At 64.7% G+C, this 55,159-nt stretch carries 46 protein-coding genes, 1 tRNA gene and 2 pseudogenes; 30 read left to right on the top strand and 19 right to left on the bottom strand.

All coding sequences use genetic code 11. From position 1 onward, the window contains the following. Together HZZ16_RS34540 and HZZ16_RS34535 are read right to left on the bottom strand one after the other, a co-directional pair. Positions 1-192: transposase family protein (locus HZZ16_RS34540; protein ID WP_197951652.1), on the bottom strand; the 192-nt coding region annotated here is incomplete at its 3' end. A gap of 117 nt (positions 193-309) precedes the next feature. Then, the gene (locus HZZ16_RS34535) at positions 310-945 is read right to left on the bottom strand and encodes a pyridoxamine 5'-phosphate oxidase family protein (RefSeq protein ID WP_197955008.1); all 636 of its coding nucleotides are present in this window, start codon (positions 943-945) and stop codon (positions 310-312) included. A 121-nt stretch (positions 946-1,066) separates the two neighbouring features. On the opposite strand from HZZ16_RS34535, the gene HZZ16_RS34530 reads away from it, so the two are divergent. Further along, complete coding sequence (locus HZZ16_RS34530) at positions 1,067-1,951, top strand: LysR family transcriptional regulator (protein WP_197955010.1); 885 nt, start codon at positions 1,067-1,069, stop codon at positions 1,949-1,951. 115 nt (positions 1,952-2,066) lie between these two features. On the opposite strand, the gene HZZ16_RS34525 is transcribed toward HZZ16_RS34530, so the two are convergent. Further along, on the bottom strand, positions 2,067-2,486 hold the full coding sequence (locus HZZ16_RS34525; protein WP_197955005.1) for a PaaI family thioesterase: 420 nt from the start codon (positions 2,484-2,486) through the stop codon (positions 2,067-2,069). A 420-nt stretch (positions 2,487-2,906) separates the two neighbouring features. Between HZZ16_RS34525 and HZZ16_RS34520 the strand changes: the two genes are divergently transcribed. The 4 genes from HZZ16_RS34520 (at position 2,907) to HZZ16_RS34505 (ending at position 6,642) form a co-directional block, all read left to right on the top strand. Then, the gene (locus HZZ16_RS34520; RefSeq protein WP_197954999.1) at positions 2,907-3,923 is read left to right on the top strand and encodes a TRAP transporter substrate-binding protein; all 1,017 of its coding nucleotides are present in this window, start codon (positions 2,907-2,909) and stop codon (positions 3,921-3,923) included. A 224-nt stretch (positions 3,924-4,147) separates the two neighbouring features. Then, a complete protein-coding gene (locus HZZ16_RS34515) occupies positions 4,148-4,657 on the top strand; it encodes a TRAP transporter small permease (RefSeq protein WP_197954998.1) in 510 nt (169 codons plus the stop codon). A 2-nt stretch (positions 4,658-4,659) separates the two neighbouring features. After that, on the top strand, positions 4,660-5,979 hold the full coding sequence (locus HZZ16_RS34510) for a TRAP transporter large permease (RefSeq protein WP_197954997.1): 1,320 nt from the start codon (positions 4,660-4,662) through the stop codon (positions 5,977-5,979). A gap of 201 nt (positions 5,980-6,180) precedes the next feature. Beyond that, complete coding sequence (locus HZZ16_RS34505) at positions 6,181-6,642, top strand: DUF3237 domain-containing protein (protein ID WP_197954996.1); 462 nt, start codon at positions 6,181-6,183, stop codon at positions 6,640-6,642. A 70-nt stretch (positions 6,643-6,712) separates the two neighbouring features. Here the strand turns inward: HZZ16_RS34505 and HZZ16_RS34500 are convergent, their stop codons facing one another. The 3 genes from HZZ16_RS34500 to HZZ16_RS34490 all read right to left on the bottom strand — a co-directional run bounded on the left by HZZ16_RS34500 (position 6,713) and on the right by HZZ16_RS34490 (position 8,053). Then, entirely contained in the window at positions 6,713-6,919 is a 207-nt protein-coding gene (locus HZZ16_RS34500; RefSeq protein WP_025033895.1) for a hypothetical protein, read from the bottom strand. Positions 6,920-7,029: 110 nt separating this feature from the next. Continuing rightward, positions 7,030-7,305 carry a YiaA/YiaB family inner membrane protein gene (locus HZZ16_RS34495; RefSeq protein ID WP_197954995.1) on the bottom strand — a complete coding sequence of 92 codons (276 nt, stop codon included), beginning with the start codon at positions 7,303-7,305 and terminating at the stop codon, positions 7,030-7,032. Between the two features lie 52 nt (positions 7,306-7,357). After that, on the bottom strand, positions 7,358-8,053 hold the full coding sequence (locus tag HZZ16_RS34490; protein WP_197954994.1) for a PspA/IM30 family protein: 696 nt from the start codon (positions 8,051-8,053) through the stop codon (positions 7,358-7,360). Between the two features lie 103 nt (positions 8,054-8,156). Here HZZ16_RS34490 and HZZ16_RS34485 point away from each other — a divergent pair, with 103 nt between their 5' ends. From HZZ16_RS34485 to HZZ16_RS34470, 4 genes and pseudogenes are all read left to right on the top strand, one after another. Continuing rightward, on the top strand, positions 8,157-8,783 hold the full coding sequence (locus tag HZZ16_RS34485) for a TetR/AcrR family transcriptional regulator (RefSeq protein WP_197954986.1): 627 nt from the start codon (positions 8,157-8,159) through the stop codon (positions 8,781-8,783). 73 nt (positions 8,784-8,856) lie between these two features. After that, on the top strand, positions 8,857-10,311 hold the full coding sequence (gene hydA / locus HZZ16_RS34480; protein WP_197954984.1) for a dihydropyrimidinase: 1,455 nt from the start codon (positions 8,857-8,859) through the stop codon (positions 10,309-10,311). A gap of 119 nt (positions 10,312-10,430) precedes the next feature. Continuing rightward, positions 10,431-11,702, top strand: coding sequence for a DUF892 family protein (locus HZZ16_RS34475; protein WP_197954982.1), 1,272 nt, complete (start codon positions 10,431-10,433; stop codon positions 11,700-11,702). 100 nt (positions 11,703-11,802) lie between these two features. Further along, positions 11,803-13,454: pseudogene (locus tag HZZ16_RS34470) on the top strand (ABC transporter substrate-binding protein). On the opposite strand, the gene HZZ16_RS34465 reads toward HZZ16_RS34470, so the two are convergent. Beyond that, complete coding sequence (locus tag HZZ16_RS34465) at positions 13,449-14,855, bottom strand: glycoside hydrolase family 3 N-terminal domain-containing protein (RefSeq protein WP_197954980.1); 1,407 nt, start codon at positions 14,853-14,855, stop codon at positions 13,449-13,451. The pseudogene HZZ16_RS34470 and the gene HZZ16_RS34465 overlap by 6 nt on opposite strands. Before the next feature lie 187 nt (positions 14,856-15,042). On the opposite strand from HZZ16_RS34465, the gene HZZ16_RS34460 reads away from it, so the two are divergent. From HZZ16_RS34460 to HZZ16_RS34450, 3 genes are read left to right on the top strand one after another with little or no spacing between them, the layout of a single operon-like run. After that, positions 15,043-16,539, top strand: coding sequence for a DUF4153 domain-containing protein (locus tag HZZ16_RS34460; protein WP_197954978.1), 1,497 nt, complete (start codon positions 15,043-15,045; stop codon positions 16,537-16,539). 12 nt (positions 16,540-16,551) lie between these two features. Then, positions 16,552-17,256: a response regulator transcription factor gene (locus tag HZZ16_RS34455; protein WP_197954976.1), complete on the top strand. Its 705-nt coding sequence runs from the start codon at positions 16,552-16,554 to the stop codon at positions 17,254-17,256. Next, positions 17,253-18,839 carry an ATP-binding protein gene (locus HZZ16_RS34450; protein ID WP_197954974.1) on the top strand — a complete coding sequence of 529 codons (1,587 nt, stop codon included), beginning with the start codon at positions 17,253-17,255 and terminating at the stop codon, positions 18,837-18,839. Before HZZ16_RS34455 ends, HZZ16_RS34450 begins: the two co-directional genes overlap by 4 nt. Here the strand turns inward: HZZ16_RS34450 and HZZ16_RS34445 are convergent. After that, positions 18,836-18,976: a hypothetical protein gene (locus HZZ16_RS34445; protein ID WP_197954967.1), complete on the bottom strand. Its 141-nt coding sequence runs from the start codon at positions 18,974-18,976 to the stop codon at positions 18,836-18,838. The genes HZZ16_RS34450 and HZZ16_RS34445 overlap by 4 nt on opposite strands. A gap of 79 nt (positions 18,977-19,055) precedes the next feature. On the opposite strand from HZZ16_RS34445, the gene HZZ16_RS34440 reads away from it, so the two are divergent. From HZZ16_RS34440 to HZZ16_RS34430, 3 genes are all read left to right on the top strand, one after another. Then, positions 19,056-19,625: an alpha-ketoglutarate-dependent dioxygenase AlkB gene (locus HZZ16_RS34440; protein WP_197954964.1), complete on the top strand. Its 570-nt coding sequence runs from the start codon at positions 19,056-19,058 to the stop codon at positions 19,623-19,625. A gap of 236 nt (positions 19,626-19,861) precedes the next feature. Continuing rightward, entirely contained in the window at positions 19,862-20,791 is a 930-nt protein-coding gene (locus HZZ16_RS34435) for an alpha/beta hydrolase (protein WP_197954962.1), read from the top strand. Positions 20,792-20,930: 139 nt separating this feature from the next. Then, on the top strand, positions 20,931-22,157 hold the full coding sequence (locus HZZ16_RS34430) for an ABC transporter substrate-binding protein (protein ID WP_197955009.1): 1,227 nt from the start codon (positions 20,931-20,933) through the stop codon (positions 22,155-22,157). Between the two features lie 263 nt (positions 22,158-22,420). Here the strand turns inward: HZZ16_RS34430 and HZZ16_RS34425 are convergent, their stop codons facing one another. Further along, on the bottom strand, positions 22,421-23,983 hold the full coding sequence (locus HZZ16_RS34425) for an adenylate/guanylate cyclase domain-containing protein (protein WP_197954960.1): 1,563 nt from the start codon (positions 23,981-23,983) through the stop codon (positions 22,421-22,423). Positions 23,984-24,175: 192 nt separating this feature from the next. On the opposite strand from HZZ16_RS34425, the gene HZZ16_RS34420 reads away from it, so the two are divergent. The 4 genes and pseudogenes from HZZ16_RS34420 (at position 24,176) to HZZ16_RS34405 (ending at position 28,723) form a co-directional block, all read left to right on the top strand. Further along, positions 24,176-25,267 (top strand): enolase C-terminal domain-like protein, encoded by a 1,092-nt coding sequence (locus tag HZZ16_RS34420; RefSeq protein ID WP_197954958.1) that lies wholly within the window; start codon positions 24,176-24,178, stop codon positions 25,265-25,267. Positions 25,268-25,307: 40 nt separating this feature from the next. Further along, positions 25,308-25,439: pseudogene (locus HZZ16_RS34415) on the top strand (toxin); the annotation flags it as partial. A gap of 309 nt (positions 25,440-25,748) precedes the next feature. Further along, positions 25,749-28,337 carry an AMP-binding protein gene (locus HZZ16_RS34410; RefSeq protein ID WP_197954956.1) on the top strand — a complete coding sequence of 863 codons (2,589 nt, stop codon included), beginning with the start codon at positions 25,749-25,751 and terminating at the stop codon, positions 28,335-28,337. 209 nt (positions 28,338-28,546) lie between these two features. Beyond that, positions 28,547-28,723, top strand: a complete 177-nt coding sequence (locus HZZ16_RS34405) for a hypothetical protein (RefSeq protein ID WP_197954954.1) — start codon at positions 28,547-28,549, stop codon at positions 28,721-28,723. Positions 28,724-28,728: 5 nt separating this feature from the next. Here HZZ16_RS34405 and HZZ16_RS34400 read toward each other — a convergent pair whose 3' ends face one another. From HZZ16_RS34400 to cpdR, 3 genes are all read right to left on the bottom strand, one after another. Next, positions 28,729-29,199, bottom strand: coding sequence for an L-2-amino-thiazoline-4-carboxylic acid hydrolase (locus HZZ16_RS34400; RefSeq protein ID WP_197954952.1), 471 nt, complete (start codon positions 29,197-29,199; stop codon positions 28,729-28,731). 217 nt (positions 29,200-29,416) lie between these two features. Continuing rightward, positions 29,417-29,491, bottom strand: a tRNA-Val gene (locus tag HZZ16_RS34395). A 71-nt stretch (positions 29,492-29,562) separates the two neighbouring features. Beyond that, positions 29,563-29,922 (bottom strand): cell cycle two-component system response regulator CpdR, encoded by a 360-nt coding sequence (cpdR, locus tag HZZ16_RS34390; RefSeq protein ID WP_007597092.1) that lies wholly within the window; start codon positions 29,920-29,922, stop codon positions 29,563-29,565. Positions 29,923-30,255: 333 nt separating this feature from the next. Here cpdR and HZZ16_RS34385 point away from each other — a divergent pair, with 333 nt between their 5' ends. Continuing rightward, the gene (locus HZZ16_RS34385; RefSeq protein WP_197954950.1) at positions 30,256-31,146 is read left to right on the top strand and encodes an N-formylglutamate amidohydrolase; all 891 of its coding nucleotides are present in this window, start codon (positions 30,256-30,258) and stop codon (positions 31,144-31,146) included. A gap of 524 nt (positions 31,147-31,670) precedes the next feature. Beyond that, entirely contained in the window at positions 31,671-32,453 is a 783-nt protein-coding gene (gene hisN / locus HZZ16_RS34380; protein ID WP_197954948.1) for a histidinol-phosphatase, read from the top strand. 67 nt (positions 32,454-32,520) lie between these two features. On the opposite strand, the gene HZZ16_RS34375 is transcribed toward hisN, so the two are convergent. Next, positions 32,521-33,411, bottom strand: coding sequence for a LysR family transcriptional regulator (locus HZZ16_RS34375; RefSeq protein WP_197954946.1), 891 nt, complete (start codon positions 33,409-33,411; stop codon positions 32,521-32,523). Between the two features lie 170 nt (positions 33,412-33,581). Between HZZ16_RS34375 and HZZ16_RS34370 the strand changes: the two genes are divergently transcribed. Beyond that, positions 33,582-34,334 (top strand): sulfite exporter TauE/SafE family protein, encoded by a 753-nt coding sequence (locus HZZ16_RS34370; protein ID WP_197954944.1) that lies wholly within the window; start codon positions 33,582-33,584, stop codon positions 34,332-34,334. Positions 34,335-34,339: 5 nt separating this feature from the next. Here the strand turns inward: HZZ16_RS34370 and HZZ16_RS34365 are convergent, their stop codons facing one another. Beyond that, positions 34,340-34,972, bottom strand: coding sequence for a LysE family translocator (locus HZZ16_RS34365; RefSeq protein ID WP_197954943.1), 633 nt, complete (start codon positions 34,970-34,972; stop codon positions 34,340-34,342). Between the two features lie 236 nt (positions 34,973-35,208). Here HZZ16_RS34365 and HZZ16_RS34360 point away from each other — a divergent pair, with 236 nt between their 5' ends. After that, positions 35,209-37,005 (top strand): adenylate/guanylate cyclase domain-containing protein, encoded by a 1,797-nt coding sequence (locus HZZ16_RS34360; RefSeq protein ID WP_197954941.1) that lies wholly within the window; start codon positions 35,209-35,211, stop codon positions 37,003-37,005. Positions 37,006-37,189: 184 nt separating this feature from the next. After that, the gene (locus HZZ16_RS34355) at positions 37,190-39,964 is read left to right on the top strand and encodes a di-heme-cytochrome C peroxidase (protein WP_197954939.1); all 2,775 of its coding nucleotides are present in this window, start codon (positions 37,190-37,192) and stop codon (positions 39,962-39,964) included. A 165-nt stretch (positions 39,965-40,129) separates the two neighbouring features. Here the strand turns inward: HZZ16_RS34355 and HZZ16_RS34350 are convergent, their stop codons facing one another. Next, positions 40,130-41,077 (bottom strand): alpha/beta fold hydrolase, encoded by a 948-nt coding sequence (locus tag HZZ16_RS34350; RefSeq protein WP_197954937.1) that lies wholly within the window; start codon positions 41,075-41,077, stop codon positions 40,130-40,132. 216 nt (positions 41,078-41,293) lie between these two features. Between HZZ16_RS34350 and HZZ16_RS34345 the strand changes: the two genes are divergently transcribed. Both HZZ16_RS34345 and HZZ16_RS34340 read left to right on the top strand, forming a co-directional pair. Then, positions 41,294-41,758: an Hsp20 family protein gene (locus HZZ16_RS34345; RefSeq protein ID WP_025032242.1), complete on the top strand. Its 465-nt coding sequence runs from the start codon at positions 41,294-41,296 to the stop codon at positions 41,756-41,758. 160 nt (positions 41,759-41,918) lie between these two features. Then, on the top strand, positions 41,919-42,689 hold the full coding sequence (locus tag HZZ16_RS34340) for an alpha/beta fold hydrolase (RefSeq protein ID WP_197954936.1): 771 nt from the start codon (positions 41,919-41,921) through the stop codon (positions 42,687-42,689). Positions 42,690-42,932: 243 nt separating this feature from the next. Here HZZ16_RS34340 and HZZ16_RS34335 read toward each other — a convergent pair whose 3' ends face one another. Beyond that, the gene (locus HZZ16_RS34335) at positions 42,933-43,673 is read right to left on the bottom strand and encodes a hypothetical protein (protein ID WP_197954934.1); all 741 of its coding nucleotides are present in this window, start codon (positions 43,671-43,673) and stop codon (positions 42,933-42,935) included. A 491-nt stretch (positions 43,674-44,164) separates the two neighbouring features. Between HZZ16_RS34335 and gltB the strand changes: the two genes are divergently transcribed. Together gltB and HZZ16_RS34325 are read left to right on the top strand one after the other, a co-directional pair. Continuing rightward, the gene (gene gltB, locus HZZ16_RS34330) at positions 44,165-48,910 is read left to right on the top strand and encodes a glutamate synthase large subunit (RefSeq protein WP_197954932.1); all 4,746 of its coding nucleotides are present in this window, start codon (positions 44,165-44,167) and stop codon (positions 48,908-48,910) included. Positions 48,911-49,054: 144 nt separating this feature from the next. Further along, positions 49,055-50,506, top strand: coding sequence for a glutamate synthase subunit beta (locus HZZ16_RS34325; protein WP_197954930.1), 1,452 nt, complete (start codon positions 49,055-49,057; stop codon positions 50,504-50,506). Between the two features lie 167 nt (positions 50,507-50,673). Here HZZ16_RS34325 and HZZ16_RS34320 read toward each other — a convergent pair whose 3' ends face one another. After that, the gene (locus tag HZZ16_RS34320; RefSeq protein ID WP_197954928.1) at positions 50,674-52,413 is read right to left on the bottom strand and encodes an outer membrane beta-barrel protein; all 1,740 of its coding nucleotides are present in this window, start codon (positions 52,411-52,413) and stop codon (positions 50,674-50,676) included. Positions 52,414-52,605: 192 nt separating this feature from the next. Here HZZ16_RS34320 and HZZ16_RS34315 point away from each other — a divergent pair, with 192 nt between their 5' ends. Next, a complete protein-coding gene (locus HZZ16_RS34315) occupies positions 52,606-53,613 on the top strand; it encodes a KpsF/GutQ family sugar-phosphate isomerase (RefSeq protein ID WP_197954926.1) in 1,008 nt (335 codons plus the stop codon). Positions 53,614-53,723: 110 nt separating this feature from the next. Here the strand turns inward: HZZ16_RS34315 and HZZ16_RS34310 are convergent, their stop codons facing one another. Beyond that, a complete protein-coding gene (locus HZZ16_RS34310) occupies positions 53,724-54,281 on the bottom strand; it encodes a carboxymuconolactone decarboxylase family protein (RefSeq protein ID WP_197954924.1) in 558 nt (185 codons plus the stop codon). Positions 54,282-54,352: 71 nt separating this feature from the next. On the opposite strand from HZZ16_RS34310, the gene HZZ16_RS34305 reads away from it, so the two are divergent. Further along, positions 54,353-54,679 (top strand): winged helix-turn-helix transcriptional regulator, encoded by a 327-nt coding sequence (locus HZZ16_RS34305; protein ID WP_197954923.1) that lies wholly within the window; start codon positions 54,353-54,355, stop codon positions 54,677-54,679. 189 nt (positions 54,680-54,868) lie between these two features. Here HZZ16_RS34305 and HZZ16_RS34300 read toward each other — a convergent pair. Further along, positions 54,869-55,159 (bottom strand): ISAs1 family transposase (locus HZZ16_RS34300; protein WP_197954922.1); only part of this gene is annotated, 291 nt, incomplete at its 5' end.

Below are 55,159 nucleotides of genomic sequence, written 5' to 3'. Positions count from 1 at the left end.
TCCATGCTTAAGCACCAGCACGTCCTGCCAAAGATAAGCCTTCAGCCGCGCAAACAGCGCCATGTCGGTGCAACTCGTCGCTCCGCACAACGTGGCCATCAGGGCGATGAACAAGAGCTCCGTCAGATCGTGCAGCGCATTGTCCGCACGTGGGTCGGGCAGGTCTTCGAAGCACTCCGAAAATCGATCCATGGGTCGCTCCTTCCAACTCCAGGAGCCACCTTCAGAATCGATTTCTCTCCAAATCGCAATGCCTTAGGATCACATGCGATTCCCCTGCCCTCCAGGGGAGGGTAAGCGAGCAGCGGCTTATGTAGTAACCTCCGTCGTCCCCTTCTCCCCCTTCAACGCCGCAACCTCCGCCTCCAGCTCTGCGATCCTCGCATCTCTCGCGGCCAGCGCGGCCGCAACATCGGCTGCATCGAATTTCTGCGGGATGTGCTGCGGGCAGTTGGTGTCCCAGGCTGCGATCTTGAACAGGATCACCTGCTCGGGCCGGGCGCGGTAGCCCTTCAGCATCAGCGACGTGGTCAGGGCTTCGTCATCCTCGACCACGCGCGCCTCGCCCCAGATCTTCACACGGCGACGATGGGTGTAGTCCATCACGAAGATGTAGGCCTTGGGATTCTCCGAGAGATTGCCCTGGGTGATGAACTGCTGGTTGCCGGAATAGTCGGCGAAGGCGAGCGTCTGCTTGTCCAGCACCTTGAGGAATCCCTTCGGGCCGCCGCGGTGCTGGATATAGGGCTGGCCGTCGGCTGAAGCCGTGGCGAAGTAGAAGCTGTTGGCCTCGGCGAGGAAGGCCGCGAGATTGTCATCGACCTGGGTACGCCAGCCGCGCTGCTCGCTGCGCGCATAGGCCTCGCGCGAGCCCTTGCGCGCCTGGATCGCCTTCACCGCCGGCGAGAAGGCCACGTCGCTGGCATAGATATGGACTGAAGTCATCGGAACATCTCCTGAAATTCCGGCGCATTGCTGCGTCTTCCGTGTCTAATCTGGACCTTTCGGCGTCTAAAACAATTGAGCACCTTGACACTTCATCATTGCGGTTTATGCAATAATGCCCGTGGACCGCCTGGAAGCCATGCACGTCTTCGTCACCGTCGCCGATCTGCGCGGCTTTGCGCCGGCCGCGCGCAAGCTGCGGCTGTCGCCGTCTGCGGTGACGCGGATGATCGCGGCGCTGGAGGAGCATCTCGGCGCGCGGCTGCTGCAGCGGACCACGCGGCAGGTGGCACTGACCGACGTCGGCACGCGCTATCTGGAGCGAGCTCGGCGCATCCTTGCCGATGTCGAGGAGGCTGACGGCTCGGCACGGGAGGAGCGCAACCGGCCGAGCGGGCGCCTCGTCGTGTCCGCGCCGGTCGGCTTCGGCCGGCTGCATGTCGGGCCGGTCATGACCGCCTATCTCAAGCGCTATCCCGAGGTCACGGCCGAGCTCAGGCTGTCCGACCATCTCGTCAATCTCGTCGAGGACGCCGTCGATGCCGCGGTGCGGATCGGCCATCTCGCCGATTCCTCGCTTGTCGCGCGCCAGGTCGGCGAGATGCGGCGGATCGTGGTGGCCGCGCCCGGCTATTTGAAACGCCATGGCGAGCCGAAGACGCCGGAAGCGCTCGCCACACACCAGACCATCCAGTTCGGCCCCTGGTCTGAATGGCGCTTCCTGCGCGACGGCCGCGATATCGGGTTGCCGCTGTCGCCTCGCTTCATCAGCAACAGCGCCGATGCCGCCCTGCAATACGCCGAGGCCGGCGGCGGCATGACGCGGGTGCTGGCCTATCAGGCCGCCGAGGGCCTGAAGCGCGGACGCCTCAAGATCGTGCTGGCGAAATACGAGCAGCCGGCGCTGCCGATCCACATCGTCTATCCGACCTCACGTTTGCTCTCGGCCAAGGTGCGCGCGTTCATCGATCTCGTGGTGGAGACGGCGGAATGGAGGTTTGGGTGATCTTTTTCCGTCATGGCCGGGCTTGTCCCGGCCATCCACGCGCCTCCACGCATGCTGTGCCAGAGACGTGGATGCCCGGGTCAAGCCCGGGCATGGCGACGGAGAGAGTTGGGCATCACCCCTTCTTCGGCACCACGCGGAACGTGCCGCTGGCCCGCGCGATCACGATCTCGTCCGCCTTCACCAGACACTGCGCGAAGCAGATCGTATTCCCGGTCTTGATCGCCTCGCCCTCGATCGCGAGCCATTGGCCGATCTCGGCGGCGCCGACATAGTCGACCGCCAGCGAGATGGTGACGAACGACGTGGTCCAGCCCGTCGCCTGGGCGCAGCTGTAGCCCATGGCGGCATCGGCGAGCGCCGCGATCAGCCCGCCATGGATCAATCCGCGGGCGTTGGTGTGCGGCGTCGCCAGGCGCAGTCCGACGGTGACACCCTTATCGGTCTTCTTCGAATAGAGCGGCTCCCAGGGATCGGTCAGGGGTGCTTTGCGGAAATGCGGTTCGTAGCCGGCGGGGATGTCGGTCGGGGTCATCGCTGTCTCGCTTCGTTGCTTTGGCGACATTGAAAGCGAATGAAGCGTCGAATGCATCACCTACAAAGCTTTAAACGGAATTTGTGCAGGTGTTTGAAGCGAGCTCCGCCGTCGCCGCAACGGCCCGGCTCCGATGATTGCGACCTTTGTCCGCAACACATGCTCCTCCCGATCCTGTAGGCTTTGGTCGCGGCCTGCTTGTGGCCAAGGCTCGCAGACGATAATTATATCTTATAACGTTTGCGCAGAGGGAGAGCGGTGGTCGCCATGGCAGCGACAAATCCATGCAACATGGCTGACGTAGATGGCGCGACACAGCGCGCCTCAGTTCCGGCTTGAACGCGCCGGCGAATTAGATAACATGTTAATTAACGAGGCCGGGCCAACGAAGCCCGCCGTCGCAAAAGGGAGAGACGCGTGATGAGGAAAGCCTGTCTGGCGTTGCTGCTGGCAGCAAGCATGACGCCTGCGTTCGCGCAGGACAAAACCATCGACCTGAAGGTCTCGCACTGGGTGCCGGCCTCACATCCGCTGCAGAAATCGCTGGAAGACTGGGTCGCCGCGGTCAACAAGGATTCCGGCGGGACCATCACCGGCAAGGTGTATCCGGCCCAGCAGCTCGGCAAGGCGTTCGACCATTACGACATGGCGCGCGACGGCATCGCCGACGTCACTTATGTCAATCCCGGCTATCAGCCCGGCCGCTTCCCGATCATCGGCGCCGGCGAATTGCCGTTCCTGATCTCGGACGCCAAGGGCGGCTCGATGGGGCTCGACGCCTGGTACCGCAAATATGCCGAGAAGGAGATGAAGGACGTCAAATACTGCCTCGCCTTCGTCCACTCGCCCTCCTCGTTCCATTCCCGCACCAAGAAGATCGTCAACCCTGAGGACGTGAAGGGCCTGAAGATCCGCCCCGCCCACGCCACCATGGCGAATTTCGTCACCTCGCTCGGCGGCACCAACGTGCAGTCCTCGGCACCGGAAGTGCGCGACATCATCGAGCGCGGCGTCGCCGACGGCGTCACCTTCCCTTGGGGCTCCCTGGTGCTGTTCGGCATCGACAAGGTGACCAAGTACGACATGGAGGCGCCGCTCTACACCACGACCTTCGTGTTCGTGATCAACAAGGACAAGTACAATGCGATGTCCGACAAGCAGAAAGCCGCGATCGACAAGAACTGCACGGTCGAGATGGCGGGCGCGGTCGGCGAGCACTGGGGCAAGTTCGAGGACGCCGGCATCGACAAGGTGAAGGCGGAATCCAGCCATGAGGTCTACAAGCTGACGCCCGAGCAGATCGCGGCCTGGAAGAAGGCCGCCGAACCACTGGTCAAGACCTGGGGCGACGGCGCCAAGAAGGCCGGGGCCGATCCCGACGCCGCGCTCGCGGATCTCAAAGCCTTGCTGAAGAAGTACAACGCGCTGGCGGAGTGACGCCTAGCAGTGGCCGCGCATTCGCTGCACCTCTCCCGCTTGCGGGAGAGGTCGGCGCGTCCGGGCGATGCGAAGCATCGTCCCGCGCGCCGGGTGAGGGCTCCCTCCTCTTGGGGGTCCTCGATTGTGGAAGCACCCTCTCCCCAACCCTCCCCCGCAAGCGGGGGAGGGAGCGCAGCTCCGTCGCGGGCAAACCTCGGATTCGTCAGAAGGACCCTTTCCCCATGAAGCGCGCCTGGATGGACCGCATCATCGACTCGATCGAATGGATCGCGGCCGGCTTCGTCGGCATCGTCGCGCTCGACATCTTCCTGTCGGTGCTCCTGCGCAACACGCTGAACTATTCGATCCCTGATTCCTTCGACATCGGCCGCATGCTGCTCGGCATCCTCATCTTCTGGGGCATCGCGGCAACCTCCTATCGCGGCACCCACATCACGGTCGACCTGGTCTGGGGCAATGTCGGGCCGCGCCACCAGCGCTGGATCGACGTGTTCGCGACGCTGGTGCTATTGTTCGTCGTCACGGTGCAGACCTGGACTCTGTTCGACAAGGTGCGCGGCACCTACAACGACAACGTCCAGACCTTCGACCTGCACATGCCGACCTGGCCATTCTTCGCGGTCGCCTGGATCGGCGACATCTGCGCCGTGCTGCTGATCGCGATCCGCACCTATCGGCTGATCTTCCATCCCGAAGAGATGCACGACCCCAAGATCAAGGCGACGGAGTAACCATGAGCACCGATGCCGTCGCCGTAATCGGCTTCGTTTCCCTCTTCGTCCTGATGCTGCTGCGCGTGCCGGTCGGCATGGCCATGGGCCTCGTCGGCGTGTCCGGCTTCGCCTATCTCGTCAATGGGACCGCAGCGCTGAAGCTGGTCGGCCAGACCTCGATGCGCACGGTCACCGACTACACGTTCGGCGTCATCCCGATGTTCCTGCTGATGGGCTCGTTCGTCTCCCATTCCGGCATGAGCCGCGAGCTGTTCCGCGCCGCCAACGGCTTCGTCGGACATTTGCGCGGCGGGCTCGGCATCGCCACCGTCGGTGCCTGCGGCGGCTTTGCCGCGATCTGCGGCTCCTCGGTCGCGACCGCCGCGACCTTCTCCGCCGTCGCCTATCCCGAGATGCGCCGGTTCGGCTATCCGCAATCCTTCGCCACCGGCGTGATCGCGGCGGGCGGCACGCTGGGTGCGATGCTGCCGCCCTCCACCGTGCTCGCGGTTTACGGCATCATCACCGAGCAGGACATCGGCAAGCTGTTCATCGCCGGCATCATCCCGGGCCTGCTCGCGATGACCATGTACATGATCACGATCTTCCTGCTCGGCTATTTCCGCCCAGACTTCCTGCCCAAGGGCAAGGTGACGCCGTGGCGCGAGCGCTTTGCCGGATTGAAGGAGATCTGGGCACCGGTGCTGCTGTTCATCTTCGTCATCGGCGGCCTCTACGGACTGCCCTTCCTGCCGCGCTTCACGCCGACCGAGGCCGGCGGCGTCGGCGCGACCGGGGCCTTCATCATCGGCGTGCTGACCGGCCGCCTCGACCGCGAGAAGGTGCTGGCCTCGCTGCTGCAGGCGACGCGCACCGCGGCTGCGGTGTTCACCGTGCTGATCGGCGCGCTGATCTTCGGCTATTTCCTCACGGTGACGCAGACGCCGCAGAAGGTGACGGAATTCCTCACCGGGCTCGGCCTCGGCCCCTACGGCGTGCTGGCCCTGATTATGGTGATGTATCTGGTGCTCGGCTGCCTGATGGACGCCATGGCGATGATCATCCTGACCGTGCCGATCATCTTCCCCGTGATCATGCATCTCGGCTTCGACCCGATCTGGTTCGGCGTGATCATCGTCATGACCGTCGAGCTCGGCCTGATCCATCCGCCGGTCGGCATGAACGTCTTCGTCATCAAGAGCGTGGTGAAGGACGTCTCCTTCTCCACGATCTTCAAGGGCGTGATCCCGTTCGTGGCGACGGACCTGGTGCGGCTGGTGATCCTGATCGCCTTCCCGCTGCTGGCGACCTGGCTGCCGACGCGCATGATGGCGCATTAGGCGCGGGTGACGACGCGGTAAGCTCTCTTCCCCTCTCCCCTTGTGGGAGAGGGTGGCTCGCCGCAAAGCGGCGAGACGGGTGAGGGGTCTCTCTCCGCGAGCCCGCTTGTGGAGAGAGACCCCTCATCCGGCGCTTCGCGCCACCTTCTCCCACAAGGGGAGAAGGGAAGGCAGCGGCTCGCCGAACCATTGGAGACAGCGATGACCACTCCGACCCTCGAAACCAAATACGTCTTCACCATCACCGCGCGCATCGGCGACGTCGTCACCGCCGGCGAGACCGGGATCGGCGTTCGCCGTATCATTCCGATCATCGGCGGCGAGGTGACGGGCGCGGTCACCGGAAAGGTGCTCCCCTTCGGCGCCGACTTCCAAACCATCCGCCCCAACGAGCTGATCGATCTCGAAGCGAAATACGCCTTCGAGACGGACGACGGTGCGACCGTCTATGTCGAGAACAAAGGCATGCGCTTCGGCCCGGTCGAGCTGTTGCAGAAGCTCAAGCGCGGCGAGCCGGTCAATCCCAAGCTGATCTATTTCCGCACCGTGCCGAAGTTCGAGACCGGGCACGCGAAGTACCGCTGGCTGATGGAGCACATCTTCGTGGCGTCAGCGGCGCGCCATGCGGATCGCGTCGTGATCGACGTGCATCAGGTGATGTGAGGCCGGGCCGTAGGGCCTCTACCCGGATCGCGGCGGGCGATCCGAGGCGACCCAGGTGAGGCGAAGACGCCTACAACGTCTCTTGCTTATGCCCGCAGTTCTTGCAGGCGAACTTGACGCGGGTCTGGCCCTTCTCTGCCTGCACCCGGTTCGGCGCTCCGCACTTGCCGCAGACGGCCTCGATGCGGGTCGTGCCCTGCTTGACCACGATGGTCTTCTTTTCCATCGATTCGCGGATCAGGCGCTCGGCCTCCTCGCGCAGGGATTGTTTCGACAAAGCTCGTCTCCGCCTCTGGAAAGCGCGAGAGCCATATCGCACCTGCGCGCGAAGCACAATGCGCCCTGCCTGCCGCGGGGGCACCTGCCCCCGCGCTGCGACCGTTCGCCTTAAGCCGCCTTGGAAACCTCCATCAAGAGCCGCTCGGCCTTGGCATCCTCGATGCGGTTCACGAGGCGGCTGCTCTCATGATTGTCGCGCACGGTCTTGGCCAGGGTGACGCAGGTCTGGATCATCATCACGACACCCATGGTGAGATAACCTTTCATCCAGAGGTCGATCGGCAGGAAGAAGATGCCGATGGCGACGAGGAAGGCCGAAGCTGCGAAAGACGCGTAGGTGAAGCTCACCCAGGCGCCGCTGTGGGGCTGGCCGTTCTGGTTCATGATGGTCTCCTGTTGATTGGAATGATGATTGCGTTCGGGTTCAGACTTGCGATCAGGCCGTCGGCATGCGCCTGGACTTCAAGCGCGCCAGCACATCGTCCGCGGTCGTCTTGAGCCGCGGGCCAAAGCCCTGCTCGGCGAGTCTTTCGGCGGTGGCGAGCGGACCGGTGGCCGCGTCGAGCTCGACCAGGGCATCGTCGGCCGCCTGAGCCTCCATCTGCCGCTCGCGCAGACGCCTCAGCGTCCCCTCCGCCTCCGGCAATGTCGATTCATAGGGGCGCGCGGCCTCGATGCCGCTGCGGCGAAGCGAACGCACCGCTTCCGAGGCACGGGCGATCCGGCGACCGCGATCGAGCTCAGTGATGCGGGCCTGCGCGTTGGCAACGTGGCGCTTCAGCCGGGCGATCTCGGTCGCGAACAGCGCGCGCGCCGTCATGGCCGCATCGCGATCGGCCTCCAGCGCCGCAATGGCTTCGGCGGCCTCCTTGGCGAGGTCCTCGCGGCCGCCATCCAGCGCCGCGACGGCTCGGGTCTCGAGATCGGCGATGCGCGCATTCGTGGCCTCGAGCTTGCGGCCTTCCTGCTGGTCCTGCGCGATCGCCAGCGCCAGCGTGCGCTTGCTGCGCTCGACGGCTGCGGCCGCATCGCGCATCTGCTGGTCTAGGATCAGAAGGGCGGTGCGGTCTTCCAGTTCCTCGCCCGCAGCGGCGACGCTGCCGCGGAAGAGGGTCACGACGGTCTTGAACATTGTTTGCTCCCTGTCTATGAGCGTTGCTCACTGATGATTTGTAGCAGGAAACGTGAACATCGTTCAATAAATATTTGAGCGACGCTCACGGATTTGGTTAACAATGACTAAAGCCCTGGAACGGCGAGAGAAATTGCGTGCCGCCCTGATCCGGGCGGCCGAGCGGATGATCGCCGAGCGGGGGTTGGCGGGACTGAAGACCCGCGATTTGGCCCGCGAGATCGGCTGCGCCAATGGCGCGGTCTATAATCTCGTCGCTGACGTTGACGAGCTGATCCTGCGAGTCGGCTCGCGCACGCTGCTCCGGCTCGACGACGCGCTTACTCTCGCAACAAGTGCGGGCGAGCCATCGCCCCGAGAATCCCTGGCCCGCATCGCGCTCGCCTATTGCGATTTCGCCGCCGAAAACCTCCAGCTCTGGCGCGCGCTGTTCGAACACCGCGTGCAGGTCGACAAGCCACTACCGGATTGGTCGGTGCACGACCAGATGCAGCTGTTTCGTCACATCTACCAGCCGCTCGCCGCGCTGTTTCCTGAACGCAGCCCGGAGGAGCTCGGCATCACCGCGCGCAGCCTGTTCTCGGCCGTGCATGGCATGGTGGCGCTCGGACTGGAGCAGAAGCTGGTGGCCGTGCCGTTGCCAGCGCTGCGCAAGGAGATCGCTGGCCTCGTGCGCGCGATGATCGACGGGCTGGTCGCGTGCGATGTGAAAAGGAGCGGCGGCGGCTGACTAAAATTTCACCTGTCGCATCGCCAGTAGCGCGCTTAGCCTTCGAGCCGTCCCTCACCTCCCGGAGCACCTCATGCCCCTCCTCATCCGCGGCGGCACCGTCGTCAATCACGATCATTCGCGCCGCGCGGACGTGCTGATCGACGGCGAGACCATCGCCGCGATCGGCGCCTCGCTCGATGCGCCGACAGGTAGCGAGATCATCGATGCAGGCGGCGCCTACGTCATCCCGGGCGGGATCGATCCGCACACCCATCTCGAAATGCCGTTCATGGGCACCGTCACCGCCGACGATTTCGAATCCGGAACCAAGGCGGCGCTGAGCGGCGGCACCACCATGGTGGTGGATTTCTGCCTGCCCGATCCCGGCCAGTCGATGCTGGCCGCCTATCAGGAGTGGCGGCACAAATCCGAGAAGGCGGCCAGCGACTACGGCTTCCACATGGCGGTGACGTCGTGGTCGAAACAGATTCATGACGAGATGGAGATTGTGGTCAAAACCTACGGCATCAACACCTTCAAGCATTTCATGGCCTACAAGGGCGCGCTGATGGTGAACGACGACGAGCTCTACAACTCGTTCGCGCGCTGCGCCCATCTCGGCGCGATGCCTGTCGTCCATGCAGAGAACGGCGACGTCGTCGCCCTGATGCAGGAGGCGCTGATCGCGCGCGGCGTCACTGGGCCCGAGGGCCACGCCTATTCACGGCCGCCGGAGGTCGAGGGCGAAGCCACCAACCGCGCCATCATGATCGCCGACATGACGGGCACGCCGGTCTATATCGTGCACACCAGCTGCCGCGAGGCGCATGAGGCCATCGCTCGGGCGCGGGCTGCCGGAAAGCGGGTTTATGGCGAACCACTGATTCAGCACCTGCTGCTCGATGCCGGCGAATACCAGAACAAGGACTGGGACCATTCCGCACAGCGCGTGATGTCGCCGCCGTTCCGCGACAAACAGCATCAGGACAGCCTCTGGGCCGGCCTGCAAGCCGGCTCGCTCCAGGTGGTTGCGACCGATCATTGCGCCTTCACCACCGAGCAGAAGCGGTTCGGGCGCGGCGATTTCAGGAAAATTCCGAACGGCACCGGCGGCCTCGAAGATCGCCTGGCGCTGCTCTGGACCGCGGGCGTCGCCACGGGGCGGCTGACGAAAGAGGAATTCGTCGCGGTGACGTCGGCGAACATCGCCCGCATCCTCAACATCTATCCGCGCAAGGGCGCGGTCGCCGTGGGCTCGGATGCCGACATCGTGATATGGGATCCCAAGCAGAGCAAGACCATCAGTGCCAAGCGGCAGATGAGCCGGATCGATTACAACGTCTTCGAGGGTTTTGCCTGCACCGGCGGCGCAGCCGCGACGCTGGCGCGCGGCCGTATCGTCTGGAAGGATGGCAATCTGCGCGCCGAGGCCGGCGACGGGCGCTACGTCGAACGTCCCGCTTTTCCGCCGGTGCATGTGGCAAATTCGACCTGGAAGGAACTGACGGCTCCGCGCGCGGTCGCACGCAATGCGGTGACGCCGTAAGCCATCGCACTCCCTAGCAGACGTCCGGGCAACGACAGCTTCAATCTTGGGGAGACTTTAGGAACGAACGGCTGGAGGCCTCGTTGTCGCGTAGCTTCCCTCCAGCACGCGAGTCCCCCATGTATCACCACGTCAAGAAGCTGATGTTCACCGTGCGCGTCGACGAACCCGATCCGCGCTTCGGCAATATGCTCCTCGAGCAGTTCGGCGGCGCCAACGGCGAACTTGCGGCTGCGATGCAATATTCGATTCAGGGACTGAATTGCGAGGATCCCGACCGCAAGGACCTCTTGATGGATATCGGCACCGAAGAGCTCAGCCATCTCGAGGTGGTCGGTTGCCTCGCGCGGATGCATCTTGCGCCCTCGCGGAACGACCGCCAGGCCGCGGAGGCCGATCCGCTGATTGCGATTGCCGGCGGAGGCGGCGTCAATCTGTTCAACTCGCAAGGCAATCCCTGGACCGCCGACTATCTCAAGATCACCGGCGAGCTCGACGTCGATCTCCGCAGCAACATCGCCGCCGAAGCGCGTGCCAAGATCGTCTACGAGCGCCTGATCAATTTCTGCGACGATGCCGGCAGCAAGGACGCGCTGCAATTCCTGATGACGCGCGAGATCACGCATATGAAGGCGTTCGCGCGCGCGCTCGAGAGCCTGTCGAAGCCGGCCTTCAGTGTCGGCCGGATCGCCCCGACGCCCGGCCTCGTGAACCAGTACTTCAACGATTCCACCGGCAGCGGCGACCACGGCGAAATCGACACCCGCGGCCCCTGGAACGAGGGCGAGGACTGGGTGTTCACGGAATCGCCTGCGCTGCAATCCGCCGATCCCGGCGCTGCCACCCCGATCGTCGCCGAGAGCTCACCACCTGTCGACGAGGCCGGCCTGACCGATCTTCTGCTGCATGAGCTGCGTGACATCCTCCATGCCGAGAAGCAGCTGACCAAGGCGCTCCCGAAGATGGCGCAGTCCGCCCGCTTCGACCAGTTGCGGGAACTGTTCGAGCAGCATCTGGCCGAGACCGAAAATCAGGTCGAGCGCATCAACGAGTGCTTCGAGCTGCTCGGCGAGAACGCTCGCGCCAAGCCTTGCAAGGGCATGATGGGCCTGATCGAGGAAGGCCAGGAGGTCATGAAGGAAGGCGAAGAGAAGGAGGACGCTGCCGCCGACCTCGCGCTGATCTCTGCGGCGCAACGCGTCGAGCATTACGAGATGGCTGGCTACACCACCGCACGTAACCTGGCGCAGCAACTGCGCCACAGCGCCATCGTCGCCCTGCTCTCCAAGTCCCTTGCCGAGGAGGAGAATGCCGATCTCCTGCTCAACCAGGTGGCGCGATCGCTGATGTCGGTCGCGAAGATGCCCGCCGCGCTCGAGCAGGCCGAATAGACCGCGCCGACGCGCAACGCCTATCCGGTCCAATCCAAGCCGCCTCGCGTTGTCGCGGGGCGGCTTGGCGCTTGCTGTGTGGCATACACCTTGCCTCTCGATGCCGGACAATTCCGGACAGGAGGCACCCTTGAGCGTTTCACCCCTCGATTTGAACCGCCGCAGCGTCGTGCTCGGCGGCCTCGGTGTCGCCGGAATGGCAGCCTTTGCTCCGCGCCTCGGCTGGGCGCAGGGGCGCAGCGAGACACTGCTGGTGGTGCAGGAGCTCGGGCCGAACTCGCTGGACATGCAGGGCGTCGGCTCCAACCAGACCGTGAACGGCCTGTCCTGGAATTGCTACGACCGCCTGCTCACCTACGCCTCCAAGACGCTGCTGGACGGTACATTGTCGTATGATCGCGAGAAGCTCGCGCCCGAGCTCGCCGAGAGTTGGGAGGTCGCGCCCGACGGCATGTCCTGCACCTTCAAGCTTCGCAAGGACGCAAAATTCCACGACGGCTCGCCTGTGACCGCCAAGGACGTCAAATGGTCGTTCGACCGCGCCGTGAAGGTCGGCGGCTTTCCAACCTTCCAGATGTCGGCGGGATCGCTGGAGAAGCCGGAGCAGTTCGTGGTGGTCGACGACCACACTTTCCGCATCGACTATGTCCGCAAGGACAAGATGCTGCTGTTCAACGTCGCCGTCGTGGTGCCCTTCATCATCAATTCCGAGCTCGCCAAGAAGAACGCGACGCCGGATGACCCGTGGGCGCTGGCCTGGCTGAAGAACAACGAGGCCGGCGGCGGCGCCTACAAGATCGAGAGCTGGAAGCCGGGCAGCGAGACTGTGCTGACGCGCTTCGACGACTGGAAGAGCGGCCCGCTGCCGAAGGTGAAGCGCGTGATCGCGCGCGACGTTCCTTCCGCCGGCACGCGCCGGGCCATGCTGGAGCGTGGCGATGCGGACATATCCAGCGGCTTTGCACCGCGCGACTTCGAGCAGATCATCAAGGAGGGCAAGGTCAAAGTCTCGGGCGTGCCGATCCCGAACGCGTTGTGGTACGTGGCGCTGAACACCGCCAAGCCGCCGTTCGACAACGTCAAGCTGCGCCAGGCGATCGCCTGGGCCATGCCCTACGAGCAGATCCAGACCAGCGCCTTCTTCGGCCGCGCCGTTCCCATGTATGGCGGCGCCGCCGAGGTCTCAAAGCCGGTCTGGCCGCAGCCGTTTCCTTACGTCACCGATCTCGACAGGGCCAAGGCTCTGCTGAAGGAAGCGGGCTTCGAATCCGGCTTGGAGACGACGCTGTCGCTCGATACCGGCACCGCCACCGTCGGCGAGCCGACCGCGATCCTGATCCAGGAGAATCTCGCCAAGATCGGCATCAAGGCGGGAATCGAGAAGATTCCCGGCGCGAACTGGCGCACGACGCTGAACAAGAAGGAGCTGCCGCTCGCGCTCAACCGCTTCAGCGGCTGGCTTGATTATCCCGAATATTACTTCTACTGGAATTTCCACGGCAACAACTCGATCTTCAACATCTCCTCGTACAAGAACAAGGAGATGGACGCCCTGATCGACAAGCGCGCTTCACCACGGATGCCGCGGAGTACGACAGGACGGTGAAGGATTTCATCGCGCTCTGCATGCGCGACGTTCCCATCGTTCCGCTCAACCAGCCGATTCACGACGTTGCCATGCAAAAGGGCGTCTCCGGCTACGAATTCTGGTTTCACCGCGAACCGGACTACCGCCAGTTCGCGAAATCATAGCTTGGCGCGCCGAGAGATCGAAATGTTCTCATCGTCATGGCCGGGCTTGTCCCGGCCATCCACGCCTTGCCTCTTTGCACCAAGAACGTGGATGCCCGGGACAAGCCCGGGCATGACGAGACGCTCCAGGCGCACCGCGCTCGCATGCAGCGTCGCCGCATCGAGCCTGCCCTGTCGCGATCCTTCCAGGGCGCAGGCAAAGACACGGTAGAACTGCGCGCCGTCATAGGCGACCAGCAACAGATCGACGCCGGCATTGATCGCCTCGACCACGGCCTTGCAGACATCGTTCTGGTAGATCGCGCCCATGACGAGATCGTCGGTGATCACTACGCCCTGGTAACCCCACTTGCCGCGAATGATCCCATCGACGACGCGCTTCGAATGCGAAGCGGCGCGATCGGGATCGACGGCGGTGAGCGTGACGTGGCCGACCATGAGGGCGCTGCGCGAACGCGACAGCACTTCGCGGAACGGGAGCCAGTCGGTTGCCTCCAGCTCCTTCACAGGCGTGTCGAGATTGGCGCTGAAATGATGCGTGTCGGTGCGCACGCGGCCGATGCCAGGAAAATGCTTGAGCGTGGCGCCGACGCCCGTCTCCTCCAGCCCGCGCACATAGGCGCTCGCGATGGTGCTGACGACGGCGGGATCGGTCGCAATCGCGCGCTGGCCGATCAGCGTATGGAAATCCAGACGGTTGCGCCGTGCCGGCGGCTTGAGGTCGAGCACCGGCGCGAGATTGAGGTTGACGCCGACCTGAGCGAGCTCGCGGCCGTGAATGCGGCCGAACTCCTCGGCCTTGGCCTGCTGCTCGTCGGGGGCAAGCCCCGTCAACGTTGCCAGCGCCGGCACCTTGGTCAGCGGCGGCGCAAGATGCCCGACGATGCCGCCTTCCTGATCGGCGGCGACGATCAGCGGCGGCAGGCCGACCGCGCGCCTGATATCCTGCAGCGCCGCGATCTCGGCCCGCAACGCTCCGACGGTGCGGCCGCGGATGTTGTGCCGCGTGACATAGACGCCGCCGATCAGGCCCTGCCCGGCAAGACGCGCGACCTCGGGAAATGAGGAATAGCCGACCATGAAGTGCGGCCCGAGCTGCCGCGCCTCGACGGCGCTGGCGCCGAGGACGTCGTGCTTGCGCAGCTCGAACTTCAGATGCGCAGCGGACATCAAGAGCGGCGGCAGGCACCAGAGCACGACGAGCGCCTTGCCGGCCAAGGTGCGCCAGCGCCCTCTGCGCAGCAAGAGAACGACGATTGCGATGCTTGCGACGACAAGCGCGATGTTTCCGGCGCCACGCAGCACGAGCAGATAGGGATCGTTTTTGTTCGCGGCCGCGAATGAAGCGACGGACGCGGCCAGCCAGAGCAGGATGAGACAGATGCGGGTGAGCAATTGCATGATGCGTCACTTGCGAAAAGCGAAGAATGCCTCGCACCTAGCAAAGCGAAGCACGCTGCGCGAGAGGCAAAGGCGCGCCTGCACGAAAACTGCAAAAAACTCCTGAAGGCGTGCAGACGATGATCCTGCCGTCTGCACAAGTGCCGTTCAGAGTTCTTGATGTCAACACTCACGGAGACTGTTGGACATGACGAGCCTGGCTTCGACGACGGACATTCAACCGATCAGGCCTTCTGCGCTGTCGGCCAAGCTTGCAATGGCGCTGCTGCTGGCCCCGCTCGCCGACTGGCTGTTCTACGGCCAGCGGATTGGGCTGTCGCTGACGCTGTTTGCGATCGCGACCGCCTGCGTATCGGCGCTGTTCAATCACGCGATCCTGGACTGGCGGCGCGCGGCGATCGGCGGCGCGATCCTCGTGCTCGGCGTTGTCCCGGCCATGGAAGAGCTCAACCTGCTGTCGTTCCTGATCCTCATCGCATCGCTGACGATTGCGCTGTTGCTTGCGACCAATCCTGACGCGACCGAGCTCACCGACCGCGCCCGCGCGCTGCGCAATTTCCTCCTGCTCGGACCCTTCAGGTTCTTCCTCGATGCGCCCCAGGTGTTCAACCTGTCGGCGTTCACCCGCGGCATCGCGCTCTGGCTGCTGCCTGCGGCGCTCGGTACCGTCTTCATCGCCCTGTTCGCCGCGGCCAATCCGGTGATCGAGCAATGGGTGTCCCTGCTCAACCCCAAGGCCATCTTAGAACACGTCAATATATCGCGCGTGCTGTTCTGGACCTCGATGCTGGCGCTGGTCTGGCCGTTCATCCATGTGCGCTGGCGGCGCAAGACGATCGTCACCACGACAATGGCCGACGGCCCTGTGCCACCGCCGCTGCCGCCCATGGTCTCGGCGGAGTTTCTCGGCCCCTCCATCATCCTGCGCTCGTTGATTCTGTTCAACCTGCTGTTCGCGGCGCAGTCCATTCTCGACGGCATCTATCTCTGGGGTCACGTGACGCTGCCCGACAACATGACCTACGCGGCCTACGCCCATCGCGGCGCCTATCCGCTGATCGCGACCGCCCTGCTCGCGGCTGCCTTCGTGCTGGTGGCAATGCGCCCAGGCGGGCCGGCGGAGAAATCAAAGGTGATCCGGCCGCTGGTCTATCTCTGGGTCGGGCAGAACGTCCTGCTGGTCGCCTCCTCCATCCTGCGGCTCGATCTTTACGTCGGCATCTACATGCTGACCTACTGGCGGATCGCGGCCTTCATTTGGATGGGGCTGGTCGCTCTCGGGCTGATCCTGATCGTCGCCCGCATCGCGCTCAATCGTTCCAACCGCTGGCTCATCGGCGTCAACCTGATCGCGTTAACGATCGTGCTCTATGGTGCCTCGCTGGTGAACTTCGATGCATTCATTGCCGACTACAATCTGATGCACAGCAGCGAAAAGGGAGGGAACGGCGTCAACATCGATAGCAACTACCTCCTCACGCTCGGGCCACAGGCGCTGCCTGCGATCGACAAGGTCATCGCGCTTCGCGGCGGCGACTCCTGTCTTGCGGGACGTCGAGACCGGCTTGTAGAAAGTCAACGGCAGGACCTGGCCTGGCGGGCCTGGGGTTTTCGCAGTTGGCGGCTCCAACGTTGGCTGGACGCACAGGCCAAAATCCAGCCCGGCAATCAGCCGCCGGGGTGAGCGGAGAGTTTCTTGGCGCATCGCATTCTCATCATCGACGACGAAGGCCACATCCGCGAGGTCATCCGCGTCGCCCTGAAGAAGGCCGGCATGGACGTGATCGAGGCCCGCGACGGCAAGGAGGCGCTTCTCCGCTTTGCCGCCGACAGGCCGGATCTCATCGTGCTGGACATCGGCATGCCCGAGTTCGACGGCCTCGACGTCTGCCGCGACATTCGCAAAGGCTCCGACGTGCCGATCCTGTTCCTGTCGGCGCGCGACGAGGAGATCGACCGCATCCTGGGCCTCGAGATCGGCGGTGACGATTACGTCACGAAGCCGTTCAGCCCGCGCGAGCTGGTGGCGCGGGTCAACGTCATCCTGCGCCGCCTCAGCCCCCGCAACGGCGAGGCCAAAGCCGGGCCCACCGCGCTGACGCAAGGCGGGCTGCTGATCGATCCCGAACAGCATGTCGCGTCCTTTGCCGGCACACCGCTGAAGCTGACCGCGATCGAATTCGGCATCCTGCGCGCATTCCTGACCCGGCCGACATCGGTGTTCAACCGCGAGCAGCTGATGCGCGCGGCCTACCAGCTCAACATCCAGGTCTCCGACCGCACCATCGACAGCCATATCCGCAACATCCGCGCCAAGCTTGCGGCGCTTTCCTGCGACAACGTGATCGAGACCATCCACGGCGTCGGCTTCAAGCTCGGCCGCTGCGAGAAAGAGGCATGAGCACGGCACCCGACAAATGGCGACCGTCGCTCACCCTCGTGATCTTCACGGTGCTGGCGACGGTCGGCATATTGCCGCTGGTCGGCCTGTTCTTCTTCCGTCTCTACGACAACCAGCTGATCCGCCAGACCCAGGCCGAGCTGATCGCACAGAGCCGCGTACTCGCGACGATCTATGCGCAGGAGGTCGCGGCCCGGCTCGACAGCGGCCTCGTGCTCGGCGCCGAGGTGCCGCCGGGCGTCTTGCCCGATCCCGGCGACCAGGTCACGCCGATCCGCCCCGCCCTCGACCTCACCGCGAACGACCTCCTGCGGCGGCGGCCCGACGCATTGCCCGCGCCGATGCCGGCGCAAGCAGCCTATGTCGAGATCGGTGCCAGGCTGACGCCGATCATCCGCGAGACCCAGAAGGTGACATTGGCCGGCTTTCGCATCCTCGATCCGCAGGGCGTGGTGATTGCCGGGCGGCAGGAGGTCGGGCAATCGCTCGCCCATATCGAGGAGGTCGCGGACGCCCTGCAAGGGCAATACCGCGCCACCTTACGCAACCGCGTGCCGGATAAGCCGCCGCCGCCGATCTATTCCTTCAGCCGCGGCCTCGGCGTGCACGTGTTTTCGGCCATGCCTGTCACCGTCAACAACCGCGTCGCCGGGGTGATCTACACAACGCGGACACCGAGCAACATTTTCGACCATCTCTATCAGGAGCGGGCCAAGTTCGTGTTGGCGGGCTTTGCGGTCATCCTCGGCACGATCGCGATCGGCCTCGTGTTCTCGCGCACAATCACGCTCCCGATGCGCGAGCTGATCGACCGCGCCGCCAGAATCGGCCGCGGCGACCGCGAGGCGTTTAAGCCGCTCAAGCATTACGGCACGCGCGAGTTCGCCCAACTCTCGCACAGCTTTCTCGGCATGGCCGAGCAGCTGGCGCGGCGCTCCGACTATATCGCGACCTTCTCGGCCCATCTCACCCACGAACTGAAATCGCCGCTGACCTCGATCAAGGGCGCGGCCGAGCTGCTGCAGGATTCGGTTCAGGGCAAGGCCGAGGGCCTGACGCCGGCCGAGCAGCAGACCTTCATTGCCAACATCCTGTCTGATACCCAGCGACTGGAGGCGATGGCGCAGCGGCTGCGCGAGCTGGCACGCGCCGAGAGCCTGCCGCAGAACGAGCGCACCGAGCTGGCGCCCGTGATCGCCGATCTCAGGAGCCGGTTTCCCGCAAGCTCGATCGAAGCCAGCGGCAGCCTCGACCGGGCGATCGGCATGTCCTCGGAGAAGGCGCTGATCGTGCTGTCCCACATCGCTGACAATGCGGTGCGGCACAAGGCTGGGACCATCAGGCTGGAGGCGGTCGACGCGCGGACGACCGTGCTCGTGACGGTCAGCAATGACGGCGAGCCTATCTCGGCGCCGAACCGTGACAGGATCTTCGATGCGTTCTTCACCACCCGCCGCGACCAGGGCGGCACCGGGATGGGGCTGGCGATCGCGCGCGCGGTGATGGCGAGCCATGGCGGCTCGATCAGGCTGAAGCCGACCGACGAGGGCGCGGCCTTCGAGCTTCAGTTTCCGGTCGCCTAGATCGCAAAGACCCAGGCGGCCACAATGGTGCCGAGGGTGACGAGACCGGCGATGGTCCAGCCGGCGGCGTATTCCAGCTCGGGATGCCCGGTCGCCCGCATGATCTCAACCGGATCGGCGGTATGCTTCTCTGCCATGACAGCCTCGCACGTTTCTTCCCGCGTCATAGATAAGTCGCATCAGCCGCAAAGAGGTTCCATCACGGAAATGCGAGGCATGACGCAGCTAGGTTTGTTCGCCGACCCGCAGGACGGCCCGGCCGGCCTTCGCTACACGGACGATTTTGTCGATCGGTCCGCCGAGCAGAATCTGATCGGCCGCATCGCAGCATTGCCGCTGCAGCGCTTTCAGTTCGGCGCATTCGAGGGCAACCGCCGGGTGGCCTCGTTCGGCTACCGCTACGATTACACACTGCAGCGTCTGGCCGAGGCCGATCCGATCCCGGACTGGGTGCGGCCGCTCACGCGGCAGGTCGAGGCTTGGGCGGGGCTGCCGGAGGGCAGCGTCGAGCAGGTGCTGTGCACCGAATACGAGGTCGGCGTCGGCATCGGCTGGCATCGCGACAAGCCGCATTTCGACAAGGTGCTCGGCCTGTCACTGGGCTCGCCATGCAACTTCCGCTTCCGCCGCCGCAGGGACAAGACCTGGGAGCGCCACACGCTCGCGGCCCTGCCGCGCTCGCTCTACATGATGGATGGCGAGGCGCGCTCGCAGTGGGAGCACAGCATCCCGCCGGTCGAGGCGCGGCGCTACTCCATCACCTTCCGGACGATGAAGCGGGCCTGACGGACCATCCAAAACAAAAACTGCGAAAACAACCCCATGCACAGTAGAAAGCCGTTTCCGGCGCGAGCCTCGGCGGTGCTGGACAACGGTCTGAGGGATCGGGATAAAACGGCGGCTGCGCGCCCTGCCCGCCAAGGTGCCGCGAATTCGCCTCAAGGCCGGCCGACTAATGAGACGAATTGAAAAGACGGGCCAGATCAGCGAGCCAATATGAGCCCCGCAAGGCCGCCACATCCATGAAGAATTATCTGACATTTTTTCTGTTTCTGACCATGACCGCGGCCTCCGCGCACGCAACCGTGCCGGGCCGGCTCCCGCCGCCCTCCGATCTCGTGCAGGTGGGCCTCACCGATTCCGACACCACCGCAGGCGGCACCGCGCGGCTATGCGCGCAGGTCAGCTTCTCGCGCGGCCTGCGCTATGGCGAGAGCGAGGCCAATGTGCTCGATGTCGCGACCAGCGCGACCAAGGCCGAAACGCCGCGGCCGGTGCTGGTGTTCGTGACGGGGGATACCTTCACCGGCGACCGCGGAGCGCCGGAGCTGTCGCGCCAGATCCAGGACCAGGCGATGTGCTTTGCCGCCCGCAACGGCATGATCGGGGTCCGTGTCAATTATCGCTTGGCGCCCGCGGCAACCTGGCCGGCCGGCGCGTCCGATGTGGCCGCGGCGCTGTCCTGGGTCCATGGCAATATCGACCTCTTCAACGGCGATGCCCGCGAGATCGTCGCGGTCGGCTACGGCGCCGGCGCCTTCCACGTCGCGACCCTGCTGGCGCATCCCGAACTGCAGACCGCGGGCGCCAACGTCGCGGGTGTCGTGCTGGTGTCCGGGATCTACCGCGTCGGCAAGGACGCCAGCGACAGCGAGAAGGCCTATCTCGGCGCTGATGCCACCCAGTACGACAAGCGCTCGGTGTTCCCCGGCATCCTCAATGTCGACGTGCCGATCGTGCTGGCCTGGGCCGCGGACGATGCCGCCGGCCTCGTGGCGCAGGGCGAGACGCTGAAGAAGACGCTGTGCGGCGCCGGCCATTGCCCTCGCAGCACGCTGCTGCGCAGCCGCGACGGCATCGCGAGCGCCTTCGGCCTCGATGGCTCCGGCGACAGCCTCGCCGAACCGACGCTGCTGCTGGTGCGTCAGCTGGAAGCGCGAGGATTGCCGTAGCGTCGGCGCGTCAGCACGCCTGCCGCTTTCATCAGCCCGCTCCCAGCCACACGATTGCCAAACGCTTGACCTAGATCAAGCAGTCCTGGTGGGGACTGAGCCGACCTCGCACCGGGGGGCCGACCACAAGGCATCGAACATGCGCGTCATCGGCAGGATGCTGTTCGTTTTCGTGATTGCCGTCGCATCGCTAGGCGCGATGTCGCAGCAGCAGCACTCGGATCAACCCGCAACCGACCCGGAAATCCGCATCGGCAACGTCATGCCGTATTCGGGACCGCTGTCGGAATTCGGCGCGATTGGTCAGGCGGAAGCGGCCTATTTCGACATGGTCAACGCGCGCGGCGGCATCAACGGCCGCAAGATCCGCTTCATCACCCGCGACGACAATTCCGATCCGGCCACCGCGCTGGAGCTGACGCGCAAGCTGGTCGAGAAGGACGGCGTGCACCTGATGTTCGGCTCGTTCGGCACGCCCGGCAATCTCGCTACGCGCTGGTACCTGAACGAGAAGAAGATCCCGCAGCTGTTCGTCGCCTCCGGCGATGAGGAACTGAGCCAGCCGGGCGCGTTTCCTTGGACCATGGGCTGGCAGCCGTCGTTCCGGTCCGAGGGGCGCATCTATGCCAACTACATCCAGGCCTATTACCCGAGCAAGAAGATCGTCGTGCTCTGGCAGAACGACCAGTTCGGGCGCATGGTCTACAAGGGCATTCAGGAGGGCCTCGGCGATCTCAACCGTCACGTCCTCGTCGACATCGCCTTCGATCTTGCCGACGAGCATCTCGACGGGCACGTCTCGATCCTCAAGCGCGCCGGCGCCGATATCTTCGTCTTCCTCGGCGTGCCCTCGACCGCATCCAAGGTGATCAAGCTGGCAGCGTCCCTGAATTGGCGCCCGGTCTTCATCGTCAACGATGCCTCCGCCTCGATCGCCAATGCGATGGCGCCCGCGGGGCTGGAGAATTCTGCCGGCGTGATTTCGGCGGCGTTCCTGAAGGATCCGAGCGATCCCGCCTGGAAGGACGATACCGGCATGAAGGAGTGGTTCGCCTTCATGGACAAATACCATCAGGTCGAAAGCACCAACAACAGCGCGGCGCTCTACGGCTACGCCGCAGCCGAAGCACTGACGCAGGTGCTGAAGCAATGCGGCGACGATCTTTCGCGCGACAACATCATGCGCCAGGCGGCTTCGCTCAGGGACTATCAGCCTTCGGTCGCATTGCCCAACATCAGGATGAACACCTCGCCCCATCGCTATCTGCCGATCAGGCAGATGCGGCTGGTCCAGTTCGACGGGCGGTCGTGGCAGCCGTTTGGGGATGTGATCGAGACGGCGTTCACGGAGGGGGTGGCAAGGTGAGGTGCCTCGCGTAGAGTGACGTTGGTACAGTGCCACGTTCAACGGGCACCTTTTCCTGGGCCACCCCTCTCCCCCGCCCTCCCCCACAAGGGGGGAGGGAGCGCAGCGGAATACGCGGCGACACTCCGACTCAATCCGACTTTCGCAGGTTGAGTAGATCGAACCCGCGCCACAACAAAGGTGCGTTCCCTCCCCCCTTGTGGGGGAGGGCTAGGGAGAGGGGTTCACACGGGTACTCTCTCGATATGAGCGGCTATGCCCCCTCACGCCGGCTTCAGCGAGGCCAGCGCGTTCTCCAGCAGCGAGCGCACGCGCGCGGCATCGCCTGATTTCACCACGGCGGGGTCGAGATACAGCTCGAGCCCCGGCGCGCGCTCGGTGATGATGCCGCTGTTCTCCGCGGCAGCGTCGTTCAGCGCGTCGACCGAATAGGGAATGACCTCGCGACTGATGCCCTTCATCGTGATCGCCGGCAGCGCGTGGGCGCGGACGATGTCGCTGACGAGGGCAAAGGTCTCGTAGCTCAGCACGATGCCGCCGGGCTCGGCGATCGATTGCAGGCGTGCGGCAAGGTTCGCCTCCGCACCGATGATGGTGTAGTCCATGCGGTCGGTGCTGCCGAAATTGCCGACATTGCAATAGCCCGAATTGATGCCCATGCGCGAGCGGAACGGCTGCTCGATGCCGGACGCCCGCCATTTTGCGTTCAGCTCCGCAAGGCGCTGCTGCATGCGCCAGGCCATCTGCAGGCAGGCCTGCGCATCGGCCCGGTCGCCCTTGGTCTCGGGGTCGCCGAAGAAGATCAGCATGGCGTCGCCGATGAACTTGTCGATTGTGCCGCCATATTCGTGGGCGATCGCCGACATCTCGGTGAAATATTCGTTGAGGAGCTGGGTCAACTGTTCAGGCTGCAGCCGCTCGGCGGTGGCGGTGAAGTTCTGGATGTCGGAGAAGAAGATGGTGAGCTTCTTGCGCTCGGTGTGGATGGTGACGTCCTTCTGGCCGCTGAAGATCGACTTGTAGACCTGCGGCGGGATGTAGCGCGAGATCTTCATCGACAGCGAAGCGAGGAAGTCGTTGGCGGATTCGAGCTCCTTGTTCATGATCTTGATGCGGCGCGCCTGGCGGCGCTGCAGCGAGAGGAACGACAGTCCGCTGCCGGCCGCGATCAGGAAATAGGCCAGCAGGAACTTGAACGAGAAGATGTTGGCGGCGATCGGCTGGGCGATGATCACCTCCTGGATGCCGCGGACATCGCCCACCTTCCAGTCCTTCTTCGGGCTCTCGGGGTGGCTGTTGTGGCAGCTGACGCAGGCCGGCCCCATGGTGACGGGCGCAACGAGGCGGACCTTGTCGTTGAACAGCGAGGTCTCGGTCTCGACGATCTTCTGCTCGGGATCCCGGCGCAGCGCATCGAGTGCGTCCTTCTCGAACTTGTCGAGCTGGTGCGGAGCGCGGTTCTGGAACGGGAAGTCCGAGACGAAACGATAGGTGATGTTCTCCTGCTGAGCGCCGATCACCCGGCCGAGCTCCAGCGACAGCGTCGCGGGGATTGGGATCGCGCCGGGCACGGATTCGTAATTGTGAACCACCCTGGTCGTGCCGTTCGGATTGGCCAGCACGCGGCCGACCACGTTGGAGGCGTAGTAGCTGCGCACGCTCGTGATCACCGAATTGAGATCGATCGCCTGGCGCCGCAGCGCCGTCTTGCTGAGCTCGGTCAGGTCCAGCCACACCGCGAGCGGCAGGGCGAGCAGGAGGAAGGCGATCGCGGCACCCGTGAGCACGCCGCTCTTGCGCTGTTCTTCGGAGATCGCTTGTTTCACGTCGTGGCTCCGTTGTGTGCGATCTTGTCGCAAACCCCTCGGAATTTGCTGCAAGGAATGCGGCGGCACAGAGCCCGGAATCGCAGGCTCACGCAACCCCATTTTATGGTGGGTCGGCAGAGGAGCCTTTTCGTTTGATCACGGATGCTTAAGATCGGCGCCGACCTGCATCCGCTCTGCCGGGAGAGACCCATGACCGAGACCATCCGCATCAAGCGCTTAGTGGCGCGCCCCGTCATCGTGCCGATGAACCTGCCGCTCCAGACCTCGACAGGCGCGGTCGCCAAGGCGCCGCTGGTGCTGATCGACTGCGAGACCGACCAAGGCGCAACCGGCCATGCCTATCTGTTCTCGATCACGCCGTCGGCCCTGAAGCCGCTGACGGGGATGGTCACGGAAATGTCGGACCTCGTCGCCGGCGACGAGCTGCTGCCGCTCGAGATCGAGCGCAAGCTGACCCAACGTCATACGTTGCTTGGCCTCGCCGGGTTGCAGCGGCTGGCGCAATCCGGCATCGACATGGCGGCCTGGGACGCGCTGGCCCGCGCCCGCAGCCTGCCACTCGTCCGCCTGCTCGGCGGCGCGCCAAAGCCGGTGCGCGCGTATAATTCAAAGGGACTTGGCATCATGCCGGCGGGCGCCGCCGCGGACGAGGCGCAAAAGCTGCTCGCGGAAGGTTTTCACGCGGTGAAGATCCGCGTCGGCCGGCCCGATGCGCGGGAGGACCTGAACGTCGTGCGCGCGGTGCGTAAAGCCGTCGGCGACGGCGTGACGCTGATGTGCGACTACAATCAGGCGCTGACGGTGGCGGAAGCCATCCGCCGGGGCCGGATGCTCGACGACGAGGGGCTGTTGTGGATCGAGGAGCCGATCCGGCATGACGACCATTTGGGCTGCGCCCGCGTCGCGGAGGCGCTCTCCACGCCGGTCCAGATCGGCGAGAACTTTGACAGCGCCTTCGCAATGCAATCCGCGCTCTCGCTTCGCGCCTGCGACTTCGTGATGCCCGATGTCCAGCGCATCGGCGGCGTCACCGGCTGGCTCCGCGCTGCAGCGCTGGCGCACGCTGCCGGCGTCGAGATGTCGACGCATCTGTTCTCGGAAGTCAGCGCTCACCTCCTCTGCGTAACACCGACGGCGCATTGGCTGGAATATGTCGACTGGGCCGACGCGGTGCTGGCAGCGCGGCTGCAGATCAAGGACGGCTTCGCGCTGCCGGGCGAGGAGCCGGGCAATGGCATCGAATGGGACGAGGCGGCAGTGAGGAAGTACCTCGCGAGTTGATCCGACAACTACCGCCGCGCCAATCCAGCGGCGATGTTCTTCGGTCGGCACCGAGCTGGATATCACGCAGGCAGGCGTGCCGGACGTCATTCCACCCGAGGCTTGCTACCTCGGTTGGCAGGAGTCGCTGCGAGGCCTGGCACGGCTCGTCGAGCCTGAGATCGATCAATAGCGCACCAGGAGCAAGCGAGGCCGCCGGATCGGAGAAGTCGACCTCCGCGATCCGGCGTCGGTGCCGACATCATCGCCGCACGGCGGACGGAATTCACAGAATCCTGCTCGTACTTGACGAATCGCAAGTCCGGGGAGCCGACGAAATGGATGAATTCGACCTGAGAGGTACGCCAGCATAATCCACGCATTGAGAAGCTGGCCCTGGAGCTGGAGTGCTTAGAGCGTAACTGATCAGGCGCTGGGATCAATGTCATTGCGTTCGGAACAGGCTTGCAGCACCTCACCGTCCCAACGGTTCTTTCCGGACATGCTGCAGATGTTCGGCGAAAAGCCCGCCTTCGTTACCTCAAACGGAGCGATCGTATCATATGCAGAGCTGGCTAGGCGCGCCGATCTCTTTGCGGCGCGTCTCGGAACTGAGCGCCGGCTGGTCCTGATCGAGACGATGAACGAAATCGCACCGTTGGTGGCCTATTTGGGCGCCCTTCGCGCGCGTCATCCCGTCATCCTCGCGGACGCGAACGCACTGGCAAAGGATTCGCGCACGTTAGACCTGTACCAACCGGATTGGATTTACCGCTTCAACGGATCCGAATGGCACCTTGAGAAAGGAAGTGGCGAGCGGCGCAAAGACCTGCATCCAGACCTCGCCTTGCTGCTGTCGTCATCCGGTTCGACAGGCAGCCCAAAGCTCGTACGGTTGTCGCGAAGCAACATCGATGCGAACGCCCGCGCCATCGGCGAATCCCTCGAGCTAAGCACTGCTGACCGCCCTATCACAGCACTTCCGTGGCACTATTGCTATGGGCTTTCCGTCATTCATTCTCATCTAGCGTGCGGTGCCACCATTCTTTTGACAGCGCGTAGCGTTGTCGAACCAGGTTTCTGGGACTTCTTCGAGGATAATCAAGGCACGAGTCTCGCAGGCGTGCCGCACACATTCGAACTGCTCGAACGAACGACCTTTCTTGGGCGCCGCCTCGAATGTCTGCGATATCTCACCGTAGCCGGCGGTCGCCTGGCGCCTGCTGTGGTGCAAGCCTATGCGCGCTGGGCCCGGGATCGCGGGGCACGCTTCTTTGTCATGTATGGGCAGACGGAAGCCACCGCCCGAATGGCCTATCTGACACCTGATCTGGTAGACCGCTATCCCGACTGTATCGGGATTCCCTTACCGGGTGGGCAATTTCGGATCCTGGGTCCGGACGGAAGCGAAGTCGTCGAGAGTGGACGAGCCGGCGAACTTGTCTATTCCGGGCCGAACGTGATGATGGGGTATGCGCAATCGGCGGACGACCTTGGGCGGGGACCTGAGCTGTCAGAGCTCAAGACCAACGACATCGCAGAGCGCAATCAGGAAGGACTTTACCGCATCCTTGGACGGTCGAGTCGCTTCTCGAAGCTGTTTGGTCTACGTCTGGATTTCGATGAGATCGAATCCTTCCTCAGCCAGAAGGGCTACATCGCCGCAGTTGCCGGAAACGATCAACGTCTCGCAATCGCTTTAAGCGGCGGCGCGTCGGCAGGTGCTGTTCAAGCAGGTGCTGTTCAAGATATGGTCGCTGACCGTTACAAGCTTCCAAGCCACGTGGTCGGTGTCGTGGCTGTGCCCGCAATTCCACGGCTTTCCTCCGGCAAGGTAGACTATCCCGCGGTAGTTGAGCTTGCGGATGCCTCTGCCTCTACGAACTGCTCCCTTCAACCAGCCGAAGCGGAAGCGCCCGCTGCACCGCCCGGCCCGCATGGATCTCTTGCGGCGGCCTTCGCAGAGGCATTCAGGCGCTCCTCCGTCGATGCGGAGGACAGCTTTGTAAGCCTTGGCGGGGATTCTCTCTCCTATGTTCAGATCTCCTTGATCATAGAGGACCACATAGGCTTTCTTCCGGAGGACTGGGAGCAACTGACCGTCGGCGAACTGCAGGCCATGAAGCAAGCTGGCGCCGCTGAGCCGGTTAGTCGCCGCAGCTGGATGGACACCGACATCTTCCTGCGTGCTCTCGCGATCTGCGGAGTGGTTGTTGTCCATGCGGGTGATATCTCCGGGCTCTATGGCGGTTCGGAGCTGCTATTTGTCCTTGCGGGGTACAACTTCGCTCGTTTTCAGGGCAAGGCGATTTTTGATGGGCGCGCGCTCAAAGCATTGCAGCCCTTCGCTGTAAACGTTCTCCTTCCCCTTTTCGCTATCATAGTCCTGCACGATGTGGTCAAAGGCGGCTTTGATATCAGGAGATACCTTCTGATCGGCAATTTCTACAATCTCTCGATCCAGTATTTGTATTTCATCGAGGTGCTTTTTCAGTGTCTTGCTGTCCTTGCAGCAATAATGGCAATCCGCCCGATCCGCGACTACGCGAAGGAGCAGCCTTGGCGCAGCGGCATCGGGCTGTTTATCGCAGCTGTCGCGGTTCACTTCATAGGGCTGCGTGTATCCGACTTGGCGCCGCTTGATTACCGAGTTCCTCAATTCTACCTTTACCTCATCGTCTACGGATGGTGCCTGAACTTTGCAAGGAGCGCTGGCCAGAAGGCGATCGCGTTTGCTCTTGCGCTCATCGTCTTTCCTCACACGTTCGTTGTGCCTTCGCAGATTTTCTGGGTGATGGGCGGGAGCATGGTTTTGCTGTTCGTGACGAAAGTCTCGATCAGCGGGACCGTCCGGCGAATCGTTTCCACTATCAGCGGAGCATGCTTTCACATCTACCTGGTACACGGCTTGCCGGTTGCATTGTTGAAAGTCCCCCTCGCATCATATCCGACCATTCGCATCTACTTGTCGCTCATCCTGGCGATTCTGCTGGGTAAAGTCGTGGGAGACGCCTTCTCTCTCATCGTCAGACGACTGCGCTTCGCGCAGGAGCCATGGCGGCGGCGTCCGGCCACGATCGGCCTTCGTTGAAAGCGCAAGAGCGCCACGGCAAGGCACATTGTCGACGAATGGCAAGTGCAGTTTGTGCCAGACCCACACATAACGGGGTTCGCTGACGGAACACCCCGTGCCATCGTACGAACATCGCGCGACAAGGCGAACAGGTGCATTCCCTCTCACCTTCTATCATAATGCGTCCGGGCAGATTCGGGGTGCACTTATGAGCGGTACAGGGGACCATGGCACGCTGGAAGCAGTCGTGGAGCGACGACGACATCAAGAAGCTTAGAGCGCTCGCAGGCACCATGCCGGTGACGATGATCGCGAAGGAGCTCGGCCGCACGACTGGCACGGTGCTCGCGAAGGCCGTCGAGCAAAATATTTCCATCATGCACCGGACAGACGAGGTGGGTTAGTCCGGTCAACCCGCCTCGCGCGTTCGCCGATAGCGAAAATCGCAGTGCGTCGCGCCCTGCATGATGGTCTGTGTGCGCGTGAGCCTGATGTCGGGACCAAACCCCTCCGCGGTCGCAAAGTCCGCGGTGCAGACCAGGAGGAAGCCGAGCTCCGGCTCGCCCAGCGCCTTGTAGAACTCGGCATAGGCACAGCGCTTCACGTCGAAAGCGAACGCGTCCTGCGTCTGCTCGATGACGTCATAAGCGAGCGCATCGTCGCGGGCGTAGGTGCGGAAGGCCGCCGACACGGCCTTGCCGAGATCGCTTTCGTTCTTGGCCTTCCAGAATTCCTCGCCGAAGCGGCGATAGAGATCGCCGAGCGCCTTGCGCACCAGCGCGTTGGCGCGCAGCTCGCCGAGCTCGGCCTGCAATGCCTTGACCAGCGGTACCAGCACCTGCGCCTGGATCTTTGCCTGTTCGATGACGGACACGGTCATGGGCGGCCTCGCGTCGGAGCCGTCATGATAGCGCGGATGGACTGTAGGGTCATCGGGGACGTGCCCGGGGGGAGACAGCCCGGATTGCGCTGCGCTCTACGGGACGTTCCAATGATAACGAGTAAGCCGCACCAGTCCGTCTTCGCTCTTCGAGCTACGCCGGACACGCTTCGCCTTCATCTTCCAAGCTGTGCCACGCGAAGCCGAAGGCGAAGCGTGGTGGGCACGACAGGGATCGAACCTGTGACCCCTACCATGTCAAGGTAGTGCTCTCCCGCTGAGCTACGTGCCCTAGAGGTCATTTCGTCGGTGGGGTCCCTATAACGGCTCAGGGGAGCGTGCGCAAGGACGGAACGCGCCGATTTAGGCCGCCAGCATCTTGTTCACTTCGCTGACCAATTCGCGCAGATGCACGGGCTTGGACAGCACCTTGGCGTTCTTGGGGGCGTCCGAATCCGAATTCAGGGCGACCGCGGCAAAGCCGGTGATGAACATGATCTTGATGTCGGGGTCGAGTTCCGAGGCCCGGCGGGCGAGCTCGATGCCGTCCATTTCCGGCATGACGATGTCGGTCAGCAGCATCTCGAACGGCTCTTCCCGCAGCCGCTGATAGGCGGCCATGCCGTTGTCGTGGGACGAGACCTGAAAACCGGCGTTTTCCAGCGCCTTGACCAGGAAACGGCGCATGTCGTTGTCGTCTTCGGCGAGCAGAATCTTTGGCATGGCAGGAAACGTCGATTCCCCAGAGGATATCAGCAGAGGTCACTAAGCCCGACAGAGGGTAAATTTGGGGTGAAAATCTTAACCCTGCGCCGGCCCCGCTGCCGGCTCTTTGTGGACCGGAACGAGGTCCGAATCAATCGAACCGGACCGGCGCGTCCCCATCCCGATGCCCGCACGGTTAAGACGTGTTCCAAGGGGCCATGGCATCTTTTCGCTTGGCAGAATGGTTGCGATTCCGGACAATGACGACACATAAGAGCCGCTTGATCGCCCGAATCATTGGACCCGGAGCTTGTCCGGATCGTACGGCACGAAGGGACGAAGCCTGAGAAGATGACCCGCTTTGACGGCGACATGTCGCCAGCCTTCGAGATCTTCGAGCCTGCCGAATGGCGCGCGCCCGTCATCTTCAACTCGCCGCATTCCGGCTCGACCTATCCTGAGGAATTCCTGGCGGCGTCGCGGATCGACCTGCCCACGCTGCGGCGGTCGGAAGACTCGTTCATGGACGAGCTGATCGGCCATCTGAGCGAGCGCGGCTTTCCGACGGTGCGGGTCAACTTTCCCCGCTCCTATGTCGACGTCAACCGCGAGCCCTATGAGCTCGACCCGCGCATGTTCACCGGCCGGCTGCCGAGCTTCGCCAACACCCGCTCGATGCGCGTCGCCGGCGGCCTCGGCACCATTCCGCGCGTGGTCGGCGACGGCCAGGAGATCTACCGCGACCGCATCCTGGTCGACGATGCGCTGGGGCGCATCGAGACGCTGTACAAGCCCTACCATCGCGCGCTGCGCCGGCTGATCAACAAGGTGCACCAGATGTTCGGCACGGTGGTGCTGGTCGACTGCCACTCGATGCCCTCGGTCGGCGTCAGCAGGGACGAGCCGCGCCGGCCCGACGTCGTGATTGGCGACCGCTACGGCACCAGCTGCACGCCGCTATTGCCCGATCGCGTCGAGGAGACCATGAGCGGGCTCGGCTATTCGATCGGCCGCAACAAGCCCTATGCCGGCGGCTTCATCACCGAGCATTACGGCAATCCCGCGAGCGGCCTGCACGCCGTGCAGCTCGAGCTCAATCGCGCGATCTACATGGACGAGCGGCGGCGCGAGCGCAGCGCTCGCTTCGCGCAAGTCGCCTCCGACTTCGGCGTTCTCGCCGACGTGCTGGCGAGCACGATTCCGTTCGCCGACCTCGGCCCGTTCCAAGCCGCGGCGGAATAGGACGCAGCTTCTCTCGCAAACGACGAAGCCTTGCGCGCGAATGCGTTTTCGCTTGGCAAGTTTGCGCGCCCCAAAATGAAAACAGCGGCGGCAAGAAAAAAGGGCCGCTCGCGAATGACGCAAGCGGCCCAAGTCTAGGGAGGAAACGCCCAAGGAGGGCAGCGGTAACGCGAAGCGCTACCGCACCGCAACAATATGCGACCGCGCCGCACAAAGTGCAAGGGCTTTTGCGCCGTTTCCCATGCAAATCGCACATGGCTCAGTTGCTTCTATGGAAACCCAGATTCAGTTTCTTTGATAAGGAAATTCAATGGGTTGATAGTCATTTGCATACGAACAAGGCAAGCTCGGAACTAAGATTTCAACTCGATGATCGATATTTGGCCAGCAGATGACTGGAATGGGGCAGCCCCACCCCGGTATCCAAAATACCAGGGAGCAACATCAAGACAGCGCTGCACGCGGCTGGCGAATTGAGCTAGGCAGGAGGCAAGCTTTCCAACTTCGCGTCGAGGATTTCGCCTGTGACGGTGATCGACTTCTCCGCCTTCATCGGTCGGCTCGCCACCGCCTCCGGCGAAACCATCCTGCCATTCTTCCGAACCTCTCTGTCGATCGACGACAAGAGCAAGACCAAGGATTTCGACCCCGTGACGGAGGCCGACCGCGCCGCCGAGGCGGTGATGCGGCGGCTGATCAAGGCCAATTTCCCCCAGCACGGCATCGTCGGCGAGGAATTCGGCAACGAGCGCGAGGACGCCGATTACGTCTGGGTCCTCGACCCCATCGACGGCACCAAATCCTTCATCGGCGGCTTTCCGATCTGGGGCACGCTGATCGCGCTCTTGCACAAGGGCGCGCCGGTGTTCGGCATGATGCACCAGCCCTTCATCGGCGAGCGCTTTTCCGGCGACAACGGTTCTGCCAATTATAAAGGGCCGTCGGGCGAGCGCCGGCTTCAGGTCCGCCGCTGCGCTTCGCTGTCGGAGGCCACCACCTACACCACCAGCCCCCTGCTGATGAACGAGAGCGACCGCGCCATCTTCGGCCGCATCGAGCGGGGCGCGCGGCTGTCGCGCTATGGCGGCGACTGCTACTCCTATTGCATGCTTGCCGCGGGCCACGTCGATCTCGTGGTCGAGACCGAGCTGAAGCCGTACGACATCGCGGCACTGATCCCGATCGTGACCGGCGCCGGCGGCGTCGTCACCACCTGGGAAGGCAAGCCGGCCCAGCGCGGCGGCCGCATCATCGCCGCTGGCGACGCGCGGGTGCACGAGGAAGCGTTGAAGCTTCTGAACAAATAACGACTCTCAAGCCTCCGACGAAGCCGATCAAACGCGAGAGGGAGCGCGCCGCCAGCGTGCAACCAGCTCACACCGCCTCGGCCCTGAGATGCTCCACCAGCATCTTGGCCGGCCTTGGCAGCGCCTTGAAGCTGCGCGCGCAGATCACGAGGCGGCGGTTGGCCCAGGCGTCGCGCAGGCGCACCATCGCGAGCGGCATGGTCTTGGCGCAGCGGCGGGCGGCGGCTTCGGGCACGAGGGCGACGCCGACATCGGCGGCCACCATCTGGCAGATCGCGTCGAAATCGCGCAGGCGCGCGCGGACATGCTGGCGGATGCCGAGCCGCGCCGCGTGCCTGGAAATATGCATCTGGAGCGCGGTGGCGCTGGTCAGCCCGACGAAGTCGCAAGCGCCCGCCTCCTGAAAGTCGATCTGGCGGCGACCGGCGAACGGGCCGCGTTTCGACGTCACCAGCGTCAAGCGATCCTCGCTGAAGGGAAAGCGCTCGATATGCTCGGGCAGCGCGTGCTCGGCGGCGAAGCCGAGATCGGCGGCGCCTGCGGTGATCGCCGCCGCGATATCGGTGCTCTCGCGCTCCTCGATGTCGACCGCAACGTCGCGATGCTGGCGCAGGAAGCCGGCGAGCGCCTTCGGCAGATGCTCCGACAGGCCCGACGTGTTGGCGAGGAAATGCACGCTGGCGCGCACGCCGCTGGCAAAACCGGCGAGATCGCCGCGCATGGCGTCGATCTGATGGATCACCAGCCTGGCATGATCGAGTAGGCTCTCGCCGGCCGCAGTCAACTCGACGCCGCGGCGCCCCCGCTTGAGCAGCGCGACGCCAAGCGCGTCCTCGAGCCCCTTGATACGCGCGCTGGCCGAGGCCAGCGCCAGGTGCGAGCGCTCCGCACCGCGGGTGATGCTGCGCTGGTCGGCCACCGCGATGAAGAGCTGGAGATCGACGAGGTCGAAGCGCATGCGATGCCTCTTCTTGATTGTTGGAGTATGATCTTGTCGGAAAACCGCCTCGCACTTTGCGCTGACGCGGCCCTGCGGGTCCGGATCATGCTCCAGCCTTCGTTGATGGCGAAGGCTCTCTCCGTAACCTCCAGATTGTGCGCCCGCGCGGCTTCGGTCAATGTGCAGACATGATCGACCCGCTGCTCATCCTCATCGCCGCCGTGTTCCTGCTCGCCGGATTCGTCAAGGGCGTGGTGGGGCTCGGCCTGCCGACCGTGTCCATGGGCTTGCTGGCGGTCAGCATGGCGCCGAGCCACGCCATCGCCATTGTCATCGTTCCCGCCATCGTCACCAACATCTGGCAGACCTTCGTCGGCCCGCATTTGCGCGATATCCTGCGGCGGCTGTGGCCGCTGATGATCGGCACCGTGGCCGGCTGCTGGCTCAACGCCGGCGCGCTGACCGGCCCGCATGCGCGCTACGGCACGATCGTGCTCGGCGCCCTGCTCGTCGCCTACGCCGCAATCGGCCTGACCAAGTTCCACTTCCGCGTCGCGCCCGAGAACGAGAAATGGATCGGCGGCGTGGTCGGCGTCATCACCGGCGTGATCTCCGCCTCGACCGGCGTGCAGGTGATCCCGTCGATGCCGTTCATGCAGGCGATCGGCATGGAGAAGGACGAGCTGGTGCAGGCGCTGGGCGTGTTCTTCACCACCGCGACGCTGGCGCTCGCCTTCAACCTGACCGCGGTCGGATTGCTGACGCCGGCCAATGCCGTGCCGGGGGCGATCGGCCTCGCCATGGCCTTTGCCGGCATGTTCATCGGGCAATCGGTGCGGGCGCGGATGCCGGCCGAAGCGTTTCGCCGCTGGTTCCTGATCGCGATGATCCTGCTCGGCCTCTATCTCGCCGGCAGCGCGCTGGCGAAGGAGTTTGCCTGAAGGAGTTACCGGCTCTCCAGCATGGCGACGCGAATGCCGAGATAGATGAAAAGGCCGCCGAGCGCGCGGTTGACCCAGGCAACCGCCCCTTCGGACTGACGCAGCCGGTGCGCGGCCTTGGCGGCGAACGCGGCGAGCACCAGGCACCACAGCGTCCCCGTAAAGATGAAGATCAGGCCGAGCGTCAGGAAGGCGAGCGGCTTGTGCGGCGCATCGGCTGCGACGAATTGCGGCAGGAAGGCCAGGAAGAACAGCGCGACCTTGGGATTGAGTGCGTTGGTGAAGACGCCCTGGAGGAAGACCCGCGAGAGCGAGCTCCGCGCCGGCGCGTTGATGCTTGAAGCCAGCACCGGGCGCGACCACAGCATCTGGAGGCCGGTCGCGACCAGATAGGCAGCGCCGACCAGCTTCAGGATCGAGAAGGCCGTCGACGAGGCCATCAGCAGAGCCGAAAGCCCGATCGCCGCCCCCGCGACATGGACGAAGCAGCCGCAACTGATGCCCAGTGCGGCAGCGGCGCCGCCCCGCCAGCCCATCTGCATGCTGCGGCCGATCACATAGACCGAATCCGGCCCCGGCGTGATGTTGAGCAGCACGCCCGACAGGATGAAAAGCCCGATCTCGTGAATGCCCAGCATGTAAGCTGCCTCCCGCCTCCTCGTCCGGGTGGTCCCGGTTTCGCTTAATCGGTTCGCCCGTCCCCGTCCACCGCCGGGATTGCTTAGGATTTACCTCGAATTTGCAATGCGGATCATGCTTCCGCTTGGCCTCATCTGCTTTATAAAGGCAGGGTTCTTGTAATGCAGGATTAGGCGACCGCCACGCCGTGGCCGGTCCCAGATTCGTTACCACGTCCCTTTGGAGCTTCGCGGATATGGAAAGACGTCTGGCCGCCATCGTCTGCGCCGATGTCGCCGGCTATTCGCGCATGATGGGCAGCGACGAGGCCGGTACCCATGCCGCCTTCAAGGCCCATCGCAGCGCGATCCATCCCATCATCCTCAATCACGGCGGCCGCGTCGTGAAGAACACCGGTGACGGCTTCCTGCTCGAGTTCGCCTCGATCGTCGGCGCTACCGAGGCAGCGATCGCGATGCAGACGCTGATGGCCGAACGCAACCGCCACCTGCCGGCCGACCGTGCCATGCAGTTCCGGCTCGGCATCCACATGGGCGACGTCATCGCCGACGAGGACGAGGTCTTCGGCGACGACGTCAACATCGCCGTCCGCCTGGAATCGGTGGCGAGCCCCGGCGGCTTCGCGATCTCGGCCAAGGCCTATCGGGAGGCGAGCAAGCATCTCTCGGTGCGGCTGACCGACGCCGGCGACCATCGCTTCAAGAACATCAAGGATGCGATCGGGGTCTGGACCTGGACGCCCGAAGGCGCGCCGGCGCTTGCTCCCGAGCTCCGGGAGGCCTCGGCGCTGTCGCAGCAGTACCGCACCGCGATCGTCGGCGTGCTGCCCTTCGCCAATCTCAGCGACGCCCAGGACGAATATTTCTCCGACGGCCTCACCGAGGACCTGATCCATGCGCTGTCGCTGCAATCCTTCTATCGGGTGCTGAGCCGCAACTCGACCTTCGCCTTCAAGGGCAAGAACGTCGGCACCCGGCTGATCGCGCGCGAGATCGACGCCACCTATCTGATCCAGGGCTCGGTGCGGCGCGCCGGTGCCAAGATCCGCGTCACCGCCGAATTGATCGCGCCGGAGACCGGCGAGCAGCTCTGGACCGGCCGCTACGACCGCGATATTGGCGACTTGTTCGCGATGCAGGACGAGATCACGACCAACCTGTCCGCCGCCATCGCCACCGAGATCGTCCGTGCCGAGGCCTCGGCACCGGCGCGGCTCTCGACCGACGTCACCGCCTGGGACCGCTTCCTCAAGGGGCTGTCGCATTACTACCGGCAGACCAAGGAGGATCTGGCCGCCGCCGTCGAGCTGTTCCGCGAGGCCATCCGGCTCGATCCCAAGCTGTCGATCGCACATGCCTATCTCGCCACGATTCAGATCCAGAGCATTCAGTTCGGCTGGGTCAAGGGCACGCGCGAGATGTGGGCCGAGGCGATGAGCCTCGCCGAAACCAGCGTCCGGCTCGATCCGCGCTCCTCCTTCGCGTTCTCGATCCTGACCTGGGCGCACGCGTTGGAGGGTCATCACGAGGCGGCAATGGACGCCGCCAAGCGCGCGGTCGCGCTCAACCCTTACGACAATGGCGCGCGCGGCGTGCTCGGCATCTGCCATTTCATGATCGGCGAGCACCGCGAGGCGATCGAGCTGTTCTCGATGGCCGCGCAACGCGACAACAGCGACCCGCGCTACCAATGGTCGGCGCTGAACGCGTTCAGTCACTATCTTCTGCGCCAATATGACGCGACGCTGTCATGGGCCCGCGAGCAGCTCTACATCAACCCGAATCACATGCAGGCGCTGGCGATCCGCGCCGCGGCGCTGGCGCAACTGGGGCGAAGCGACGAGGCCAGCGAGGCCGTCGGCGTGCTGATGGCGAATTATCCAACCCTGAACGTCGACAGGCATTTGCGCAACTTCCACTGGAAGCGGCCCGAGGACATCGCCCATTACCGCGAGGGACTGCTGAAGGCCGGCGTGCCCCTCGGCAAGCTGACCCTGGTGCAGAGCGAGGTTAGACGCGCCGCCGAGTCCTGAACTGCCGGCCACGGCTCGGTTGCGGCCCTTTGGCGACTCACGCCTGCTCTTGTTGACTCGACAGTGAAATGGGCCACACTTCGTGACACGCTGAAGTAGTATATCGTGCTGTCTGTTTGTTAGGACTTTCCGCGCTCTAACAGCGCGCCTGCATTTCACGATTCGCTGTTTCAGGATTTGGGCCATGCATCACCCCGCTTCGAAGCCGCCCCACGATCCCTCGATCCCGGTCTCGCCGAGCAATCCCTGCCCGTTCCTGCGCGGCCTCGTCGGCGAAGGCTTCGTCGAGGGCGGGACCGTCCCACTCAACACGCTGTCACAGACGATCGCGAATGCGACCGGCGAGACGGGGCTGAAGAAGGTCTGGGCCCGCATCCTGGTCCGCGGCGTTGCGATGATCGCCAACGGCATCAGGCACATCCTGAAAAGCATCTGGTCGGGCGCGCAGCTCGACGCGCTGCGCGGGGGACCGCTGGACAAGCGCGGCGCCGGCTCGCGCATCCTCGGCGTCGACGGCAAGGTCGACGACGACGAGATCGCTCGCTTGGCGAGCTTCGGCCGGACCTACACCGACCCGAACACCGGCAGCAGCGAGCCCGGCCTCAACGCCGCGGAAATCAAGACCTTCATGCGCGACAACCTCGAGCGCGCCGGCAGCGCCGCTCGCTGGTACTACCCGCTGCTGATGAAGTTCGAATGGCCCGTCCTTTTGAAGATCATCGGCAAGGGCAAGCAGGGCGAAGAGCGCTATCTCAGCGTGGCCGACGTGCGCACGCTGTTCGAACAGCGCCAATTCCCCGACCGCATCAACCAGCGGATCGTGTCGCAGCCGCTGCTGTCGTCCTGCCAGCTCCGCTTTCGCTGGACGGTCGCGCTCACGGCGTTCGTCATCGGCCTTGGCCTCGTCGCCTTGGTGGCCGTTGCCGAATTCCCCAACCAGGTTCGCGCCATGCTGCCGCAGAAGGGCGTGCTCGTGAATCTCCTGCCGCCGCCCCTGCCGGTGGTCCCCGAAACCAAGGCGGCTTACTGGCTTGAGCAAAACTGGTCGCTCAAGGACCGGCACTGGTTCCACCACGCCAGTCAGGGCACCGCGACCTTCCCCGTGCCCTATGAGTGGTTCGTGGCACTGGAGCAGCCGCAGCTTCACCTGTTGTCGAAGCCCGGCATGATCAAGGACAGCGCCTATCTCGAGCGCTTCGGCTTCATCCCAAGCCCGCAGACGATCCAGGCCGATGCGGCGACGCTGCGCCGCTTCGGCTATGCCAATGTCTACGAGACGACGCAGGCGTCGGATTGGTCGACGCGATGGACGCCGGCGGAGAACGTCGACGGCCTGCCGGTCGGCTTCGCGCGCATGACAGGCGTCGTCGATCCCGCGACCGGTCGGCGCGAAGAGGACAGGATCGGGCTGACCTGCGCCGCCTGTCATACCGGCCAGATCCATTATCAGGGCATCGACGTCCGCTTCGACGGCGGCCCGGCGATGACCGACCTGAAGAAGCTCGAGCTCGCAACCGGTCTGTCGATCGCCTACACGCTGTACGTCCCGTTCCGTTTTCAGCGTTTTGCCGATCGCATGCTCGGCCCCGACGCCAGCAAGTCAGACCGCGCCGCTCTCAAGCAAAGGCTCAGCGCGATCGGCAGCTTCCTGATCGACTGGGCCAAGAACTACGAGAAGACGATCGAGGCCAAGCAGACCTGGGACGGTAAGCAGCAGCAGGACACCGAGGAAGGGTTCGGCCGCCTCGATGCCCTCAACCGCATCGGCAACCAGGTGTTTTCGCAGGACCTCGCGCTGAGCGGCGTCAAGGGATTCGAGAAGAACCTGCACGCCCAGGACGCCCCCGTCAGCTACCCCGCGATCTGGACGGTGCCTTGGTTCAAGTTCGCCCAGTACGACGCCTCGATCGAGCAGCCGCTGATCCGCAACGCCGGCGAAGCCCTCGGCGTGACGGCGCTGCTCAACCTGTCCGACGCCTATCCGCAGGACAGGCTGTGGCGCTCCTCGGTGAACATCAGGACGCTCGGCTGGATCGAGGACATGCTGAGAGGCCCCGATCCATTCAAGGCGGCTGATGCCGGCACGGGTCCGAAGTTCGGCGGCCTGCTCGCACCGAAATGGCCCTCGCACATCCTCGGCGACGCCTGGAAGCTGAAGCCCGATCGGGTCGAGCGCGGCCGCGCCATCTACGCGGAGATGTGCTCCGGATGCCATCTGCCCGATATCAACACCCCCGCCTTCTGGTCGTCGAAGCGCTGGGAGGCGAGCGGCGACAGCAAGGTGCTGAATGCGGTGACGATCCCACTCGACGAGATCAAGACCGATCCCGAACAGTCCCTCGTTCTCAGCAAGCGGACCGTCGACGTGCCCGGCTTCCTGAGGGTCAACACAGCCGACCTGCAAAAATGGTGGCAGTGCGAGATCCCGACTGCGAGCGCTTCGCCCAACGAGATGGTCTATGCGCTCGGCCTCATGACGGTGGTCGATCTCGTCGCCCGCAAATGGATGGATGACGAGGAGATCCCGGAGGCCGAACGGGCGCAGATGTGGAATCTCGCGCGCAGGAACTGTCTCAATTCGGCGCCCGATCCGCGCTATCGCGCGCGGCCCTTGAACGGCATCTGGGCCACTGCGCCTTACCTGCACAATGGCTCGGTGCCTTCGCTGTACTGGCTGCTGAAGCCGCAGAACGAGCGCCCGCAAAAATTCTGCATGGGCCGCCGCGACTATGACCCCGAAACCGTCGGTTTCGCAGTCGCCCCTAACGAGCGCTGCAAGACCGGTGAAACGGAGTTCTCCGCGACCGGCTCCGACGGCAAGCCGATCCAGGGCAACAGCGTGCTCGGCCATTCCTTCGAGCGCAAGGACGGCGAGCCGAAGCGCCCCGGCGTCATCGGCCGCATGTTCAAGGACGACGCCGAGCGCTACGACCTGATCGAATATCTGAAGACGCTTTAACGCGACGTACTTCGTCATTGCGAGCCAACGGGTCCGCGCGAAGCGCGGCCCGATGACAGGCTCAGCGAAGCATCCAGACTGTCTCCGCGGAAACAGCCTGGATTGCTTCGTCGCAAGAGCTCCTCGCAATGACGGAGAACGAGGACTCTCCCCTCGTCGCCTCCCTCACTTGAACAGCGGGGTGCCCGGCACGAAGGCGTCGAAGGCGGCCCAGAACTGGGCGCGGTAGCGGTCCTGCTCCTGGAGAATCTCGTGCTTGGCGCCGGCGATCACGAGATGGGAGCCGGCGCGCAAGTGATAGGCGAATTCCTCGATCGCGGCGGTCGAGACCACGGTATCGTTGGAGGCAGCCAGCATCAGGATCGGCTGGCGGATCTGGGAGGGGTAGTTCACGCGCTTGAAGGTGTGCATCGCGCGGAAGGCGGTATCGGCCCAGGCGATGGTGGGCGAGGCCAGGCCGAGCGTCGGGTCTTCCTCCAGGATCGCGGCATTGCGCGCATAGCGGACGGGATCGCTGGTCAGCGGATTGTTGATGAAGGGTTCGAGCCCGGTGAGGCGGTCGCTGCCGCCGGGAACGTAGCGGCCGCCCTGCCCGAGCAGGCGCATCGTCTTGAGCAGCGCACGCACCGGCAGCGAGGTGGTGCGCCCGGGCAGGTCGATCATCGGGGCTGACAGCACCATGCGGTCGAACCAGCGCTTGCCGGCATGCGCCACCCGCAGCAGCACCGTGCCGCCCATGGAGTGGGCCAGCGCGAAGAAGGGCGGCGGGCAATCCGGCAGCACCACCTGCTGCACGAAGGTCTCGACGTCGATCTCGAAATCGGCGAAGTCGCGCACATAGCCCTTGCGCGGATCGCGCAGACGGCGTGACGAATGGCCCTGCCCGCGCCAGTCGATCATCGCCACCGCAAAGCCGCGGTCGCGCAGATCGCGCACGGTCTCGAAATACTTCTCGATCTGCTCGCTGCGCCCGGTGAAGACGCAGACTGTGCCCTTGCGGTTGGCCGGCGGCGCCCAGCGCGCAAAGCGCAGCTCGACGCCATCAGGGGTCTTGATGGTGCCGCTGACGACGTTTTCGGGGACGGGATTGGCGGGAATCGAGACCAGCGTCATTTGGGCGTGCTTGGGCGGGAAGTGCTGCAAATCAAGGGCCAAAGCGCCGAAAAGGCGCCTGTCCCGCCCTCTTGAACGCCGTCTCGTTCCACCCATATCACCTTCGTGCAGGCCGCTACCAGTGTTTCGGAACCGGAACATCAGGCTGCACACAGACAAAGCCCGGCCCGATTGGCGGGCGGGTTACCAAACAGTCGCTCAATGGAGGACTTGACCATGCGTACCTACGATCTCACTCCGTTCTATCGTTCCACCGTCGGCTTCGACCGTCTCTTCAACCTGCTCGACCAGGCCAGCTCCGACGGCAGCCCCGGTTATCCCCCCTACAACATCGAGCGCACCGGCGAGAACGCCTACCGCATCACCGTCGCGGTCTCGGGCTTTGCCAAGGACGAGCTCTCCATCGTCGCCAAGGAAAACACGCTGACGATCAAGGGCGAGAAGGTCGCGAACGAGAACTCGAAATCCGAAGTGCTCTACCGCGGCATCGCCGCGCGTGCCTTCGAGCGCGCCTTCCAGCTTGCCGACTTCGTGCAGGTGAAGGACGCCTCGCTCGAGAACGGGCTGCTTCACGTCGACCTCGTCCGCGAGATTCCCGAGGCCAAGAAGCCGCGCCAGATCGCGATCAACGCCGGCGCGAAGGCGCAGGTGATCGAGAACTCCGCCGCGCAGGCCGCCTGAGCCAAGCGACCAAACCCAGCGACTTCCAGGTTGCGAAAACGCCCCGGTGCCCCGGGGCGTTTTTTTATTTTGCACTGCATCACAGAACGGTGAAGGCGTAACGCTGCGGCCCCGCGCGCCGTCCTTTGGGCATCGACCCCAAACAAGACGGAGAAAGATCATGTCACTCTGGCGCAGCCTTTTCGTCGCCGCGAGCCTGTTGGCGGCCCCCATCAACCTCGCTCATGCCCAGACACCGCAGACGGTGAAGGCGAAGAACGTCGTGCTGGTGCACGGCGCCTGGGCCGACGGATCGAGCTGGTCGGAGGTGATCCCGATCCTGCAGGCTGCAGGCCTGCATGTGACGGCCGTGCAGAATCCGCTGTCATCGCTCAGCGAGTCCGTCGAGGCGACGAAGCGGGCGCTGGCCGAGCAGGACGGGCCGACGGTGCTGGTCGCGCATTCCTGGGGCGGCACCGTGATCAGCCAGGTCGGCACCGACCCGAAGGTCACCGGCCTCGTCTACGTCGCCGCACGGGCGCCCGATGCGAACGAGGATTTCGTGGCGCTGTCGAAGCAGTTTCCGACCGGGCCCGCGCGTGCCGGCATCGTCGAGCGCGACGGCTACACCAAGCTCTCGGAAGACGCCTTCCTGAAGTACTTCGCCAACGGCGTGAAGCCGGAGCAGGCCAAGGAGCTCTACGCCGTGCAATGGCCGACCGCGGCCTCGATCTTCGCCGGCCGCACCACGGAGGCGGCGTGGCGCTCCAAGCCGAGCTGGTACGCAGTGTCGAAGAACGACTACACCATCAACCCCGATTTCGAGCGCTTCCTCGCCAAGCGCATGAACGCCACCACGATCGAGCTCGATGCCGGCCACCTTTCGCTGGTGTCGCATCCGAAGCAGGTGGCGAATTTGATCCTGGATGCGGCGGGGCATCCGCGGAGCTGAGGTGATTGCTGTGATTGCAAAAGGCGCCTGAGGTCTCAGGCGCCTTTTGTTTTGGCCAACTCTCTCCCGGATGTCGTCCCCGCGAAGGCGGGGACCCATACCGCGTGATCTATCGGTGGGGATGAGGTGCGAGTACCGGACTCCTAGTCATCGCCAAACCGCTCCCTGGGGTTATGGGTCCCCGCCTTCGCCGGGACGACAGCGAGGGTGTGATGGGCACTGTCGCTTCAAACTCGCATCGCCCTAATCCAGCCCCTGCGCGGCCGGCATGTCCTGCGTCGGCAGGATCGTCGGCAGGGGCTTGGCCTGACCAACCGTGGGTGCCGCGGCTTCGGCCGGCTTGGCTTGCACCACGGCGGCTTGCTGCGCGGGCTGGGCCTGCACCTGCTGCGCGGCAGGCTCCGCCGGCTTGGCAACGGCGACCGGCGTCTCGGCGCGCCGCGGGGCGGCCTTCGGCAGCGGCACGGCGCGGCTTGCCACATGCGGGATCGACGCCGGTGGGCGCGGCGGACCGCTGCGGATCACGGTCGGCGGCGGCAGCGCGGTTTGCGGACCATAAGGCGCGACGGCAGGTTCGTCATAGGCTGGCGCCATGCCATAGGCATCAGTGGCGGGCATGAAGCGGATGATCCGCCCGTCGCGGGCGTCGATCACCAGCCGGCCATCGTCGCCGCTTCTGTCGATCACCGCGATCGTGTAGACGCTGCCGCGCAGGCGCGGAATGCCGAGCGGCGAGAAGCCGTTTTCGCGCAGCACGGCGTAAACCTCGGTCGGCGGCAACAGGGCCAGCGCAGGGCCGCGCTCCTCGTAGTGGCCATAACCGTAACGCGGCGGAGCAGCCTGCGGCGGCGCGTAGGGCCCGTCGAAATCCGAGACCGCGATAACGGCTCCTCTCGCGATACCGCCGGCGGGAACCTGAGCATGCCCCGCACTGGCAGCCAGCACCAGCGCGGCGGCGGCCACACATCCTGTGAAAAACTTCATGATCCAGACGCTCCTGTCAGGCCCTCCGGTGGCCGCCCTCTTTCGCTTCTCGCGGCGTGGCGCGCCTTCCGAAGGGTTGATCCGAAGCTTCGTTGGGGATTTCGGCGCCGGCGGGGCCGGATCAGGGCGCGTTTGCCTCAAAACCGGCGCTGCGCAACTTTTGGAAAGCGATCGATTGACTTCTGCGGAATCGGGACTTCCGCGCGCTTGTGTGCTAGACAAAAATTTGGCAAGGTGATGGTTAGGACAGGAAGACTGTCTCAATTTTGCTTGCGGTTCCGGCATAGGGATTGCAGCGAGAACTGGTGCTCTCGAGCGCCGGCAAGGTACCAGGCAAAGCCGCTCTCGGGGACGAAGAGCGCCTAGGCCTGAATTTAAGAAAATGCGGCTCGCAGCGGACGAGCGGTGGCCCAGGAGCGGGTGCCGCGGGACGCCCAAGGTGCGCCGAAGATGGCGGTGAGGCAGCTTGCCGCATGGAGAGGACAGGAACAATGAACGGGTCGCAATTCGAGCGCGCAAACATCGTGGCAGAAGAGCTGTCGGCGACGGTCGCCTCGAAAACGACCGATCCGATCACCTCACCGATTCAAGAGCACAATTCGCGCCCCAAAGCCGAAGGCCTGTACGATCCGAATCTTGAGAAGGATTCTTGCGGCGTCGGCTTCATCGCCAACATCAAGGGCAAGAAGTCGCACGAGATCGTCTCGGACGCGCTGAGCATCCTCTGCAACCTCGAGCATCGCGGCGCCGTCGGCGCCGACCCGCGCGCCGGTGACGGCGCCGGCATTCTGGTGCAGATCCCGCACGCCTTCTTCAGCCGCAAGGCCGGGGAGCTCGGCTTCACGCTGCCTCAGCCCGGCGAATACGCCATCGGCGCGTTGTTCATGCCGCGCGACACCGCCTGGCGCAACGTCATCAAGAGCATCGTCGCCGACCAGATCAAGGAAGAGGGTCTGACCCTGCTCGGCTGGCGCGACGTGCCGACCGACAATTCCTCGCTGGGCGTCACCGTGAAGCCGACCGAGCCCGCCTGCATGCAGGTGTTCATCGGCCGCAACGGCACCGCCAAGACCGAGGACGAGTTCGAGCGCCGGCTCTACATCCTGCGCAAGTCGATCTCGCAGGCGATCTACCAGCGCCGCGACCGCGGCCTCGCCGGCTATTACCCGTGCTCGATGTCCTGCCGCACCGTGATCTACAAGGGCATGTTCCTCGCCGACCAGCTCGGCAAGTACTATCCCGATCTGCACGAGGCTGACTTCGAGAGCGCGCTCGCGCTCGTGCACCAGCGCTTCTCGACCAACACCTTCCCGGCCTGGTCGCTGGCGCATCCCTACCGCATGATCGCGCACAACGGCGAGATCAACACGCTGCGCGGCAACGTCAACTGGATGGCGGCGCGCCAAGCCTCGGTCAGCTCCGAGCTTTACGGCAAGGACATCAACCGGCTGTGGCCGATCTCCTATGAAGGCCAGTCGGACACCGCCTGCTTCGACAACGCGCTCGAATTCCTGGTGCAAGGCGGCTACTCGCTGCCGCACGCCGTGATGATGATGATTCCGGAGGCGTGGGCCGGCAATCCCTTGATGGATGAGAAGCGCCGCGCCTTCTACGAATATCATGCCGCGCTGATGGAGCCGTGGGACGGCCCCGCCGCGATCGCCTTCACCGACGGCCGCCAAATCGGCGCCACGCTCGACCGCAACGGCCTCCGGCCTGCGCGCTATCTCGTCACCAAGGACGATCGCATCGTCATGGCCTCCGAGATGGGCGTGCTGACGATCCCTGAGGACCAGATCATCACCAAGTGGCGGCTGCAGCCCGGCAAGATGCTGCTGGTCGACCTCGAGCAGGGCCGCCTGATCCCGGACGACGAGATCAAGGCTTCGCTCGCCGCCAGCCATCCCTACAAGGAGTGGCTGGAGCGGACCCAGATCGTGCTCGAAGACCTGCCGAAGGTGCCGACCACCGGCGTGCGCTCCAACCTGTCGCTGCTCGACCGCCAGCAGGCGTTCGGCTACAGCCAGGAAGACATCACCATCCTGATGACGCCGATGGCGGCCACGGGCGAGGAAGCCGCGGGCTCGATGGGCAACGACACGCCGATCTCGGCGCTGTCGGACAAGGCCAAGCCGCTGTTCACCTACTTCAAGCAGAACTTCGCGCAGGTCACCAACCCGCCGATCGACCCGATCCGCGAGGAGCTGGTGATGAGCCTCGTCTCGATCATCGGGCCGCGGCCGAACCTGTTCGACCTGCAGGGCATGGCCACGACCAAGCGCCTCGAAGTGCGCCAGCCGATCCTGACCGACGCGGACCTGGAAAAGATCCGCTCGATCTCGGACGTGGCCGACACGCATTTCAGGTCGCGCACGCTGGACACCACCTTCCACGCCGGCCTCGGCGCGGCCGGCATGGACCAGGTGCTGGACGAGCTCTGCGCGCGCGCCGAGAGCGCGGTGCGCGAGGGCGTCAACATCATCATCCTGTCCGACCGCATGGTCGGCACCGACCGCGTGCCGATCCCCTCGCTGCTGGCCTGCGCCGCCGTGCATCATCACCTGATCCGCACCGGCCTGCGCACCTCGGTCGGCCTCGTCGTTGAATCCGGCGAGCCGCGCGAAGTGCATCACTTCGCCTGCCTTGCCGGCTACGGCGCCGAAGCGATCAACCCCTACCTCGCGTTCGAAACCATCATCGCGATGAAGGACCGCCTGCCCGGCTCGCTCGACGACTATGAGATCGTCAAGCGCTACATCAAATCGATCGGCAAGGGGCTGCTCAAGGTGATGTCCAAGATGGGCATCTCGACCTACCAGTCCTATTGCGGCGCCCAGATCTTCGACGCGGTCGGCCTCAAGGCCGACTTCGTGTCGAAGTTCTTCGCCGGCACGCATACCCGCGTCGAAGGCGTCGGCCTCGCCGAGATCGCCGAGGAAGCCGTGCGCCGCCATGCCGACGCGTTCGGCGAGGCGCAGGTCTACAAGACCGCGCTCGACGTCGGCGGCGAATATGCCTATCGCAGCCGCGGCGAGGACCATGCCTGGACCGCGGAGTCGGTGTCGCTGCTGCAGCACGCCGCGCGCGGCAATTCGCAGGAGCGCTATCGCGCCTTCGCCAAGACGCTCAACGAGCAGTCGGAGCGCCTGTTGACGCTGCGCGGCCTGTTCCGGATCAAGAGCGCGGAGGAGGAGAAGCGCAAGCCTGTGCCGCTCGACCAGGTCGAGCCGGCCAAGGAGATCGTCAAGCGCTTCGCCACGGGCGCGATGAGCTTCGGCTCGATCTCGCGCGAGGCGCACACCACGCTCGCGATCGCCATGAACCGGATCGGCGGCAAGTCGAACACCGGCGAGGGCGGCGAGGAAGCCGATCGCTTCAAGCCGATGCCGAACGGCGATTCCATGCGTTCGGCGATCAAGCAGGTCGCCTCGGGCCGCTTCGGCGTCACCACGGAGTATCTCGTCAACTCCGACATGATGCAGATCAAGATGGCGCAGGGTGCCAAGCCCGGCGAAGGCGGTCAGCTGCCCGGCCACAAGGTCGACGCGACCATCGCACGAGTCCGGCACTCGACGCCGGGCGTCGGCCTGATCTCGCCGCCGCCACACCATGACATCTACTCGATCGAGGATCTGGCGCAGCTCATCTACGACCTCAAGAACGTCAACCCGACGGGCGACGTCTCGGTCAAGCTCGTCTCCGAGATCGGTGTCGGCACCGTGGCCGCGGGCGTTGCCAAGGCGCGCGCCGACCATGTCACCATCGCGGGCTTCGAGGGCGGCACGGGTGCGTCGCCCCTGACCTCGATCAAGCATGCGGGATCGCCCTGGGAGATCGGGCTTGCCGAGACCCACCAGACCCTGGTGCGCGAGCGGCTGCGCAGCCGCATCGTGGTCCAGGTCGACGGCGGCTTCCGCACCGGCCGTGACGTCGTGATCGGCGCGCTGCTCGGCGCCGACGAGTTCGGCTTCGCCACCGCGCCGCTGATCGCGGCCGGCTGCATCATGATGCGCAAGTGCCATCTCAACACCTGCCCGGTCGGCGTCGCGACCCAGGACCCCGTCCTGCGCAAGCGCTTCACCGGCCAGCCCGAGCACGTGATCAACTACTTCTTCTTCGTGGCGGAGGAAGTCCGCGAGATCATGGCTTCGCTCGGCTTCCGCACCTTCAACGAGATGGTCGGCCAGGTGCAGCTGCTCGATCAGACCAAGCTGGTCGCGCACTGGAAGGCCAAGGGGCTCGACTTCTCCAAGCTCTTCGTCAAGCAGAAAGAGGAGAAGGGCCAGAAGATCTATCACTCCGAGCGCCAGAACCATCATCTGGAGGCGGTGCTCGACCGCACGCTGATCGAGAAGGCGCAAGCAGCGCTCGACCGCGGCGCGCCGGTGAAGATCGAGGCCGCCATCAACAGCACCAACCGCTCGGCGGGCGCGATGCTGTCGGGCGCGGTCGCCAAGATCTACGGCCATGCCGGCCTGCCGCACGACACCATCCATGTCAGCCTCAAGGGCACCGCCGGTCAGGCCTTCGGTGCCTGGCTCGCCCACGGCGTAACCTTCGAGCTCGAAGGTGAAGCCAACGACTATGTCGGCAAGGGCCTCTCGGGCGGCAAGATCATCGTCAAGCCGCCGAGGAACTCGGCCATCGTGCCGGAAGAGAGCATCATCGTCGGCAATACCGTGATGTACGGCGCGATCGAGGGCGAGTGCTACTTCCGCGGCATCGCCGGTGAGCGTTTTGCCGTGCGCAACTCGGGCGCGGTCGCCGTGGTCGAGGGCGCCGGCGATCATTGCTGCGAATACATGACCGGCGGCATCGTGGTCGTGCTCGGCAAGACCGGGCGCAACTTCGCGGCCGGCATGTCCGGCGGCATCGCCTATGTGCTGGACGAGGCCGGCGACTTCGACAAGCTGTGCAACCTCAGCATGGTCGAGCTCGAGCCGGTGCTGTCGGAGGAGCTGATCAACGCCGGCACCTATCACCATGCCGGCGACCTCGAGGCGCACGGCCGGGTCGACGTGTTCAAGAACCTGCTCGCCTCCGACGTCGAGCGGCTACACGTCCTGATCTCGCGCCACGCCAAGGCGACCGGCTCCAAGCGCGCCGCCGACATCCTCGCCAATTGGAAGGACTGGCTGCCCAAATTCCGCAAGGTGATGCCGGTCGAGTACCGGCGCGCGCTGCGCGAACTGGCGGCCAATGCGGACGCCGAGCCGAAAATCGCGATCGGGGCGTAAGACTATCAGCGCCCGTCATTGCGAGCGTAGCGAAGCAATCCAGACCTTCTCCTTAGGCAGCAGACTGGATTGCTTCGTCGCTTCGCTCCTCGCAATGACGGTGAGGAAGCAACAAACGACCAAGCGGCAGGGACTTCGGGTTTAATGGGCAAGATCACGGGTTTTCTGGAAATCGAACGGCACGACCGCAAGTACACCCCGGTCGCCGAGCGACTTAAGCATTTTCACGAGTTTGTCGTTCCGCTCTCCGAAAAGGAGGTGCGCGACCAAGCCGCGCGCTGCATGAATTGCGGCATTCCCTATTGCCACGGCACCGGCTCGGTCGCGCCCGGCACGCCGGGCTGTCCGGTCAACAACCAGATCCCGGACTGGAACGACCTCGTCTATCAGGGCAATTGGGAAGAAGCCTCGCGCAACCTGCACTCGACCAACAATTTCCCGGAGTTCACGGGGCGCATTTGCCCGGCGCCGTGCGAAGCGTCCTGCACGCTCAACATCGACGACAACCCCGTCACCATCAAGACCATCGAATGCGCGATCGTCGACCGCGCCTGGGACAATGGCTGGCTCAAGCCTGAAGTCGCCGCGGAGAAGACCGGCAAGAAGGTCGCGGTGATCGGCTCGGGTCCGGCCGGCATGGCCTGCGCGCAGCAGCTGGCGCGCGCCGGCCACGACGTCCACGTCTACGAGAAGTATGCCAAGGCCGGCGGCCTGTTGCGCTACGGCATTCCCGACTTCAAGATGGAGAAGGGCGTCATCGACCGCCGCGTCAAGCAGATGGAAGCCGAAGGCGTCACCTTCCACTACAACAGCCATGTCGGGGCTGAGGGCAACGTCGATCCGCGCGAGCTGCTCAACGAATACGATGCGGTGGCGCTCACCGGCGGCGCGGAAGCGCCGCGCGACCTGCCGATCCCCGGCCGCGAGCTCGCCGGCATCCACTACGCCATGGACTTCCTGCCGCAGCAGAACCGCCGCGTCTCCGAGGAGCCGCTCGGCGGCGTCCAGGAGATCCTGGCCGGCGGCAAGCATGTCGTCGTCATCGGCGGCGGCGACACCGGAAGCGACTGCATCGGCACCTCGCTGCGCCAGGGCGCGCTGTCGGTGACCCAGCTCGAGATCATGCCCGCGCCGCCCGAGCGCGAGAACAAGGGCCTGACCTGGCCGAATTGGCCGCTGAAGATGCGGACCTCGTCGAGCCAAGCCGAAGGCGCGATCCGCGAATACGCCGTGCTGACCCAGAAGTTCTCCGGCGAGAACGGCCAGGTCAAGAAGCTGCACTGCGTCCGCGTCGACGACAAGTTCAAGCCGATTGCCGGCACCGAGTTCGAGCTCGAGGCCGAGCTCGTCCTGCTGGCAATGGGCTTCGTCCATCCCGTGCACGAGGGCCTCCTAAAGCTGCTCGCGGTCGAGCTCGACCCGCGCGGCAACGTCAAGGCCAACACACTGGACTACCAGACCTCGCGCCCGAACGTGTTCACCGCCGGCGACATGCGCCGCGGCCAATCGCTGGTGGTGTGGGCGATCCGCGAGGGCCGGCTGTGCGCGCGGTCGATCGACACGTTCCTGATGGGGAAGACGGATCTGCCGCGGTAGGTAAGCTGGTCATTCCGGGGCGCGCGGAGCGCGAGCCCGGAATCCATTCATCCACAAGCGCTGACGCTCTATGGATTCCGGGTTCGCGCCTATTGGCGCGCCCCGCAATGACGATCGAAGAGAGCCGGGTCTCGCGCTTCGTCTAATGAGGCGCGCTAACAACTGCCTCAATTCTGCAGCCTCACCCCCAGCAGCACCACCGTCCCCTGCGAGCTCGAGCCAGCCTGGTTCGAATCCAGGATGTCGTGGCGCAGCGTGCCTTTCACCCAGATGTTGCGGTTGAGCTTGTAGATCAGGCTGCTTTCGAGCGAGTAGGTCTTGTCGTTGCGGTTCTGGCCCTGATAGTCGAGCGTGCCGTAGGTGAACTTGCCGACCGCGGTGAGCCAGCGGCGGAAGTCGTGATCGACTTCGGCTGAGTAGGTGCGCACCAGGACGCCGGAGGAGCCGGCGACCGTGGTCTCCGAGATCTGCGTGTCGGTGAAGAACTTCACCGTGGTGAGGCCGCTGGCGCTCCAGATCAGGGAGCCGGTGGTGAGGAAGCCGGAAAGCTGGCTGAGGCGCGGGTCGGTATAGCTGCGCGCGGAATAGCCGACCGAGATCTCGCCGGTGAGAATGCGCGAGAACTCGAAGGACGAGCCGACCTTGGCATAGCCGCCGTTGGAATCGCGCAAGTAGCCGTTGCGGTCGGCGGCCTGGTCGTGGACGCGGGTGTCGCCCTGGACCTCGACGAAGGGTTTGAGGCCGGGCTTGAGGTCGTAGGAGAAGCGGCCGACGCCGCCATATTGGTTGAAGTTGCGGTCGTCGTTGCTGAAGGTCGAGCCGTCGGTGAGCTTCGAATCGGTGTAGGCGGTGCGGTCGATCGTGGCGCCGGCGGCGACCTGGAAGCGATTGAAGGTCTGGTCGAAGCCGAGCGTCGTGCCGTAGGCGGCGTAGACCGGATATCTCTGCAGCCCGGCCTGCACGTTGGGGCTGCCGGGATTGTCGGTGGCGAGCCGTAGGCGCAGCTGCGAGGTCAGCTTGAAATCGCGGGTGACGTCGAGCCGGCCATCGACATGGCCGTTGAAATCGGGACGGTTGGCCTCGACCGGCGACGGCGAGGCGAAGCCGTTGATCGTCGCCGGCATGTCGTTGGTGTAGCCCGAGAACGAGCCGCGTAAGTCGGCGACCAGCGCGTGGCGCTCCCAATCCGACACCACGAGCAGATCGGGCGCGATCACATAGGCGGGCGAGCCGACCGGCTTGTTGAGGCGCGTCGGATTGCTGTCGTAGCCGGCAGAGAGCTCGAGCCCGCCCTTGATCAGGAAGCTGCCGGCGTAATCGCCGACCGCGCCGAACGGATCGTCATCGGCCTTGAGGCGGCGGCGCAGCGGCTGGCCGGGCACGTTGCCCGCCATCGCTGCCGGCACCGGCGCCTTGTGCGCGGTCTCGGACGGCGGCGGCGCGATGCGCGGCGGACCCAGGGTCGCGGCCGGCGTTGCGGGCGGCGGCGAGCCGGGACCGGCCGGGCGCTTGGGCTTCGGCTGGCCCGGATGGAGCTTGGGCTGCTGGCGCTTGCGATTGAGCGAGTCGTAGCCGGAGCCGCTCGCGCCGGTGGCGGCAGGCAGGCCGTAGCTCGGGACCTGACCGACACGCGAGCTCGCCGGCGTCTGCTGGCGCTGGCGCGGGTCGGCGTTGGGATCGGGCAGTCTGGGCAAGGCGTCGGAGGGTGGCTGGGGCACGCCGGCGGTGCGGCGGGTCGGCAGCGTGTCGGGCGAGGCGAAGCCGCCGCGGTTAGGATTGAACAGGTCGGGCGTGAGGCTTTGGGCGGACGCCGGGCCGCTTGCGAGGGTGATCAGCGCGAGGCACGGCAAAGCGGCGCGCAGGACATGCGCGACAGTGCTCCGGCCCCTGCCTGGAGACGACCCCACGATTGAAATACCCCAACGGAATCAAACACTTTCTCGATCATCCCCGCCGGCTGGCGGGAACCATCGTTAATGGAGTTAAAACAATTATGGTTAATGACCCGTTGAGGGCGTTCGGGCGCGCGTCGCCTCGCTGATCGGGGCGTGCTAAGCAGGCGCCAATTGGGCGAACGCCCCTCCTCCCTGGACCCGACCATGCCGAGCTCGAAACCGCTGATGACCCAATCATCCGGCTCCATTCCGACAAGCGTCGAATCCGCGCTCCGCACCCTGGAGACGGAGAGCGGCGGCATCAACGCGCTCGCTGCCGCGCTGCGCGGCCCGTTGGGCGAGCCCTTCGCCAAGGCGGTCGAGCTGATCCGCAACGCCAAGGGCCGCGTCATCGTCACCGGGCTCGGCAAGTCGGGCCATATGGGCCGCAAGATCGCCGCCACGCTCGCCTCGACCGGCACGCCTTCCTTCTTCGTGCACGCCGCCGAAGCCGGTCATGGCGACCTCGGCATGATCACGCCCGACGACGTCATCATGGCGCTGTCCTGGTCCGGCGAGCAGCCGGAGATGAAGAACCTCGTGAACTATTCGGCGCGCTTTGCGATCCCCATGATCGCGGTGACCTCGAACGCGTTGTCCTCGCTCGGCCAGGCCGCCGATCTCGTGATCGAGCTGCCGAAGGCGCGCGAGGCCTGCCCGCACAATCTGGCGCCGACCACCTCGACGCTGATGCAGGCCGCGATCGGCGACGCGCTCGCGATCGCGCTGCTCGAAGGGCGCGGCTTCACGGCGCTGGAGTTCGCGCATTTCCACCCCGGCGGCAAGCTCGGCGCGATGCTGAAATTCGTCCGCGACTACATGCGCACCGGCGCGGAGATTCCGCTCAAGCCACTCGGCACCGAGATGTCGGAAGCCGTGGTCGAGATGTCGGCCAAGGGGCTCGGCTGCGTCTGTATCGTCAACGACGCCGGCGAGGCCGTCGGCATCATCACCGACGGCGATCTGCGCCGTCACATGCGGCCCGATCTGCTGACGGTGACCGTCGACGAGATCATGACGAAACAGCCCAAGACCGTGCCGCCTTCGATGCTCGCGACCGAGATGATCGAGGTGCTGAACACGCGCAAGATCACCACGCTGCTGGTGACCGAAGCGAACAAGGTGGTCGGGATCGTGCACCTGCACGATCTGCTCCGCGCGGGCGTGGCTTAAGGCGCGCGCTCTTCCCACTCGTCATTGCGAGCGAAGCGAAGCAATCCAGAATCTTTCCGCAGAGGGATTCTGGATTGCTTCGTCGCAAGGGCTCCTCGCAATGACGGCGGTTACAGCTCGGCCGGAAACCGCGCCGCGTTCTCCTCCAGCGGCAGTCGTAGCCCGTTCGCCAGATACGACACCGTGCGATAGAAGCCGCACAGCAGCATGATCTCGAGGATCTGCGCCTCGTCGTAGTGCGCGGAGAGCGCGGCGAATTCGTCGTCGCTCAACGTCGCGCGATGATGCAGCGCGTCGACAGCTGCGATCAGCGCTTGCTCGGCCGGCGACCAGCAGGCCGACGTCGCATCACCCAGCACGGTCGCACGCACCTCCTCTTCGGTGAGCTTCGCCGGCCCGGCAAAGATCGCGACATGCACACCCCATTCGTACTCGCATCTGTTCAGCGCACAGGTGCGGTCGATGACGATCTCGCGCTGGCGCAGCGAGAGCGGCCCCGGATCAAGCAGCCCGCCGGCGCGAAACCTGTCCCAGGCGCGGCCATGGCCCGCCATCACCCGGAACAGCATCAGCGGCGGCGCACCGCGCATGATGCGGTCGAACTGCGCCTGGATGTCCGGGGGATAAGGCGGGGTGAGCGGGGCGATGCGCGGCATGGCGTCGGACATGGGCCAATTCCATTGCTACATTTATCGTAGCATGATGCTACATTATCTGTAGCACGACGCAAGAGGCGACGATGACGAAACAGGCTGGCACGACAACACGCAGCGTCCGCGGCTCGCGCACCGGGCGGCCGATCATGGCTTTGCTCGACCTGCTCGGCCGGCGCTGGACCTTGCGGATCCTGTGGGAGTTACGCGATGAGCCCCTCACCTCGCGCGCCCTGCGCAGCGCCTGCGACGAGGCCTCACCGACGGTGCTGCAGGCCCGGCTGACCGAGCTGCGCGAGGCGGGCTTCGTGGAGCTGGGCGACGGTGGAGGTTACGGCCTGACGCCGCTGGGCCGGGAATTGTGCGAGACCTTCATGCCGCTGCACAGGTTTGCGGAGAGGTGGAAGAGGTGAGGCGCCTCTTACCCTCCCCTGGAGGGTCCGGGACGAGCGTAGCCCGCCCGTGGGTCGGCTCACATGTAGCGCAGCGAAATGTGAGACGGGGTGGGGTGACGGTGCCTCCACATCCAACAGTGCCCGAGTGGAGAGATCACCCCACCCCGCTCGCGCTTCGCGCGATCGACCCTCCCCCTCCAGGCAGGGCTATCGCATGTGGCCTAGGAGTTCGAAGAAGAAGGTATCGTTCCAGCCGGCGCGCTTGAGCTTGAGGCGCAAGGAGATTTTTGTATCGGGGTGAGCTCTGGCGACGTTGAGGGCGAGTCGTCTGAGCACGGCAAGGTTGGCCGGGCCGTTGTCCTTGCGATTGCGGGCCAGATCCTCGGCGAGGATGACATCGAGCGGCCAGTGCAGGCCGTTTTCGATGGTCCAATGGGTGCGTACAATGCGCAAAACCTGCGTTCGACTGTAGTTTTGGCTCATCAGGAAGTAGCGTTC

Origin of the sequence: Bradyrhizobium glycinis (genome assembly GCF_016031655.1) — a bacterium.
In the GTDB taxonomy this organism is placed as follows: domain Bacteria; phylum Pseudomonadota; class Alphaproteobacteria; order Rhizobiales; family Xanthobacteraceae; genus Bradyrhizobium; species Bradyrhizobium glycinis.
This window is presented reverse-complemented; position numbering and strand designations above follow the sequence as displayed.

What these genes read in the sequence shown, in the direction of transcription:
- HZZ16_RS34535 (WP_197955008.1), bottom strand. Translation starts at nt 945, where the DNA reads ATGACTTCAGTCCATATCTATGCCAGCGACGTGGCCTTCTCGCCGGCG.
- HZZ16_RS34525 (WP_197955005.1), bottom strand. Translation starts at nt 2,486, where the DNA reads ATGACCCCGACCGACATCCCCGCCGGCTACGAACCGCATTTCCGCAAA.
- HZZ16_RS34520 (WP_197954999.1), top strand. Translation starts at nt 2,907, where the DNA reads ATGAGGAAAGCCTGTCTGGCGTTGCTGCTGGCAGCAAGCATGACGCCT.
- HZZ16_RS34515 (WP_197954998.1), top strand. Translation starts at nt 4,148, where the DNA reads ATGAAGCGCGCCTGGATGGACCGCATCATCGACTCGATCGAATGGATC.
- HZZ16_RS34510 (WP_197954997.1), top strand. Translation starts at nt 4,660, where the DNA reads ATGAGCACCGATGCCGTCGCCGTAATCGGCTTCGTTTCCCTCTTCGTC.
- HZZ16_RS34505 (WP_197954996.1), top strand. Translation starts at nt 6,181, where the DNA reads ATGACCACTCCGACCCTCGAAACCAAATACGTCTTCACCATCACCGCG.
- HZZ16_RS34495 (WP_197954995.1), bottom strand. Translation starts at nt 7,305, where the DNA reads ATGAACCAGAACGGCCAGCCCCACAGCGGCGCCTGGGTGAGCTTCACC.
- HZZ16_RS34490 (WP_197954994.1), bottom strand. Translation starts at nt 8,053, where the DNA reads ATGTTCAAGACCGTCGTGACCCTCTTCCGCGGCAGCGTCGCCGCTGCG.
- HZZ16_RS34485 (WP_197954986.1), top strand. Translation starts at nt 8,157, where the DNA reads ATGACTAAAGCCCTGGAACGGCGAGAGAAATTGCGTGCCGCCCTGATC.
- hydA (WP_197954984.1), top strand. Translation starts at nt 8,857, where the DNA reads ATGCCCCTCCTCATCCGCGGCGGCACCGTCGTCAATCACGATCATTCG.
- HZZ16_RS34475 (WP_197954982.1), top strand. Translation starts at nt 10,431, where the DNA reads ATGTATCACCACGTCAAGAAGCTGATGTTCACCGTGCGCGTCGACGAA.
- HZZ16_RS34465 (WP_197954980.1), bottom strand. Translation starts at nt 14,855, where the DNA reads ATGCAATTGCTCACCCGCATCTGTCTCATCCTGCTCTGGCTGGCCGCG.
- HZZ16_RS34460 (WP_197954978.1), top strand. Translation starts at nt 15,043, where the DNA reads ATGACGAGCCTGGCTTCGACGACGGACATTCAACCGATCAGGCCTTCT.
- HZZ16_RS34450 (WP_197954974.1), top strand. Translation starts at nt 17,253, where the DNA reads ATGAGCACGGCACCCGACAAATGGCGACCGTCGCTCACCCTCGTGATC.
- HZZ16_RS34445 (WP_197954967.1), bottom strand. Translation starts at nt 18,976, where the DNA reads ATGGCAGAGAAGCATACCGCCGATCCGGTTGAGATCATGCGGGCGACC.
- HZZ16_RS34440 (WP_197954964.1), top strand. Translation starts at nt 19,056, where the DNA reads ATGACGCAGCTAGGTTTGTTCGCCGACCCGCAGGACGGCCCGGCCGGC.
- HZZ16_RS34435 (WP_197954962.1), top strand. Translation starts at nt 19,862, where the DNA reads ATGAAGAATTATCTGACATTTTTTCTGTTTCTGACCATGACCGCGGCC.
- HZZ16_RS34430 (WP_197955009.1), top strand. Translation starts at nt 20,931, where the DNA reads ATGCGCGTCATCGGCAGGATGCTGTTCGTTTTCGTGATTGCCGTCGCA.
- HZZ16_RS34420 (WP_197954958.1), top strand. Translation starts at nt 24,176, where the DNA reads ATGACCGAGACCATCCGCATCAAGCGCTTAGTGGCGCGCCCCGTCATC.
- HZZ16_RS34410 (WP_197954956.1), top strand. Translation starts at nt 25,749, where the DNA reads ATGCTGCAGATGTTCGGCGAAAAGCCCGCCTTCGTTACCTCAAACGGA.
- HZZ16_RS34405 (WP_197954954.1), top strand. Translation starts at nt 28,547, where the DNA reads ATGGCACGCTGGAAGCAGTCGTGGAGCGACGACGACATCAAGAAGCTT.
- HZZ16_RS34400 (WP_197954952.1), bottom strand. Translation starts at nt 29,199, where the DNA reads ATGACCGTGTCCGTCATCGAACAGGCAAAGATCCAGGCGCAGGTGCTG.
- cpdR (WP_007597092.1), bottom strand. Translation starts at nt 29,922, where the DNA reads ATGCCAAAGATTCTGCTCGCCGAAGACGACAACGACATGCGCCGTTTC.
- HZZ16_RS34385 (WP_197954950.1), top strand. Translation starts at nt 30,256, where the DNA reads ATGACCCGCTTTGACGGCGACATGTCGCCAGCCTTCGAGATCTTCGAG.
- HZZ16_RS34375 (WP_197954946.1), bottom strand. Translation starts at nt 33,411, where the DNA reads ATGCGCTTCGACCTCGTCGATCTCCAGCTCTTCATCGCGGTGGCCGAC.
- HZZ16_RS34370 (WP_197954944.1), top strand. Translation starts at nt 33,582, where the DNA reads ATGATCGACCCGCTGCTCATCCTCATCGCCGCCGTGTTCCTGCTCGCC.
- HZZ16_RS34365 (WP_197954943.1), bottom strand. Translation starts at nt 34,972, where the DNA reads ATGCTGGGCATTCACGAGATCGGGCTTTTCATCCTGTCGGGCGTGCTG.
- HZZ16_RS34360 (WP_197954941.1), top strand. Translation starts at nt 35,209, where the DNA reads ATGGAAAGACGTCTGGCCGCCATCGTCTGCGCCGATGTCGCCGGCTAT.
- HZZ16_RS34355 (WP_197954939.1), top strand. Translation starts at nt 37,190, where the DNA reads ATGCATCACCCCGCTTCGAAGCCGCCCCACGATCCCTCGATCCCGGTC.
- HZZ16_RS34350 (WP_197954937.1), bottom strand. Translation starts at nt 41,077, where the DNA reads ATGACGCTGGTCTCGATTCCCGCCAATCCCGTCCCCGAAAACGTCGTC.
- HZZ16_RS34345 (WP_025032242.1), top strand. Translation starts at nt 41,294, where the DNA reads ATGCGTACCTACGATCTCACTCCGTTCTATCGTTCCACCGTCGGCTTC.
- HZZ16_RS34340 (WP_197954936.1), top strand. Translation starts at nt 41,919, where the DNA reads ATGTCACTCTGGCGCAGCCTTTTCGTCGCCGCGAGCCTGTTGGCGGCC.
- HZZ16_RS34335 (WP_197954934.1), bottom strand. Translation starts at nt 43,673, where the DNA reads ATGAAGTTTTTCACAGGATGTGTGGCCGCCGCCGCGCTGGTGCTGGCT.
- gltB (WP_197954932.1), top strand. Translation starts at nt 44,165, where the DNA reads ATGAACGGGTCGCAATTCGAGCGCGCAAACATCGTGGCAGAAGAGCTG.
- HZZ16_RS34325 (WP_197954930.1), top strand. Translation starts at nt 49,055, where the DNA reads ATGGGCAAGATCACGGGTTTTCTGGAAATCGAACGGCACGACCGCAAG.
- HZZ16_RS34315 (WP_197954926.1), top strand. Translation starts at nt 52,606, where the DNA reads ATGCCGAGCTCGAAACCGCTGATGACCCAATCATCCGGCTCCATTCCG.
- HZZ16_RS34310 (WP_197954924.1), bottom strand. Translation starts at nt 54,281, where the DNA reads ATGTCCGACGCCATGCCGCGCATCGCCCCGCTCACCCCGCCTTATCCC.
- HZZ16_RS34305 (WP_197954923.1), top strand. Translation starts at nt 54,353, where the DNA reads ATGACGAAACAGGCTGGCACGACAACACGCAGCGTCCGCGGCTCGCGC.